This is a genomic window from Maribacter aestuarii (assembly GCF_027474845.2).
Taxonomy (GTDB): domain Bacteria; phylum Bacteroidota; class Bacteroidia; order Flavobacteriales; family Flavobacteriaceae; genus Maribacter; species Maribacter aestuarii.
Genome location: NZ_CP107031.2, coordinates 3,518,700 through 3,576,370, shown reverse-complemented (window position 1 = coordinate 3,576,370; position 57,671 = coordinate 3,518,700). Strand labels below are relative to the sequence as shown.

Annotated in this window: 48 protein-coding genes, 1 tRNA gene and 5 pseudogenes (2 of these 54 cut by a window edge); 37 read left to right on the top strand and 17 right to left on the bottom strand. The window is 38.9% G+C overall.

All coding sequences use genetic code 11. The annotated features are described in order from the left end of the window. Positions 1 to 650 carry the 3' portion of a Gfo/Idh/MocA family protein gene (locus N8A89_RS16240; protein WP_281543166.1) on the top strand. It extends 817 nt beyond the left edge of the window, so 650 of the gene's 1,467 nt are visible here — the last part of the coding sequence; the start codon falls outside the window, past its left edge; its stop codon occupies positions 648 to 650. 30 nt (positions 651 to 680) lie between these two features. On the opposite strand, the gene N8A89_RS16235 is transcribed toward N8A89_RS16240, so the two are convergent. From N8A89_RS16235 to N8A89_RS16220, 4 genes and pseudogenes are all read right to left on the bottom strand, one after another. Next, on the bottom strand, positions 681 to 1,637 hold the full coding sequence (locus N8A89_RS16235) for a sterol desaturase family protein (RefSeq protein WP_289644614.1): 957 nt from the start codon (positions 1,635 to 1,637) through the stop codon (positions 681 to 683). Positions 1,638 to 1,749: 112 nt separating this feature from the next. Further along, positions 1,750 to 2,181, bottom strand: coding sequence for a large conductance mechanosensitive channel protein MscL (gene mscL, locus N8A89_RS16230; protein WP_281543164.1), 432 nt, complete (start codon positions 2,179 to 2,181; stop codon positions 1,750 to 1,752). Positions 2,182 to 2,190: 9 nt separating this feature from the next. Further along, positions 2,191 to 4,863, bottom strand: a complete 2,673-nt coding sequence (locus N8A89_RS16225; RefSeq protein ID WP_281543163.1) for a DNA gyrase/topoisomerase IV subunit A — start codon at positions 4,861 to 4,863, stop codon at positions 2,191 to 2,193. A gap of 31 nt (positions 4,864 to 4,894) precedes the next feature. Continuing rightward, positions 4,895 to 6,749: pseudogene (locus N8A89_RS16220) on the bottom strand (DNA topoisomerase IV subunit B). 240 nt (positions 6,750 to 6,989) lie between these two features. Between N8A89_RS16220 and N8A89_RS16215 the strand changes: the two are divergent. Both N8A89_RS16215 and N8A89_RS16210 read left to right on the top strand, forming a co-directional pair. Beyond that, a pseudogene (locus N8A89_RS16215) lies at positions 6,990 to 7,888 on the top strand (DnaJ C-terminal domain-containing protein). 2 nt (positions 7,889 to 7,890) lie between these two features. Then, positions 7,891 to 8,184 (top strand): chaperone modulator CbpM, encoded by a 294-nt coding sequence (locus N8A89_RS16210; RefSeq protein WP_281543162.1) that lies wholly within the window; start codon positions 7,891 to 7,893, stop codon positions 8,182 to 8,184. Here the strand turns inward: N8A89_RS16210 and ychF are convergent. After that, complete coding sequence (gene ychF, locus N8A89_RS16205) at positions 8,181 to 9,275, bottom strand: redox-regulated ATPase YchF (protein WP_281543161.1); 1,095 nt, start codon at positions 9,273 to 9,275, stop codon at positions 8,181 to 8,183. The two genes, N8A89_RS16210 and ychF, sit on opposite strands and share 4 nt — an antisense overlap. Positions 9,276 to 9,822: 547 nt before the next feature. On the opposite strand from ychF, the gene N8A89_RS16200 reads away from it, so the two are divergent. Next, complete coding sequence (locus N8A89_RS16200) at positions 9,823 to 12,624, top strand: TonB-dependent receptor (RefSeq protein ID WP_430682126.1); 2,802 nt, start codon at positions 9,823 to 9,825, stop codon at positions 12,622 to 12,624. Between the two features lie 62 nt (positions 12,625 to 12,686). Beyond that, on the top strand, positions 12,687 to 13,430 hold the full coding sequence (locus tag N8A89_RS16195; RefSeq protein WP_281543159.1) for a class I SAM-dependent DNA methyltransferase: 744 nt from the start codon (positions 12,687 to 12,689) through the stop codon (positions 13,428 to 13,430). Between the two features lie 78 nt (positions 13,431 to 13,508). Here the strand turns inward: N8A89_RS16195 and N8A89_RS16190 are convergent, their stop codons facing one another. Beyond that, positions 13,509 to 13,862: a 4Fe-4S dicluster domain-containing protein gene (locus N8A89_RS16190; RefSeq protein ID WP_281543158.1), complete on the bottom strand. Its 354-nt coding sequence runs from the start codon at positions 13,860 to 13,862 to the stop codon at positions 13,509 to 13,511. 90 nt (positions 13,863 to 13,952) lie between these two features. On the opposite strand from N8A89_RS16190, the gene N8A89_RS16185 reads away from it, so the two are divergent. The 9 genes from N8A89_RS16185 to N8A89_RS16145 all read left to right on the top strand — a co-directional run bounded on the left by N8A89_RS16185 (position 13,953) and on the right by N8A89_RS16145 (position 22,137). Further along, complete coding sequence (locus N8A89_RS16185) at positions 13,953 to 15,023, top strand: acyl-CoA reductase (RefSeq protein ID WP_281543157.1); 1,071 nt, start codon at positions 13,953 to 13,955, stop codon at positions 15,021 to 15,023. A gap of 89 nt (positions 15,024 to 15,112) precedes the next feature. Beyond that, positions 15,113 to 16,177 carry a 3-phosphoserine/phosphohydroxythreonine transaminase gene (gene serC / locus N8A89_RS16180; protein WP_281543156.1) on the top strand — a complete coding sequence of 355 codons (1,065 nt, stop codon included), beginning with the start codon at positions 15,113 to 15,115 and terminating at the stop codon, positions 16,175 to 16,177. A gap of 2 nt (positions 16,178 to 16,179) precedes the next feature. Beyond that, positions 16,180 to 17,130, top strand: a complete 951-nt coding sequence (locus tag N8A89_RS16175) for a D-2-hydroxyacid dehydrogenase (protein WP_281543155.1) — start codon at positions 16,180 to 16,182, stop codon at positions 17,128 to 17,130. 66 nt (positions 17,131 to 17,196) lie between these two features. Continuing rightward, positions 17,197 to 17,829, top strand: coding sequence for a DUF937 domain-containing protein (locus N8A89_RS16170; protein ID WP_281543154.1), 633 nt, complete (start codon positions 17,197 to 17,199; stop codon positions 17,827 to 17,829). 67 nt (positions 17,830 to 17,896) lie between these two features. Further along, complete coding sequence (locus N8A89_RS16165) at positions 17,897 to 18,367, top strand: DUF6146 family protein (RefSeq protein ID WP_281543153.1); 471 nt, start codon at positions 17,897 to 17,899, stop codon at positions 18,365 to 18,367. 28 nt (positions 18,368 to 18,395) lie between these two features. Further along, positions 18,396 to 18,722: a DUF6787 family protein gene (locus N8A89_RS16160; RefSeq protein ID WP_281543152.1), complete on the top strand. Its 327-nt coding sequence runs from the start codon at positions 18,396 to 18,398 to the stop codon at positions 18,720 to 18,722. Positions 18,723 to 18,767: 45 nt separating this feature from the next. Continuing rightward, positions 18,768 to 19,073 carry a hypothetical protein gene (locus tag N8A89_RS16155; RefSeq protein WP_289644613.1) on the top strand — a complete coding sequence of 102 codons (306 nt, stop codon included), beginning with the start codon at positions 18,768 to 18,770 and terminating at the stop codon, positions 19,071 to 19,073. A 72-nt stretch (positions 19,074 to 19,145) separates the two neighbouring features. Next, positions 19,146 to 21,542, top strand: coding sequence for a TonB-dependent receptor (locus N8A89_RS16150; protein WP_289644612.1), 2,397 nt, complete (start codon positions 19,146 to 19,148; stop codon positions 21,540 to 21,542). Between the two features lie 16 nt (positions 21,543 to 21,558). After that, on the top strand, positions 21,559 to 22,137 hold the full coding sequence (locus N8A89_RS16145; RefSeq protein ID WP_281543149.1) for a type 1 periplasmic binding fold superfamily protein: 579 nt from the start codon (positions 21,559 to 21,561) through the stop codon (positions 22,135 to 22,137). A 182-nt stretch (positions 22,138 to 22,319) separates the two neighbouring features. Here the strand turns inward: N8A89_RS16145 and N8A89_RS16140 are convergent. After that, positions 22,320 to 22,601: pseudogene (locus N8A89_RS16140) on the bottom strand (hypothetical protein); the annotation flags it as partial. Between the two features lie 84 nt (positions 22,602 to 22,685). After that, positions 22,686 to 23,285, bottom strand: a complete 600-nt coding sequence (folE, locus tag N8A89_RS16135; protein ID WP_281543147.1) for a GTP cyclohydrolase I FolE — start codon at positions 23,283 to 23,285, stop codon at positions 22,686 to 22,688. 341 nt (positions 23,286 to 23,626) lie between these two features. On the opposite strand from folE, the gene N8A89_RS16130 reads away from it, so the two are divergent. Genes N8A89_RS16130 through N8A89_RS16120 form a run of 3 tightly spaced genes read left to right on the top strand, consistent with a single transcriptional unit; the run spans position 23,627 to position 25,637 of the window. After that, positions 23,627 to 24,307, top strand: coding sequence for an ABC transporter ATP-binding protein (locus N8A89_RS16130; RefSeq protein ID WP_281543146.1), 681 nt, complete (start codon positions 23,627 to 23,629; stop codon positions 24,305 to 24,307). Positions 24,308 to 24,318: 11 nt separating this feature from the next. Continuing rightward, complete coding sequence (locus N8A89_RS16125; RefSeq protein WP_281543145.1) at positions 24,319 to 24,876, top strand: CPBP family intramembrane glutamic endopeptidase; 558 nt, start codon at positions 24,319 to 24,321, stop codon at positions 24,874 to 24,876. Beyond that, positions 24,873 to 25,637, top strand: coding sequence for a TIGR02757 family protein (locus N8A89_RS16120; protein ID WP_281543144.1), 765 nt, complete (start codon positions 24,873 to 24,875; stop codon positions 25,635 to 25,637). Before N8A89_RS16125 ends, N8A89_RS16120 begins: the two co-directional genes overlap by 4 nt. A 30-nt stretch (positions 25,638 to 25,667) precedes the next feature. Here N8A89_RS16120 and N8A89_RS16115 read toward each other — a convergent pair whose 3' ends face one another. Beyond that, entirely contained in the window at positions 25,668 to 26,795 is a 1,128-nt protein-coding gene (locus N8A89_RS16115) for a Gfo/Idh/MocA family protein (protein WP_289644611.1), read from the bottom strand. A gap of 92 nt (positions 26,796 to 26,887) precedes the next feature. Beyond that, a complete protein-coding gene (locus N8A89_RS16110; RefSeq protein ID WP_281543141.1) occupies positions 26,888 to 27,475 on the bottom strand; it encodes a fasciclin domain-containing protein in 588 nt (195 codons plus the stop codon). A 210-nt stretch (positions 27,476 to 27,685) separates the two neighbouring features. Here N8A89_RS16110 and N8A89_RS16105 point away from each other — a divergent pair, with 210 nt between their 5' ends. The 4 genes from N8A89_RS16105 to N8A89_RS16090 all read left to right on the top strand — a co-directional run bounded on the left by N8A89_RS16105 (position 27,686) and on the right by N8A89_RS16090 (position 30,662). Further along, positions 27,686 to 29,170 (top strand): S10 family peptidase, encoded by a 1,485-nt coding sequence (locus N8A89_RS16105; RefSeq protein WP_281543140.1) that lies wholly within the window; start codon positions 27,686 to 27,688, stop codon positions 29,168 to 29,170. A gap of 65 nt (positions 29,171 to 29,235) precedes the next feature. After that, the gene (locus N8A89_RS16100; protein WP_281543139.1) at positions 29,236 to 29,685 is read left to right on the top strand and encodes a hypothetical protein; all 450 of its coding nucleotides are present in this window, start codon (positions 29,236 to 29,238) and stop codon (positions 29,683 to 29,685) included. Between the two features lie 11 nt (positions 29,686 to 29,696). Then, a complete protein-coding gene (locus N8A89_RS16095; RefSeq protein ID WP_281543138.1) occupies positions 29,697 to 30,386 on the top strand; it encodes an SGNH/GDSL hydrolase family protein in 690 nt (229 codons plus the stop codon). A 99-nt stretch (positions 30,387 to 30,485) separates the two neighbouring features. Further along, entirely contained in the window at positions 30,486 to 30,662 is a 177-nt protein-coding gene (locus N8A89_RS16090) for a hypothetical protein (RefSeq protein WP_281543137.1), read from the top strand. 161 nt (positions 30,663 to 30,823) lie between these two features. Here N8A89_RS16090 and N8A89_RS16085 read toward each other — a convergent pair whose 3' ends face one another. Then, complete coding sequence (locus tag N8A89_RS16085) at positions 30,824 to 31,696, bottom strand: phytanoyl-CoA dioxygenase family protein (protein ID WP_281543136.1); 873 nt, start codon at positions 31,694 to 31,696, stop codon at positions 30,824 to 30,826. A 358-nt stretch (positions 31,697 to 32,054) separates the two neighbouring features. On the opposite strand from N8A89_RS16085, the gene N8A89_RS16080 reads away from it, so the two are divergent. Together N8A89_RS16080 and N8A89_RS16075 are read left to right on the top strand one after the other, a co-directional pair. After that, positions 32,055 to 32,486, top strand: coding sequence for a YybH family protein (locus N8A89_RS16080; protein ID WP_281543135.1), 432 nt, complete (start codon positions 32,055 to 32,057; stop codon positions 32,484 to 32,486). 56 nt (positions 32,487 to 32,542) lie between these two features. Beyond that, positions 32,543 to 34,108, top strand: coding sequence for a M28 family metallopeptidase (locus N8A89_RS16075; protein WP_289644610.1), 1,566 nt, complete (start codon positions 32,543 to 32,545; stop codon positions 34,106 to 34,108). Between the two features lie 135 nt (positions 34,109 to 34,243). Here N8A89_RS16075 and N8A89_RS16070 read toward each other — a convergent pair. Next, positions 34,244 to 34,319 (bottom strand) — tRNA-His (locus tag N8A89_RS16070). A gap of 464 nt (positions 34,320 to 34,783) precedes the next feature. Between N8A89_RS16070 and N8A89_RS16065 the strand changes: the two genes are divergently transcribed. After that, positions 34,784 to 35,578, top strand: coding sequence for a tetratricopeptide repeat protein (locus tag N8A89_RS16065; protein ID WP_289644609.1), 795 nt, complete (start codon positions 34,784 to 34,786; stop codon positions 35,576 to 35,578). A 119-nt stretch (positions 35,579 to 35,697) separates the two neighbouring features. Further along, positions 35,698 to 36,912, top strand: a complete 1,215-nt coding sequence (locus N8A89_RS16060; protein WP_289644608.1) for a sensor histidine kinase — start codon at positions 35,698 to 35,700, stop codon at positions 36,910 to 36,912. Here the strand turns inward: N8A89_RS16060 and bshB1 are convergent. From bshB1 to N8A89_RS16045, 3 genes are read right to left on the bottom strand one after another with little or no spacing between them, the layout of a single operon-like run. Next, positions 36,863 to 37,579 carry a bacillithiol biosynthesis deacetylase BshB1 gene (bshB1, locus tag N8A89_RS16055; RefSeq protein WP_281543132.1) on the bottom strand — a complete coding sequence of 239 codons (717 nt, stop codon included), beginning with the start codon at positions 37,577 to 37,579 and terminating at the stop codon, positions 36,863 to 36,865. The genes N8A89_RS16060 and bshB1 overlap by 50 nt on opposite strands. A gap of 55 nt (positions 37,580 to 37,634) precedes the next feature. Beyond that, positions 37,635 to 38,807, bottom strand: coding sequence for a trans-sulfuration enzyme family protein (locus tag N8A89_RS16050; protein ID WP_281543131.1), 1,173 nt, complete (start codon positions 38,805 to 38,807; stop codon positions 37,635 to 37,637). A gap of 44 nt (positions 38,808 to 38,851) precedes the next feature. Then, a complete protein-coding gene (locus tag N8A89_RS16045) occupies positions 38,852 to 40,258 on the bottom strand; it encodes an MATE family efflux transporter (RefSeq protein WP_281543130.1) in 1,407 nt (468 codons plus the stop codon). 184 nt (positions 40,259 to 40,442) lie between these two features. Between N8A89_RS16045 and N8A89_RS16040 the strand changes: the two genes are divergently transcribed. Further along, positions 40,443 to 41,780, top strand: coding sequence for a M14 family metallopeptidase (locus N8A89_RS16040; RefSeq protein WP_289644607.1), 1,338 nt, complete (start codon positions 40,443 to 40,445; stop codon positions 41,778 to 41,780). Here N8A89_RS16040 and N8A89_RS16035 read toward each other — a convergent pair. Next, positions 41,777 to 44,964: pseudogene (locus N8A89_RS16035) on the bottom strand (cytochrome c biogenesis protein). The gene N8A89_RS16040 and the pseudogene N8A89_RS16035 overlap by 4 nt on opposite strands. Before the next feature lie 137 nt (positions 44,965 to 45,101). On the opposite strand from N8A89_RS16035, the gene N8A89_RS16030 reads away from it, so the two are divergent. The 8 genes and pseudogenes from N8A89_RS16030 to galK all read left to right on the top strand — a co-directional run bounded on the left by N8A89_RS16030 (position 45,102) and on the right by galK (position 54,233). After that, positions 45,102 to 45,863: a Rossmann-like and DUF2520 domain-containing protein gene (locus N8A89_RS16030; protein WP_281543127.1), complete on the top strand. Its 762-nt coding sequence runs from the start codon at positions 45,102 to 45,104 to the stop codon at positions 45,861 to 45,863. Further along, positions 45,847 to 46,374, top strand: coding sequence for a KdsC family phosphatase (locus N8A89_RS16025; protein WP_281543126.1), 528 nt, complete (start codon positions 45,847 to 45,849; stop codon positions 46,372 to 46,374). The genes N8A89_RS16030 and N8A89_RS16025 overlap by 17 nt, the downstream gene beginning before the upstream one ends. Continuing rightward, entirely contained in the window at positions 46,367 to 46,954 is a 588-nt protein-coding gene (locus N8A89_RS16020; RefSeq protein WP_281543125.1) for a Maf family nucleotide pyrophosphatase, read from the top strand. The genes N8A89_RS16025 and N8A89_RS16020 overlap by 8 nt, the downstream gene beginning before the upstream one ends. Positions 46,955 to 46,988: 34 nt before the next feature. Then, entirely contained in the window at positions 46,989 to 47,942 is a 954-nt protein-coding gene (locus N8A89_RS16015; RefSeq protein ID WP_281543124.1) for a septum formation inhibitor Maf, read from the top strand. A gap of 3 nt (positions 47,943 to 47,945) precedes the next feature. Beyond that, positions 47,946 to 48,509, top strand: a complete 564-nt coding sequence (locus tag N8A89_RS16010; protein WP_281543123.1) for a mechanosensitive ion channel domain-containing protein — start codon at positions 47,946 to 47,948, stop codon at positions 48,507 to 48,509. 79 nt (positions 48,510 to 48,588) lie between these two features. Continuing rightward, positions 48,589 to 51,120, top strand: a complete 2,532-nt coding sequence (locus tag N8A89_RS16005) for a PIG-L family deacetylase (protein WP_281543122.1) — start codon at positions 48,589 to 48,591, stop codon at positions 51,118 to 51,120. A gap of 111 nt (positions 51,121 to 51,231) precedes the next feature. Then, a pseudogene (locus tag N8A89_RS16000) lies at positions 51,232 to 53,035 on the top strand (sodium:solute symporter family protein). A gap of 40 nt (positions 53,036 to 53,075) precedes the next feature. Then, positions 53,076 to 54,233, top strand: a complete 1,158-nt coding sequence (gene galK / locus N8A89_RS15995; RefSeq protein WP_289644605.1) for a galactokinase — start codon at positions 53,076 to 53,078, stop codon at positions 54,231 to 54,233. Between the two features lie 92 nt (positions 54,234 to 54,325). Here the strand turns inward: galK and N8A89_RS15990 are convergent, their stop codons facing one another. Then, a complete protein-coding gene (locus N8A89_RS15990; RefSeq protein WP_289644604.1) occupies positions 54,326 to 55,171 on the bottom strand; it encodes a DUF2911 domain-containing protein in 846 nt (281 codons plus the stop codon). 289 nt (positions 55,172 to 55,460) lie between these two features. Between N8A89_RS15990 and N8A89_RS15985 the strand changes: the two genes are divergently transcribed. The 3 genes in view from N8A89_RS15985 to N8A89_RS15975 are tightly spaced (each overlapping or abutting the next) and all read left to right on the top strand, a layout consistent with a single transcriptional unit that may run on beyond the window. After that, the gene (locus tag N8A89_RS15985; RefSeq protein ID WP_281543118.1) at positions 55,461 to 55,958 is read left to right on the top strand and encodes an SRPBCC family protein; all 498 of its coding nucleotides are present in this window, start codon (positions 55,461 to 55,463) and stop codon (positions 55,956 to 55,958) included. Continuing rightward, positions 55,959 to 56,648, top strand: a complete 690-nt coding sequence (locus tag N8A89_RS15980) for an SDR family NAD(P)-dependent oxidoreductase (protein ID WP_281543117.1) — start codon at positions 55,959 to 55,961, stop codon at positions 56,646 to 56,648. It abuts the gene before it with no gap. Further along, positions 56,649 to 57,671: the 5' portion of a cryptochrome/photolyase family protein gene (locus N8A89_RS15975; RefSeq protein WP_289644594.1), read on the top strand. 291 nt of this gene lie beyond the right edge of the window; the window shows 1,023 of its 1,314 coding nt (coding positions 1-1,023); it begins with the start codon at positions 56,649 to 56,651; its stop codon lies off the right edge, out of view.

Genomic DNA, 57,671 nt, shown 5'->3' with positions numbered 1-57,671 from the left:
ATCCAACGGATGCTGAATGTAGCGTTGGTTCTGTTTTCTCGCAAATGTGGACACCGGATTACAATCCTGAAGGTTGTCCGGCATCATCGTTTATCACCCTACATTTTGATGCGACGGAAAAAAGTAAATCTAGAATAGAAATGACTTGGAGTGACGGCGGCATACGACCGTCCCATCCAGATATCATCCCGGCTAATGACGATATTGGTGGAAAAAACAGTCAAAATGGCGTATTGATCATTGGCGAAAAAGGAATTATTTCCACGAATATAAATGACAGTTCACCACTTATGCCTAAACTCTATTTAAATGATGGCACAACAGAATTTGGACCTGAAGTTGAAGAAAATCTAGAACCAGAGTATGGCCACCAAAGAAAATGGGTGGACGCCTGTAAAGCTGGTTTTAATAGTCCAGAGCATCTAGCACTCACCTCTTCTTTCGACTATGCAGGACCGATGACCGAAACTGTACTGATGGGAAATTTGGCGATAAGGAGTTATATGCTACAAAAAGAGAATAGTGAAGGTAAGATGGAGTTTTTTGCCCGTAAAAAATTGTTATGGGACGGCGAAAATATGAGGATTACCAATCTCGAAGAGGCCAATCAATTTGTGGGAAGGACATATAGGGATGGATGGGAGGTGTAACTCCCAAAACGTAATTTTTGAAAACATCCATTAATTGGGCCTACTAAAAGCCAATTCTGGATTTTCGGCAAGCTGCTCTTTAAAGAGCCGTTGTTGCTGCCTCACGGTCATTGTACTGCCGTCGTGGCTCCAACCTGGAGGCCCGAAAATGTACATAAGTTTGTGTGAAAGCTTGTCCACCTTCTTGACATCGGCCCAAATGTCCTTAAACTCATGCGTGAGTATGACCAAAGGATTATAGGACTGTGGCGCGTGAATGACTCCGAACTTTACTTCCACATCATCATCCAATTCTTTCCAAGTACCAAATATTTTATCAAAAATGTTTAAGAAGCCACCATGGTTCTTATCCAAGTATTGAACGTTTTGCGAATGGTGCACCTGATGCATTGTATGGGTATTGAAAATCTTTTCCACCCATCCCATTTTAGGGACATATTTTGAATGCAACTGAAATTGCCAAAAGGACTCTATGGCCAAAGCGAATATAACGACCTCAACGGGAAAACCAACTGCCGGCATCCACATGTAAAAGAAAGGTTTATATAATAAGGTAAACCAACCGTTTCGTATGGCGGTGCCCAGATTAAAGTGATCTGAAGAGTGGTGTACGATATGCGCTGCCCATAACAATCGAATTTCGTGATTCGCCCTATGGAACCAGTAGTAGGTAAAATCGTCCGCTAACTGACAGAGCAAAAACACATACCAGGCGTAACCAAAGGATTCGTAACCCATAATATTAGTACGCACTCCGTCCACCAAAGGATTAAAGAGTTCATAGGTAAAATTGAAGACCACAATAAGTACGGTGACCTTAAGCAATGGTCCTAAAATAGCGGATCCTATACCCATCGCACCACTAGCCATTAAGTCTTTCCATACGTAAAGCTCTTTATCACCATGGGTATGACTATAAGTAATTTCTAACAGAATAAAAGCTATGAAACAGGGTACTCCGTAAATGAGGGGGTTTGTTAAATCCATTCTTCTTTATGCAATTTTCCGTCAAATATAGACATTAATAATACCATAGGTTGTATTGTTTAACCTTTAACATCCTAACGGTGAGATAGTAGTCCTTTTGCTAAACAAGCTACTATTCTTTCTTTTTCAATAATATTTTGTTCTGTTCAGCCATTAATTTCTCCAAATTGGATAACAACTGAATATCTTTTGGCGTTTCCACCTCTTTATTTTCCGGATCTTCGGCTTTGTCCTTGAACCTTTTAATAAACTTAAGCATGATGAAAATCGTAAATGCAATAATAGCAAAATCGATTAAAACTTCGATAAACTCTCCGTATCCTATAGCTACCTCTTCTACCCCGTCGGTAGCATTTCTTAAAACGAATTTCTTGTTAGCAAGGTTAACATCGTCCGTCATCAACGAAAGTGGAGGCATAACAACCTTCTTAACCAAGGTATTGACCACATTATTAAAAGCGGTTCCTATGATGATACCAATAGCCATATCAATCATGTTGCCTTTTACGGCAAAATTCTTAAACTCGGTGAATAGCTTCTTCATGTAACTTACTTAAAATAGTTTTGTTTGTCCTTCAGAATCATCCTTTTCATCTCCTTCCTCCGTCGTTTCTTGATTAACTTTTTTAATTCCGGAATCCACATTTTCCTCGTCTACGACTTCAATATCCGCGGTATCTTTTGCAGCTGGCTCTTCGTAAGGTAAGGGGTCCAGTAAATTGATGTTCTTTACCTTTTCAGTAATTAATTGATTGCCCATGGCTTTAATACCTTTAACAGCGATGAAATCCTCAATATCCACACTTATACTTTCTTTGGGCTCTTTTCCCCTAGGTTTTGGAAATTCTATTTCGATTACAGGCCTCCAGTCCGTCGAAACCAGCTCCAAATAGGATTTGGGGTGCTCTGTTATAAAAATTTCTTCTTTCAACTCTGTTTCGATTAAAAAACGTTTTACATAAAAACGTTCCTTTTCACCTTCCCAGTAAATTGCGGATATAGGTTTGTTCGGATTCCATTTTTCAATGACGATCATATCGTCATCAAAACGAGAGGTTAAGACGGGCAAGATTGTTTTTGCCACACCCTTTTGGTTGATAATAAGTAATAAATCATCCGCCCTAAATTCTCCTATGAGTTCGCCCCTGCCGTCTACATTTAAGCGGCGAACAACATCATCAAACCAAATTTTTCGAGGCTTTAAGGTGGATAGTCCTTTTTCCTTGAGCTCAATACGTTTAACAGAGTATTTAGTGACAATATTTCCTTTGGATGCCCTACCCTTAATGAGAACATCGGCAAAATCGATATCCCATTTCAGTTTTTTTATGCTCCCAACCTGCCGCAAATTGATCGTAATAACCTCCGCCTCTCCGTTGGGGTTTGCAGAAAAATAGAGCACTTGGGAATTAGGTTTGCCTGTGGTAAGGTCATACAGCTTATCGCGGGTTATACTGGTAACATTAAATCGTTTGATGTAGGTCGCACCACCTTTTCCATCCTTATAAACCATATTGTAAATGGTTCTCGCATCTTTTTTCTTAAAAACGGCAACGTGCAATATTCCTTTACCAATAAAGGTCTTGGAATCCACCTTGGTTACCATCATTTTACCATCGCTCGTGAAAGCGATAATATCATCAATATCGCTACAATCCGTGACATACTCATCCCTCTTTAAAGAGGTGCCTACAAAACCTTCTTCCCTGTTTACATAGAGTTTCGTATTACGGATAACCACCTTGGTCGCTTCAATATCATCGAAAATCCGTATTTCCGATTTGCGTTCACGACCTTTGCCGTAGGTAGTCTTCAGGTTTTTAAAGTAATCTATCGCAAAATCAACGAGATTTTCCAAATGATGCTTCACCTGGGCAATTTTCTCTTCCAGGCTATCCAATTGCTGCTGCGCCTTGTCCAAATCAAATTTAGAAATACGTTTGATTCTAATTTCAGTCAAGCGTACTATATCTTCTTCGGTAACTTCGCGTCGTAAATTTTTCGTAAACGGCTTAAGCCCTTTATCTATAGCTTGTATAACACCTTCCCAGGTCTCTTCCTCCTCAATATCCCGGTAAATCCTATTTTCAATAAATATCCGCTCCAAGGATGCAAAATGCCATTGTTCCTCCAGTTCTGAAAGTTGTATTTCCAGTTCCTGTTTTAGCAACTCTACGGTAGCATCCGTTGAACGTTGCAGCATTTCCGTAACTCCAATGAATAGGGGTTTGTTGTCCTCGATAATACATCCTAAAGGAGAAATGGAGGACTCACAAGCCGTAAAGGCGTACAATGCATCTATAGTCTTCTCAGGGGATATACCAGAAGGTAAATGGACCAATATTTCTACATCCGCTGCCGTGTTATCCTCTATTTTCTTGACTTTTATTTTACCCTTATCGTTTGCTTTGAGGATAGAATCTATTAAAGTAGAGGTATTGGTTCCGTAAGGTATTTCATTGATTACCAGCGTACTCTTATCCTGTTGTGAAATTCTAGCCCGTACTCTAATTTTTCCACCTCTTAAGCCATCGTTATAGTTGCCCACGTCAATTATACCGGCCGTAGGAAAGTCGGGAAATAGCTTAAAACGCTGGCCCTTTAAATGTTTGATGGAAGCATCAATTAATTCGATAAAATTATGGGGTAGGATTTTGGTAGACAGCCCTACTGCTATCCCCTCTGCACCTTGAGCCAGTAATAGTGGAAATTTAACCGGAAGGTTTACAGGCTCCTTTTTTCTACCATCATAGGATTGCTGCCATTCGGTAATCTTAGGACTGAAAACTACTTCCAATGCAAATTTGGATAGTCGTGCTTCAATATAACGCGATGCGGCAGCCCTATCGCCCGTGAGAATGTTACCCCAGTTTCCCTGCGTGTCAATCAGTAAATCCTTTTGACCAATTTGGACCATAGCATCAGCTATACTGGCGTCTCCATGGGGGTGGTACTGCATGGTATGCCCCACTACGTTCGCAACCTTATTGTAGCGACCATCATCCAATTCTTTAAGGGAATGCATTATCCTGCGCTGTACAGGTTTAAACCCGTCTTCAATGGCGGGTACTGCACGCTCTAGAATAACATAGGAGGCGTAATCCAGAAACCAATCCTTGTACATGCCACTCACCCTGGTCAGGGCATCGGAGGTACTGTTATCGGTTAATTCACCAGCAGATAAATCGTCATTCTGTTCCTCGTTCAGTTCGTCATTTTCTTCCATTCAGAAGCAATCGTATTTACTTGTTTTATAATTACTTTTCTTCTATTAAATCAACCTCTACTTTAAGGTTTTCTATTATAAATTCCTGCCGGTCCGGAGTATTTTTACCCATGTAGAAACTTAATAATTCTTCTATGGACATTGCCTTATCCAGCATCACAGGTTCTAAACGTATATCGTCACCTATGAAATGTTGGAATTCATCCGGCGAAATCTCCCCAAGACCTTTAAAGCGGGTTATTTCCGGCTTTCCACTTAGTTTGTTTATGGCATACTGGCGTTCTTCATCACTATAGCAGTAAATTGTTTCTTTTTTGTTTCGCACCCTAAACAATGGGGTTTGAAGAATATATAAGTGATTCTCTTTTATCAATTCAGGGAAAAATTGGAGAAAGAAGGTAATTAATAGAAGTCGTATGTGCATTCCATCCACATCGGCATCCGTTGCAATGACAATATTGTTGTAGCGTAAATCCTCAATGGATTCCTCAATATTCAGCGCCGCTTGCAGTAAGTTGAACTCTTCATTCTCATACACGATTTTCTTGGACATTCCATAGGAATTCAAGGGCTTGCCACGTAAGCTGAATACCGCTTGTGTATTGACATCCCTTGACTTTGTGATAGAACCGGATGCGGAATCCCCTTCAGTAATAAAAAGGGTGCTGTCCAGTCGGGTTTCTTTTTTCATGTCCCCCAAATGTACCCGGCAATCCCTAAGCTTTTTATTATGGAGACTTGCCTTTTTAGCACGGTCCCTGGCCAGTTTTCGTATACCGGAAAGTTCCTTACGCTCCTTTTCGGCCATTACAATCTTTCGCTGCAACTTCTCGGCTGTCTCCGGGTTTTTATGCAAATAATTGTCCAGATATTTCCCAACAAAATCATTGATATAAGTCCTTACGGTCGGGAAATCCCCACCCATATCAGTAGATCCCAATTTGGTTTTTGTCTGACTTTCGAACACAGGTTCCATGACCTTAATGGCAATAGCTGAAATTATCGATTTTCTTATATCGGAAGCGTCGTAGTTTTTACCGTAATAATCCCTTATGGTCTTTACCAAAGCCTCGCGAAAAGCGGATTGGTGCGTACCCCCTGGGTAGTGTGCTGCCCGTTTACAAAAGAGTGGTACTCCTCGCTATATTGGGTTTTGCTATGGGTTATGGCAATCTCAATATCATCCCCTTTAAGATGGATTACAGGGTAAAGAAAATCGTCTTGATTATTGTTATCCTCCAACAAATCCTTCAATCCATTTTCCGAATGGAATTTTTCACCATTGAAAATTATGGTCAGCCCTGGATTTAGATAAACGTAATTTTTGAGCATGCGTTCCACATACTCATTGCGATATTTGAAATTTTTAAAAATGCTCTCATCTGGCGTAAATGTAACCTTGGTCCCTTTTCTTTTGTGGTATCGACAGGGCCTTCTACATTATCTAAATTGCCACAGCTAAACTGTGCCGTTTTTACCTTGTTGTCCCGAGATGACTGAACCTCAAAAAAACTAGAAAGTGCATTGACCGCTTTGGTACCTACACCATTAAGACCTACAGATTTTTTGAAGGCGCGGCTATCATATTTACCGCCCGTATTCATTTTAGAAACTACGTCTACAACCTTACCTAACGGAATGCCACGGCCATAATCACGCACCTTGACCAGTTTATCCTTGATTACGATTTCTATAGTCTTACCCGCACCCATAACGAATTCATCGATACAATTATCAATGACTTCCTTGAGTAGGATATAAATACCATCATCGGCAGAAGAACCATCTCCTAATTTACCAATGTACATACCTGGACGCAATCGGATATGTTCTTTCCAATCGAGCGAGCGTATATTATCTTCGGTATATTGGGTGTTTTGGGACATTTAACAAAATTTATTGAAAGTGATGCTAAAGATAACATGACTCAAATAAAGAAAAAACCCCTCTATGTTAAAGTAATTAACAATGAGTTTAACATTTTTGTTGATAGTTAAACTTATTCTAGTAGCAACTGCTGCAAAGGACAACATTCATTAAAAACGTTTTAGAATTTCGAAACCCGTTCCTTTATCATAGGAATTAATCCTTTCTTTATTTACATTTAGTATCATTTTTGAAAGCTTATGGAATTTGTTGATTATTATAAAATTCTTGGATTAGACAGGAAAGCCAGTCAAGCAGATATTAAAAAAGCCTATCGCAAATTGGCCAGAAAATTACATCCAGACCTAAATCCCAACGATAAGGAGGCGCAACGTAAATTTCAAGAGGTCAATGAGGCAAACGAGGTATTAAGTGATCCGGAAAAGCGCAAGAAATATGATGAATACGGTAAGGATTGGGAGCACGCGGAAGCCTATGAACAAGCAAAAGAAGCCAAAGACGAACGTCTAGAAGTGGCGGTACAAGTTATGGCAGGTCTGGCAGTTACGGTACGGGGGATTTCTCCGATTTTTTTGAGTCCATGTTCGGAGGAGGAGGATTTAGTAGCGGTGGCCGTAGATCGGTGCAGTTTAAAGGTCAGGATTTGAACGCCTCCTTAAAATTGAACATTCTGGATATTCTTGAGGACCAAAAACAAACTTTGGACCTGGGTACTAAAAAAATCAGAATTACCATTCCAGCGGGTGTTGAGGATGGACAAACAATTAAAATAAGTGGTTACGGGGGCGAAGGTGTCAACGGTGGCCCAAAAGGTGATTTATACCTTACTTTTGAAATTAACAATAACACTGCTTTTCAACGTGTTGGCAATGATTTGTACAAAAATCAAACGATAAGTTTATACGAGGCCATTCTAGGAGGTGAAATTGAAGTAGCGACCCTTACCGGTAAAGTGAAATTGAAGGTAAAGCCAGAAACCCAGAACGACACCAAAGTAAAACTGAAAGGAAAAGGTATGCCAGTCTATAAGCAAAAAGGTAAGCACGGCGATTTATACATTACCTATAAGGTAAGCATGCCTCAAAATTTATCTGCAAAAGAAAAAGAGCTCTTTCAGGAGCTTAAAAAATTAAGATGATTATGGAATCGGAAAACTATATACTAATACATCAATATTGTAAGCATACGCAAACACCAATCGATTTTATCTATTCCTTACATGAGTATGGCTTTATTAAGGTAACCCATGTTGAAAATCAGGAATATGTAAAACCCAAAGACTTGGTGGAGATTGAACGCGTAAGCCGCTTAAAAAATGAATTGGGCATCAATTTAGAAGGGATAGATGCCATTAATCATATGATTAAAAAAATAAACCGATTAGAAAATGAATTAAGAATGCTACGAGAAAGACTCAGGATTTACGAGCCTTAAACATTAAATCGGAAGTGCATCACATCACCGTCCTTAACAATGTATTCCTTCCCTTCTACCCTCATCTTCCCGGCTTCCTTAACCTTGGCCTCGCTACCATAACTCACATAGTCGTCATAAGCAATAACCTCCGCACGGATAAATCCCTTTTCAAAATCAGTATGTATAACCCCTGCAGCTTGTGGAGCAGTAGCGCCTACAGGAATGGTCCATGCGCGGACTTCCTTTACCCCAGCGGTAAAATATGTTTCTAGGTTCAGTAATCGGTATGCACCTCGGATTAACTTTGCCGAGCCAGGCTCATCTAGGCCTAAATCCTCAAGAAACATTTGACGTTCCTCGTAAGTTTCCAATTCTGTTATATCGGCTTCGGTACCTACGGCCAGGACAACGACCTCCGCGTTTTCGTTGGCAACGGCTTCCTTCACTTTGGTTACATACGCATTACCGGTAACTGCGGCCTCCTCATCCACATTACAGACATACATAACAGGTTTGTCCGTAATGAACTGTAACGGTTTAACGTACTCTAATCTATCTTCTTTCGAAATCTCAATGGCACGAATAGAATTACCGGCCTCCAAACCGGTTTTTAACGTCAGTAGAACGGCCTCCTCTTTCTGTGCCTCTTTATTTCCGGTTTTTGCGGCTCTTTTTACTTTATCCAGTTTTTTCTCTACGGTCTCCAAATCCTTTAACTGGAGTTCCATGTCTATAGTCTCTTTATCCCTTATTGGGTCGACACTACCATCTACATGCACGATATTATCATTATCAAAACAACGCAGAACGTGGAGTATTGCATCCGTTTCCCTAATATTCCCCAAAAATTGGTTACCTAGACCTTCACCTTTACTAGCCCCTTTTACCAGTCCAGCAATATCTACGATTTCAACCGTGGCAGGCACAACCTTCTCAGGGTTTACCAACTCCTCTAATTTTTCCAAACGGGCATCGGGTACGTTAACGACCCCAATATTTGGTTCGATAGTACAGAACGGAAAATTTGCACTCTGCGCTTTTGCGTTGGACAAACAATTAAATAGGGTGGACTTTCCAACATTGGGCAATCCTACGATACCTGCTTTCATGATTCGATAATTTGAAGCTGCAAATATAGTTTTTACCGCTGTATTCCATCTTTATAAAATCAAACTTCTGTAAGGCGATGGATAGATTTATCACCTTGCTATTCGTAAAAACCCTATACTAATCCGTATAAATCTTAAGGATGTGTTAAATTTAGATTATATTTGATTGTTACGGCTAAACCAAGCCACAGGTAAATAGTTGAAAAAACCCTAAGGCTAAAAAATGTGGGAGCATTTTTCTCGTGAGACCTTCTTACCCGGTCAACTATCCTTACCTACTCTCAAGCAGAGCATGCGTATCTCCCTAATTGACGTAATATTTGTCAATTGAATTCTAATAGCGTTTTCATGTCTCATATGGAGGCGTATCTAACTTTACTATTTAATTATTAATATTTCCCCCTTGTTAAAACTTCAAGGACATTGGGCCAGAATTTGGATAAACTCCACAGATTGGTCTGGAATGAAAAGAAGTGAATACTAACTCAAATTTAACATTATGAAAAAAATGAACATAAAACTATTCTTTCCGTTGCTCTTACTTTTAATGGTATGCGGAACCAATTATGCAAACCCCAATGGAAACTTGGAAATCGGGATATTGCAAGCCACTGTAAGCGGTACAGTTACCGATGACTCAGGATTAGCTTTAGCAGGTGTAAACATTGTTGAAAAAGGCACAACGAACGGTACTACTACCGACTTTGACGGAAATTATAATATTGAGGTCTCCGATGGTGCAACACTGGTATTTACTTATATTGGATTTGCTGCACGTGAAGAGCCTGTAAATGGCAGAAGTACCATTAACGTTCAATTAATAGAAGGAGTTGCCCTGGATGAATTTATCGTGGTAGGTTCCCGTACCGCTCCCAGAAGTAATACGGACACGCCTTTACCTGTTGATGTTTTATCCGTTAAGGAATTGACATCCACGGGTCAGGTCACATTTGACAAGGCTTTACAATATAGGATTCCGTCTTTTAATACGGTACAGACTCCTGTGAATGACGCAACATCGCTTCTTGACCCTTATGAAATCCGTAATATGGGACCAAGTAGAACATTAATACTAATTAATGGTAAACGTAAAAACTTAAGTGCCTTATTGTATACCCAAACCTCTCCGGGACGTGGTGAAACGGGGGCGGATATTTCGGCTATTCCTACAGACGCAATCAAGCGAGTTGAGATATTGCGTGATGGTGCCTCGGCGCAGTACGGTTCCGATGCCATTGCAGGTGTAATGAACATCATCTTAAAAGATAGTCCTGACGACGGTTCTGTCACCGTACGTTCTGGTATTACTTCAGAAGGTGACGGTGAAATGTTCGGCGTCGCTTTGAACAACGGTAGCGCTATTGGTGATGCTCAAGGTTTTATTAACTATACGGTAGATTTGTCAAAAGTAAATTTAGCCAATAGACCTGGAACTGTTGATGCAGCGGGTGAAGCAGGCGATTTTGGTGCAGATATTGCCGATGTACAAGAATTTTTAAGTCGGCGCCCTGACGCTGGGAATATAAATGGTTCTCCAGAAACGGCAGCGGCTAAGTTCTCTGTTAATTTTGGCTATGATTTGAGTCCGAATACACAGCTGTACGGTAATGCAGCTTATGTATATAAATCTGTAAATAGCTTTGCGAACTACAGAACTCCCTACTGGAGAACCGTGGAAGATTTTCCTTATTTAGCTGACTTTTTCCCAGGAAACAATCCTAATACTCCAAATGGATATGACGGATATGTACCAACATTTGAAGGATTATTAAGCGATTACAACGGTACCGTTGGCTTTAAGTCCATGATCAACGATTGGAATATTGATGCCAGTTTTACAACCGGTGGAAACTTACAGACCTACAAGGTAAACCAAACGCACAACCGTAATGTGGTGTATTCGCCTTCAACATGGGTAGATGCCAATAATAACGGTGTTATCGATGATGGAGAAGTTACTGAAGGCGCCGAGCTATACAGAGCAAATAGCCAACAATCATTTGATCCGGGTGGGACTAGGTTTTCTCATAATGTAGGAAACATTGATATTTCAAGACTTCTTTCCGATAAAATAAGTATCGGTATCGGTGCTGAGTTCAGGACCGAAACTTTTGAAGTAATTGAAGGTGAGTTAGCTTCATACGATGGTGGTGGTGCGGATTCATTTGCTGGTGCTTCACCTCAAAACTCAGGTAAGTTCAACCGTTACAATATTGGGGGTTACTTCAGTTTGGATTACGATGTAACCGATGCATTTTTGTTGAGCGGTACCATCAGGACTGAAAACTATTCGGATTTTGGTAATGCTTTTGTATACAAGTTTAGTTCCCGTTACAAAGTGAGCGATGAGTTTACAGTAAGAGGGTCTATTTCCTCTGGATTCAGGGCTCCTACCTTACACCAAATATATACTCAAAAAGCACAGTATAGCTTTATTCCTGGACAAGGAATCCAAGTAGGTGGTCTGATCAACAATGTTTCTACACAGGCTAAATTATTGGGAATCCCACAATTGGATGCTGAAACTTCCAACAACTTCACCATTGGTTTTGGTGGTAAAATAGATAACAGGTTCACCTATACCTTGGATTACTACAATATTGCCGTTAAGGACCGTATTGTTTTGAGCACGGAAATAGGACCAACTGCTGCGGGTAATACGGCCTTAGATGATATTCTTACCAGTAACAACCTATCTGATGTTAGTTTCTTCGCCAACGCGATAGATACCAAAACTTCTGGTATAGATGTAGTTCTTGCGTACAAAGACGTAGTCATTGGCGCTGGTAATTTGGATATCAATTTATCAGGAAATTACACGATTCAAAACGAACGTGATGGTGAGGTAAACAATCCAACATTGGTGGAGCAAGCGGGACAATCTGTAGTGAATCAAACTCAAGAAGCTTTATTCTTTACTTCACGTCCTGTTACCAAATGGATTTTAGGTGCTAACTATGACATCAATAAATTTGGTTTTTCATTGAACAACACTTATTTCGGTAAGACCACATTTTTTCAACAGGGTTTAAGTACCGATGCCAACGGAGTGTTCAATCTTAGAACTGAATTCACACCAAAAGTCGTAACGGATCTTGGGATAAATTATAGTGCTACGGATAAATTTACAATTGCATTGAACATTAATAACATATTTGATGTTCTGCCTGAGTGGAGCTTCAAATCGGAGAATGCCGCAGGTGATGCTATTTTAGCCGATGCAGCACAGACGCAAAATCAGTCTAATCTTATTACTTTCAATCAGCGTTACTCTCAAATGACCTATGATGGTTATCATTTCAGTCAATTAGGAGCTATGTTCAATCTTTCTTTGAACTATAAGTTTTAATTAAACTGTTATATACTATTAAAAAGCTACCTACATTTAGGTAGCTTTTTTTATTTATTGTTATGAGTAATTTATATGGCGTTAAAATGGCGAAAGTCTATGATGAAATCTATCAGGGTTTTATAGACTATAGTGCAGAATATGACCTCTATTCCACAATTTGCAAAAAATACAATGCATCAAAAATTTTAGAAATCGCCTGTGGAACGGGAAATTTAGCTGGTTCTTTTTCAGTTGATTTTGGAACTTATACGGGAATGGATTATAGCGATGCCATGTTACAGATTGCCAAGGAAAAGCAAGCTGAACTTAATTTTTTTCAGGGTGATATGAGAAATTTTAGTGCTTCCCAAAGATTTGATGCCATACTTATTACCGGAAGATCCACAAGCTACTTACTCACGGATGATGATTTTCTTCAAACCTTAAAATGTGTCCAAGCCACCTTAGAGGAGAATGGGGTATTGATTTTTGATTTCATCGATGCGGAGCGCTTTTTACCCTATGTAGCTTCAAATAGGTACGTAAAACATAAGAGCACGGTTAAAGAGCGAAGGTATCTGAGAGAATCGGAGTGGGTGATAAAGAAGGAAAGTAATGAAAGTTTAATCAATTGGACGGCTAATTATTATCAGCTCCTTCAAAAAGACAAAATTTTTTTAGGAAGCGATAGCACTTTGTTTAGGTCATTTTATTTTGAAGCGTTAGAATGCCTTTTGACGAAGTTAGGCTTCATTATAAACGAAAAAATAGACCGAAAGACCTATGCTTTTGATACCTATTTGCTCGTATGTACTTTGAAATAAAATTTTATTTCAAAGATTTTATTCAATAAAAAACCCTAACTATAACAGTTAGGGCTTCATGGATTAAATTTTAGTTCTTTACTCATCAGGATGCATAAAGCGTTGTTTCGCTAGTAATACTTCCTCAGATTCCACATGGTCATCATCAGGCACACAACAATCTACTGGACACACCGCGGCACATTGCGGCTCCTCATGGAATCCCATACATTCCGTACACTTGTCCGGGGCAATATAATAAACTTCATCGCTTATGGGCTCCTGTACTTCGTCGGCATCCACTGCTTTCCCGTCCGGTAATACAACCTCTCCACTCAACGAAGTCCCATCGCTATAACGCCACTCATCGGCGCCTTCATAAATTGCAGTATTAGGGCACTCCGGCTCACAAGCGCCGCAATTGATACATTCGTCGGTTATAATAATCGCCATAATTTTCTTTTTCCTTAAATATGCCTAAAACGTTTCGGCATGCTTATTTTTGCACAAAGGTAATTGCTAATAGTACCTTTTACAAATATAATGACCCAGCATAATCGTAACGTTCAAGCTTTTGTTAAACTTGGGGAATTCCTAGGCCAATTTTGCGATTTTATCACAAAACAAGAGGTTCCCGAGACAACTAACGATAATTGGATTGGAAAATTTCAAGAAGTAGTAGGGAAAGCACACCATTACAACGGTTGGTTTACCGAAGAAAACATCATTTATTCCTTTCGACAATGGTCAGGGATTCTGACTAATAAAAATTTAGAATTTTGGTTATCCCCTTATGACTTAGAAAAAAATACTCCCAAAACGGTCGCTTTGATCATGGCCGGAAACATTCCTTTGGTAGGCTTTCACGATTTACTGGTTGTAGTGATTACGGGGAACAAGGCCCTGGTAAAATTATCCAGTAATGACAGGCTATTATTGCCCTTACTTGCATCTTACCTTAAATATGTTGAACCACAACTGGAAAACACTATTGAGTTTACTAAGGAGAGAATGGTTGATTTTGATGCGGTCATAGCCACTGGAAGTAATAATACGGCGCGTTACTTTGAATATTACTTTGGTAAAAAACCGAATATCATTCGAAAAAACAGAAATTCGGTTGCAGTATTGCACGGAAAAGAGACCCAGGCCGAACTAAAGGCCTTGGGAGAAGACATCTTTAGGTATTACGGATTGGGCTGTAGAAGTGTTTCCAAATTATTTGTGCCAACAGACTACAATTTTGATTATTTCTATTCCGCTATTTACGATTACAAGGACATCGTCAACTTGAAAAAATACGCAAATAATTATGACTACAATAAAGCGGTCTACTTAATGAGTGAATTCGAAATTCTAGACAATGGTTTTCTAATGCTTAAAAAAGATAGCAGCTACCCCTCCCCGATTGCTTCCCTATTTTATGAACATTATGATGATCTAACTACCTTAAAGCAAAGGTTAGCTAACGACAAAGAGCAGATTCAATGCATAGTGGGTAGCGGCGTAACTTCAGATGAGATATCCTTTGGGGAAACGCAAAAACCAGCACTTAATGATTATGCGGATGGTATTGACACTGTTGAATTCCTGTTAAAAACATCCCATAATTAAAAGTATTCCTAAGTCGTTTTTCCACAAGAAATCATGATCTTTACGAGCCATATTAAAACAATAAGCAACGATTAAATTTTAGCACGAACATGAAGAAACATAATTTTAGTGCAGGACCCTGTATATTACCAAAAGAAGTGCTTTTGAAGGCCTCCGAAGCGGTTATGGACTTCAATGGCTCTGGACTTTCCCTAATAGAAATATCGCATCGCAGCAAAGATTTTGTTGCCGTAATGGAAAAAGCCCGGTCTTTAGCATTGGAACTTTTGGATTTGGACGGCAAAGGCTATAAGGCTTTGTTTCTGCATGGTGGCGCAAGTTTAGAATTTTTGATGGTGGCCTATAATCTGTTGGAGACAAAAGCAGGATATCTGAACACTGGAACATGGAGTGACAAGGCCATCAAAGAGGCAAAATTATTCGGCGAGGTAATTGAAGTGGGTTCTTCTAAGGATGAGAATTTCAACTATATCCCCAAGGGCTACACGGTTCCGTCGGGATTGGACTACCTACATTTAACTTCAAACAATACAATTTTTGGTACGCAATTAAAGAAATTCCCACAAACCGATGCACCTTTGGTTTGTGACATGAGCTCAGATATATTTTCCAGAACTCTTGATTTTTCCCAGTTTGACTTAATATATGCCGGCGCGCAGAAAAATATGGGTCCCGCAGGGACTACCCTGGTAGTTGTAAAAGAGGATATATTGGGGAAAGTGTCCAGGAAAATACCATCCATGTTAGATTATCAGGTACATATTAGTAAGGATAGCATGTTCAATACACCGGCAGTTTTTCCTGTATACACTTCTATGCTAACCTTGGAATGGTTGAAAAATTTAGGTGGAATTGCTACGATAGAGGAGGAAAACGAAAAAAAGGCACGATTGCTTTATTCAGAAATAGATTTAAATCCTGTTTTTGAAGGATACGCGAATAAAGATGACCGCTCGCTTATGAACGCTACCTTCAATTTAACGGATGACGCGCTCAAAGAGCCCTTTGAAAAGATGCTTCTGGACGCCGGAATTAATGGTCTAAATGGACACCGCTCCGTTGGAGGATATCGCGCTAGTATGTACAATGCCCTTTCATTAGAAAGCGTTGGCGTATTGGTAGATGTTATGAGTGAAATGGAGCGCAAAGGATAATTATGAAGATACTTGCGAACGATGGCATCTCCCCTGCTGGAGTCACATCTTTGGAAAAAGCCGGATTTGAAGTAGTGACGACCAAGGTCGCACAAGAACAATTAGTGAATTTTATCAATAAAAATCAAATTGTTGGTTTATTGGTTAGAAGCGCTACTAAAGTCAGGAAGGACGTCATTGATAATTGTCCCAGCTTAAAATTGATTGGTCGTGGAGGTGTTGGCATGGATAATATAGATGTTGCGCATGCCAAGAAAAAAGGTTTACATGTTATTAATACTCCGTCGGCTTCATCCGAATCCGTAGCCGAATTGGTTTTCGCGCATTTGTTCGGCGGTGTCCGATTTCTGCACGATGCCAATAGAAATATGCCGCTGGAGGGTGATAGTAAGTTCAAGCAATTAAAAAAGTCCTACGGTAACGGAAGAGAACTTAATCGAAAGACCCTCGGAATAATAGGTTTTGGCAGGATTGGACAGGCAACGGCCAAAATAGCCCTAGGAATAGGCATGAATGTTATTTACTACGACTCTTCCTTAGACACCTGTACACTTACCCTTTCTTTTTTTGATGGACGTTCTCTTGAATTTCAGCTAGAGTGCACATCAAAAGAAGAGTTGTTGAAAGAGGCTGATTTTATTACACTGCATATACCCGAGCAAAAAGAGTATGTAATTGGGAAGAAAGAATTGGACCAAATGAAAGACGGCGTGGGTATTGTAAACGCGGCCAGAGGAGGTGTTATTGACGAAGTGGCATTAATAGATGCCATTGATGATGGAAAAGTATCGTTTGCCGGCCTAGACGTTTATGAATCCGAACCTAATCCGGAAATAAAGATTTTGATGCACCCCAACATTTCGTTGTCCCCTCATATAGGAGCCGCAACTAACGAAGCTCAAGACCGTATCGGTAAAGAGCTCGCAGACCAAATTGTATCGCTATTAAAATAGCTTTTGGTTATAAAATAATAGGTGTTTTTCGTACATTACGGATTGAACACTAAATCAACAAAGGAAATGTCAGGATTATTAGATTTATTGAATAGCCCAATGGGCAAACAACTAATTAGCGGAGTTGCAGGACAAACAGGACAACCGGAAAACAAGACTGCAGACGTATTGAGCATGGCAATGCCACTACTTCTTGGCGCCATGAAGAAAAACGTTTCGTCGCCCCAGGGAGCTCAAGGACTCATGAGTGCACTTTCTAACAAACATGATGGAAGTATCTTAAACGACCTCGGTGGTCTTTTTGGCGGAGGTGTAGACGAATCCGTTATGCAAGATGGTGCTGGAATTTTGGGGCACGTATTTGGTAATAAACAACCACAGGTAGAAAATGCGTTGAGTCAAAAATCTGGTTTGGATACTGGCTCTATAGCTCAAATACTAAAGATTGCGGCTCCTATCGTCATGGGGTTTATTGGAAAACAGACCTCACAAGCTAGAATAAACGATTCTAATGACATGAACGCTTTACTTGGCAGTATGTTGGGAGGGCAACCTCAAGAAAATCAGAGCTTAATAACCACTTTGTTAGATGCAGATGGTGATGGGAGTATTTTGGACGATGTAGCCGGAATGGTTATGGGAAGCAACAAGAAAAAGGGAGGTTTAGGCGGACTGCTAGGCGGACTTTTCGGTAAGTAATTTTACTTAACATAATTTAACAAACCCATTCAACACTAGCTGGATGGGTTTTTTGTATCTTAACCTTATGAAAAAGAATAGAATAATTAAAAAATTAATGTCCTTTTCAGGAATCGTAATCGGGATTCTAGTAATGGCCAATTGCGGTAGTTCAAAAGAGGCACTATCAATCACTGATGAGGAAAAACAGGCTTTTGCTGCGGTAGAAGACGATAGTGTAGAAATCGTCAACGATGAAGTTGAGTATCGAATAATTATCATAGAACCAGGATTTTACACCTGGTTAAAGTCAATTGCCAGGCCTGAGGGCTACTACTCCCAAACCTTTTTGGAGAACCGAAACAAGCTTCTGGTACTCAACTGGAATCAACGTGCCATGCTTCCAACCGTTTATGACCCAAATTTGTATCAAATGCAAATAGATTACCAACCGGATATTGATTATGGTTATGACGTTAATTATAAGCTTTACAATTACTTTATTTTCTTCCAAAGAAGATACAATCAGCGCCTAGGACCTTTTGTACCTCGTATTTAGGAATTATCTTTGTACGTGAGAAAGGTCTATGGAGAAACTTAAGGAACGCTGGGGAATTACAAGTAATTTCCAATTGATAATCATTTTTGTAGTATTTGCTATAACCGGGTCTTCTTCCGTTTATGTAGCCAAACCCTTTTTAGCGCTTATCGGATTGGCCAGGGACAATTTTCCGGAGGCTTGGTGGGGCGGCACCGTTTACTGGTTGCTAAGAATACTGCTTATTTTTCCTTTCTATCAAATTCTGCTGGTCCTATACGGATGGCTATTCGGTCAATTTAAATTTTTCTGGGGGTTTGAAAAAAAGATGCTGAGCAGAATGGGTCTAGGGTTCTTGTTTAATACAAAGAGTTAAGGTTTCTTTAACATGGATTTCTAAAGCTTTGATTATTTTCGTAACGTGAAAAGGGAAAATTTTAAATATCTTTCTGTTTTAGTACTTCTCTTTATAGTGGGGTTAAAGGTTTCTTCATTTCATGTTTTTACGCATCAAGACAATACATCGGACACCATTAAAAATTGCGCTATATGTGATATGGCGGTTGAAAATCAGGATGCTGAGTTCGTTGCTACCTTCCATACAGCACCAACTACACCAAATGTAATAACTGTTTCGAAGCCCTTGTCAAAGGCTTATCGTTCAGAATCCTCCCCAACGTATTTACACTTCAAAATTTTTGGCAGACCTCCTCCAGACATAGTATAATCTAAGTCTAGTGCAAAATTTAATAATGTACTTTCCCAAATATTTGGAAAAGAACAATGTATATAACGTATAATGAGGTTCTATTTATTACCCTTAATTTTTATAATTACTTTTTTTATTGGTCATTCCCAAGAATGCGAGTCGATTCTTGTTGGGGAAGTTGTGGACTTTCATGACAATACACCTTTAGAAGGAGCGCTGTTGAGTATAACCGGTAAGAGTATGCAAACGGTATCCAATGATAATGGCAAATTCAGTTTTAGGGATTTGTGTGATGGTGTTATTGAATTAGAGGTTTCTCATCCCGATTGTAAATCTGAATTTATAACGGTAACAATTTCCGGTGATACTTATGAAAAAATAAGATTGGAACATCACTTGCTCGAGTTGGACGAAGTTAAAATCGTTGGTGAAGTTCCAAAAAAGACCACATCCGCACAGGAAGAGAATTTATCGCTAAAAGAATTACAGAAGTATAGCGGAAACAGTTTAGGCGATGCCTTGAAAAAAATTTCAGGGGTGTCTTCACTAAATACCGGAGCGAATATTGTAAAACCTGTCATACAGGGCCTTAATGGCAGTAGGATTCTTATTTTAAACAATAATGTCCGCATGCAGGATATGGAATGGGGCGAAGAACATGCACCTAACGTAGATATAAATTCTAACCAAGACGTCAGTGTAATTAAAGGAGCTTCAGCCTTAGAATACGGTGGAGATGCTATCGGTGGAGTCATAGTACTTGACCCATTACCAATAATTCGTGCAGATTCCCTTTTTGGTAATACTCAAATCAATTTGTTTTCCAACGGACGTGGTGGAAACATCACCTCTACCCTAGTTCGTTCCTATGATTCTGGCCTATATATAAAAGGACAGGCTTCGTATAAGAGGTTAGGAGATTTGGAAAGTCCGGATTATTTATTGTCAAATACCGGTATTCAGGAAAAAGGTATATCCATAAACATTGGCAAAAGAGACTTTTTACAAGGTTGGGAGGGGTATTATTCCTTTTTTGATTCAGATATAGGCATTTTAAGAGCCTCCCACATTGGTAATATAGATGATTTGATTCAAGCGATAAACAGTCAAGAACCATTGATTGTAAACGATTTCAGTTATGACATAAGAAGACCCAATCAAGAAGTCTCACATCATTTAGGAAAATTAAACTATTACAGAAGGTTTGAGGGATTGGGAAAATTGAACCTTCAATACGATTTTCAAAAAAACAGAAGGTTTGAGTACGATGTTAGGGTTGGTGCAGATGCAGACAAGGCATCTTTAGATTTACAACTTACCACCCATTCCTTTTCTTCTAATCTGCAATTGGATGCCCTAAAGGGATTAGATATGAAAATTGGTATTCTAGGTAGGTATCAATCTAATTTTGCAAATCCTGACACGGGCGTACGAAGGTTGATACCTGATTATGATAAATATGATTTCGGATTCTTTGCCATAGCGGAATACCGCCTAAATAATAAGTGGCTTCTGGACGGCGGTTTACGATACGATTTTAATAGAGTAGATGCTAAAAAGTTTTATAGAACATCAAGATGGGAGGAACGTGGGTATGATGAGGAATTTGGCAATCTTGTAATAGAAGATTTTGGAACACAATTACTTACAAACCCAATATTTGACTATCACAATATTTCTGCGACCGTCGGGTCTAACTATGATTTTGGAGATGATACCACTTTTAGATTTAATTATGCCTTTTCGCAACGTGCTCCAAATCCTTCAGAATTATTTAGTGATGGGCTGCATCATTCTGCGGCTAGGATAGAGCTTGGCGATTTGCGCATTAAAAGTGAATCTTCCTCTAAACTATCGGCGTCTGTAGAACGCAGTGCGAGGAATTGGGGATACACCATTTCTCCTTTTCTAAATAGTATAAAGGATTTTATCATCCTGGAACCTACAGAAGTAGAGTTCACCATTAGAGGAGCTTTTCCTGTTTGGTCATACAGACAAACAAATGCTCAACTTATCGGAGTAGATGCAATGGTGTACAATAATTGGACTTCCAAAATTAGGACGGACCATAAATTTTCTTGGGTCCGGGGAACCGATACGGAGACAGATTTAGGTCTAATCAACATCCCAGCGGCCAATTTAAACAACAGCATCTCTTACTCAAATCCTGGATGGCGGAATTTGATAGTAAGTTTGGAAAGTAACTACGTCTTTGAACAAAAAAGGTTTCCTCCCAACATATCTGTTTTTTCACCACAGCAACAGGAGGAAGTATTACTGGAAATAAACACGCCTCCCCCAGCCTATCATCTTCTTGCTTTGGATGCTGAAACCAGTTTCTCGTTGAAGAGAAAAAACGACCTTATCGTTGGCTTAAGGGCAACAAATCTTTTGAATACTGCCTACAGGGACTATTTAAACAGGCTCCGCTATTTTGTGGACGATGTAGGTAGAAATATTAGTCTACGCCTTATTTATAACTATTAATTTAAATTAAAAACAAATGAAAACAATGTTCAATTTATCAAATTCATTACACTTAAAATCCCTGTTCCTTTTGTCAATTATGGGGCTTATGCTCACTTCCTGCTCCAGTGACGATGACAATCCAGACCCAGTGGATGAAGAAGAAGTTATCACAACAATGAACGTGAACTTGGTTGCCACGGGAGCTGGTACCGTTACTCTTCAATCTCAAGACTTGGACGGTGATGGGCCCAATGCCCCACAAGTAACCATATCAGGAAATCTGACGGCTAACACCACTTATGCCGGAAGTATTGAGTTGTTAAATGAGACAGAAACCCCCGCTGAAGATATTACTGAAGAAGTTGAAGAGGAGGACGAAGAGCACCAATTCTTTTTTAATACAAGCGGCGCTTTGACGGGATTCACCTATGCTGATCAGGATGGAAATGGAAACCCGGTAGGTATAGAATTTACCTTGGATACTGGAGATGCAGGTAGCGGTTCCCTACAGATTACACTACGCCATGAACCTAAAAAACCAAATGACGGTTCATTGGCAGACGCAGGTGGTGAAACTGACATTGCACAAACATTTAATTTAACCGTAGAATAATTAGATTATTTGAGAGTCTAATCTTTGCCCTAAGGTTATGAACTATCTCTTACTATAAAGACCAGTAATAAAGCCGTTGTGCGTTTTGATAAAACTCAAAATTTATACAATGGCTTTAATATTTCACAGATTTGTAAGTTTTCAGTACTTCTGGAGGGCAAGGCCCTAAACCTCAATGGTCCTTTGTTTTTTTCCTTTTTAAAGACGTAGGTATAGAACCACATGATGGTAAAGGTTGGGATGATATCCAATCCAGGTATAATTTCTTCTATAAACGTAACGACTCCCGCTGCCTGCCCAATTTTACCCTTGTACAATCTGGTCATTAACCACCCTGATAACGGTGCCCAAATAATATCAGAAAAATCGCCAATAAAGGGAATGGCAAATGATAACATACCAATCCCATCGAAAAGAAGTCCTAAAAAGAGGTGCTTGTATTTTTTATCCATTGGTTTTGACATGCTATAAAAGTAATAATACTTCCTAGAATTACAAGAAGAGTGTCAAAACTATAGACTTTAAAGACGAGCGTGACGAAAGTGAATTTAAGAGAGATTTGAACTGATCAATTTTAAGAACTCGTTACGAGTTTCAATCTTCTCGAACTGACCCCTAAATCCGGATGTCGTAGTGACCGAATTTTGCTTCTGAACACCACGCATCATCATACACATGTGTGAAGCCTCAATTACAACGGCTACACCTTTAGGCTTCAACGTAGTGTTGATACATTCTAATATATCATGGGTTAAACGTTCCTGTACTTGCAATCTTCGCGCAAAAACGTCTACTACCCTGGGTATTTTACTGAGCCCAACAATATGTCCGTTTGGTATGTAGGCGATGTGTGCTTTTCCAAAAAATGGAAGCATGTGGTGCTCACACAAAGAATAGAGTTCAATATCCTTTATAATAACCATATCGTCATAATCCTCCTTGAACATGGCACCTTGAAGGATTTCAACGGCATCTTGCTTGTAGCCTTGGGTTAGGAATAACATGGCCTTCGCCGCTCTTTCCGGGGTTTTGACCAAGCCTTCTCGGGCTATGTCTTCTCCAATCTCATCAATAATTGACGAATATCTGTTTCTGACCTCATCCGTAATCTCTAAATTGTACTCCTCTAAATTTCTATATGGGGACATAAAGTTATGTTTAACATATTAAATAAATAATTAAACAAATCTAATTATTAATTATCTAATCACAACATGGTTTATCAAAAATGAAAGTTAAATATACAACGGATTGCCCAACCGAACATCATGATTGCAATTGTTGGTCTATTCGTTAGGTAATTAATTGATTTTACATTTCGAAAATTTAATACGAACTGGGTATATTTTGCCATGTCCCCACCGTTTCCTAATTTCACTACGTAATCGAAATTTGTGATTTTCGACTTCAACATAAACAGCTAATCCTAAAATTTATTAAGTGTCTCTCAAACTTGGCATAAGAGCGTTTACTTTACAAAAATAGTGGTATGATAAAAGCCTCAAATATTCATAAATACTACGGAAACCTAGAAGTATTAAAGGGAGTTGACCTACATATCAAAAATGGAGAAATAGTTTCTATAGTTGGGGCTTCAGGAGCTGGTAAAACTACATTATTACAAATTTTGGGAACTTTGGACGTGCAATCCAACAAGGAGGATAGCAGTCTTATTATTAACGATACTGAAATAACCCAGCTTTCCGATAAGGAATTGGCAAGATTCAGAAATGAACATATCGGTTTTATTTTTCAGTTTCATCAACTATTACCAGAGTTTACGGCTTTGGAAAATGTATGCCTGCCGGCGTTCATAAAAAAGACTCCAAAAAAAGATGCTGAGAAAAGGGCGATGGAATTATTAGATTTTCTTGGATTAACGGAAAGGTATCATCATAAACCAGCAGAGCTATCTGGTGGAGAGCAACAACGTGTTGCCGTAGCCCGTGCACTAATTAACAATCCATCTATCATATTTGCCGATGAGCCCAGCGGTAATCTAGATTCGGAAAGCGCGGATAGGCTGCACAATTTATTTTTTGAATTGCGTAAATCTTTCGGACAGACTTTTGTCATTGTCACCCATAACGAAGAATTAGCGGAAATGGCCGATAGAATGCTGACCATGGTGGACGGAAAAATTACAGACCAAGAAGTACTTGCCTCCTAACTCTAGTGTCCATGTTGAATAAAATTTTGGCGTTCATAATAAGCCCTATCTACTTAAAAGACCAAAATAAGGATTTCAAGTATCGCTCCTCCTTAGTATTTAAACTGGTAGTGTACTCCGTTGTTATCAACGTTGTACTGGGGCTGTTGATAGGAACCTTAGAGTCCGTATTTGGAATGGATTTGGGAAAGCATGCTATTGATGATTTCTTTAAAAGGTATTCCCTTATTTTCATATTTTTTGCCGCCGTAATCATAGCTCCGGTTGTTGAAGAACTAATATTCAGAGGGCCTATGGTATGGTTCAAGAATAAACCTTATTTTCCTCTCATCTTTTACATTTTGACGTTAGTTTTTGGTTTCTACCACATTACCAATTTCGAAATAACGTTTACCATCATTGTATTGTCCCCAATATTGGTCGCTCCCCAAATAATAGTAGGCAGTTTATTGGGTTATGTTAGAGTGAAATTTGGACTACTTTGGGCCATCGCTTTTCATGCCAGTTATAACCTTATTCTTTTAGGACCGTTGATTCTAGTAAAAATGTTGAAAATTCCATTGGAATGACACGAACAGAATTAAAGGATTTTTTAGAGGCAAAGGTTATTACTTATAACAATCCGAGGTTTATAGAATCTGACCCCTTACAAATTCCCCATCTTTTCTCTAAAAAAGAAGATATAGAAATCAGTGCTTTTCTCACGGCGACCATAGCTTGGGGTAACAGAAAAAGCATCATTAACAATGCAAAAAAGTTAATGAACTTATTCGATAATGCTCCGTACGATTTCGTAATTAATCATACAGAAAGCGATTTAGAAAATTTACATGGCTTTGTTCATAGGACCTTTAATCATGAAGATTTGTCCTATTTTATTCGCAGCCTTCAAAACATCTATCAGAACCACAATGGGTTAGAGTCCATCTTTACAAAACATCAGGAAGCGCAAACCCTTCAGCCGGCCATATCTGAGTTTAAACACATATTTTTTGAGTTGGACCATCAAAAAAGAACCACTAAACATATTTCAGACCCCCTCAAGGGTTCTGCCGCCAAGCGTATCAATATGTTTTTGAGATGGATGGTACGTGAGAATAACAACAATGTAGATTTTGGTCTATGGAAAGGTATAAGTGCTTCTAAACTTTCCTGCCCCTTGGATGTGCATTCCGGTAATGTGGCCCGAAAATTGAAATTGCTCAAACGGAGTCAAAATGACTCAAAGGCATTAGCAGAACTGGATAAAAATTTACGCAAACTAGACGCTAAAGACCCTGTAAAATATGATTTCGCGTTGTTCGGTTTAGGGGTCTTTGAAAAGTTTTAGAAAAGACTTCTATTACATAAAAATGGAAATTTAGGTAACTATTCCCATGGTGCCCAAATCCAAAATCTGCTTTGCACCGTCTTTTTTTATCGACTTATAGATAGCCTCTACAATAATCATATCCCTTTTCCCCATTGCTCCAGGGGCTACGTTAGTTGATCCGGTTAAGATATGTTTAGCAAAGTCATCCATTTGCAATGCCTGCTGACTTCGGTGTGGAAAACTTATGACATTACCTTTGGATGTTCTTCCACTAATCGGCCCATAACTATGGGCGGGATCAAGTTCAAACCAACCATCGCTACAATGAACTTTAAGCCTGTTGCCGTTAGCGTTGTGGGATGTGAACATGTGCCCAGCAGCACCATTAGGAAATTCAAATTGAGCGGTAATGGTTTCATCGGTATCCTTAAAATATTCAGGCCTTGTGCTAAACTCTTGCGCACTAACCGAAATAGGATTCGAGCCGGTACCATAAATAGAAGTTTGTATGGAATAAACTCCCATGTTGACCAAGGCTCCTCCCCCAGATAAGTCTTGATTTAATCGCCATTGATTTGGATTACCCCTAGATATATATCCGGCATCCGAAGAAACAAACAACGGTTCTCCAAAAGTTTTTTCCCTTATGTGCTTTTTGACTTCATTAGTGTAAGGGTCGGACTGCATACGATAGCCTACACTTAATTTTACCTTTGCTTTCTCGCATGCATCAATAATTGCGTCACATTCCGCAACGCTTACCGCCATGGGCTTCTCACATATAACGTGCTTCCCTGCCTTTGCAGCTCTTATACTAAAATCTGAATGCATACTGTTAGGTAGAACAACATAAACAATATCAATATCATCATTATCGGCTATGGTATCAAAATTTTCGTAGTTGTAGATATTACGCTCCGGTATGCTATACTTTTCTTTCCAAATCTTTTCTTTTTCCTTAGTTCCGGTTACAATACCGGCCAAATAACAATGTTCCGTGTCCATAAGCGCAGGGGCTAACTGATATGTGCTGTAACTACCCAAACCCACTAATGCAATTCCTAGTTTTTTTTCTAGACCAGTTGCGCTTCCCGTTTTTGCAAAGGCAATAGGCCCGATTAAACCTGAACCAATTAGTCCTTTGGATAACAGCTGATTAAAATCCCTTCTTTTCATATTTCTAATGATTCCCGATAATTTCTGTTTAATTTAAATAAAAAAACCACTATTAAATATTAATAGTGGTTTTAAATAATAAATTTATTCTTTTATGACTTCGGCATCACAACGGAATCAATCGCATGAATAATACCATTGGCCGCCATAACATCGGCCAATATTACAGTCGCAGTTCCTCCATTTGCGTCGGTTAATAAAACACTGCCGTCGCGCAATGAAAGCGTAAGTTTTCCACCATTTACTGTTTCTACTTCAAATGTTCCATCATTCCCTTGTATAGCTTCAATTACGGAAGCTGCATTATAAGAACCGGATACCACATGATATGTTAATATTCCTCCAAGCTTCTCCTTGTTTTCTGGTTCCAACAAGGTATTAACTGTCCCTTCTGGTAATTTACCAAAGGCGTCATTAGTCGGGGCAAATACCGTAAATGGTCCTTCTCCGTTCAAGGTCTCTACTAATCCGGCAGCATCAACAGCGGTAACCAATGTTGTAAATCTTTCGTCTCCAGAAGCTACGCTAACAATTGTTGGCATTTCCATTACTTCATCCACAACTTCTTCCATTTGCTCCTCTGCAGATTCCATTGCTTCTTTACTTTCTTTTTTAGTTTCTCCACAACTCATAACCATTGTGGCAATAAATAATACTGATAGTGTTTTTAAGTTTTTCATGTTTACTTCTTTTGTTTATGCCAAATTAATTTAATTTTTATGAAATCTTCTTAATTTTTGTTTAAAATATTATATAAAATATTAAACAATATATAAATAGTGATGTTTTATTCCTTAAGAGTCGAACAAATAGAACAAAAGACTTCTTCTAAATATTAGTTTGATTGATAAAATAATTATTTTCGTCTAAACCGAACAAATAGTATAGTAATGAACAGATACGCAATTTGTCTTTTTTTATGGCTTCCCTTAAATTTATTGGCTCAGGAACGTAAGCTCCCAATTGATACCGTAATTACCACTCAACATAGTGTTACCATAAATGGTAATGCCATGAATTACACAGCACAAACGGGAACGCAACCTGTTTGGGATGACATGGGACAACCCATTGCTTCTCTTCATTATACCTACTATACCAGAAACAACGTAAAAGACAGGGCGTCTCGCCCACTATTGATATCATTTAACGGCGGTCCAGGTTCCGGGTCCGTATGGATGCATTTGGCTTATACCGGTCCCAGGGTCTTAAAAATAGATGATGAAGGCTATCCTATTCAACCCTATGGAGTAAAAGAGAATCCCTTTTCAGTTTTGGATGTCACGGACATTGTATATGTGAATCCGGCTAACACCGGATATTCCAGAACAATTCCAGAGTCTGGAAAGGAGGTTGACCGTGAAAAGTTCTTCGGTATCAATGCGGATATTAAGTATTTGGCCGAATGGCTGAACACTTTTGTCACACGGAATAATAGATGGCGCTCGCCAAAGTATATCATCGGAGAGAGCTATGGAGGTACAAGGGTAATGGGTCTATCATTAGCTTTACAGAATCAACAATGGATGTATCTGAATGGTGTAATCATGGTTTCCCCGGCCGACTATAAGGTTATTAGGGTTGGAGGACCCGTTTCCGAAGCGCTTCGCCTACCCTATTATACCGCCGCTGCTTGGCACCATAAAGCGCTACCGGCCGAGCTTCAGAATAAGGACTTACTGGAAGTGCTTCCTGAATCCGAAGAGTACACGATAAATACGCTTATTCCTGCCATAGCTAAAGGTGGTTTTATTTCAGACGCTGAGAGACAGGCTGCAGCTAAAAAGATGGCCTACTATTCGGGTCTTAAGGAAAAAGACATTCTAGACCAGAATCTTTCTGTTCCTACTTCCTTTTTCTGGAAAAACCTTTTAAAGGAAAAAGGTGGGTACACCATAGGTAGATTGGATTCCAGATATCTGGGTATTGATAAACAACTTTTTGGAGAGCGACCAGATTACAATTCGGAGATAACTTCATGGCTCCACAGTTTTACACCTGCAATCAATTATTACCTTCAGGAAGAATTAAACTTTAAAACAGACATCAAATATAACATGTTCGGGCCTGTTCGCCCTTGGAATAATGATGATGATAACACAAGGGATGATTTAAGGCAGGCCATGGCTCAAAACCCTTACTTGAACGTTATGGTGCAATCTGGGTATTATGATGGTGCCACTACCTATTTTAATGCCAAGTACACCATGTGGCAGATAGACCCCAGTGGAAGAATGAAGGATAGGTTCAGCTTTAAGGGATACCGTTCTGGCCATATGATGTATTTGAGACGCGACGATCTCAAAAATGCCAATGATGATATTCGGGATTTTATAGCTAGAACGTCGACCAACGGAAAGAGTGCTAAATACTAATTATATATGCCTGTTAATTAGTTGTGGTTTGACAAAAACAGTGCTTTTAATGCTAAATATGCTAGATGGAAATTAAATCTTTTTTGAAGACCCTATCGATAATGCATTTGTCATTAGTAATTGGGCTTGTAATTTTCACGCTTATTGCAATAGCACAAGGCAAAGGTTTCAATACTAATACCAATCAGTCCAACACGCTCCTCTACCTTGTTCCAATTTTGGCATTAATAGGTTATTTTGGGAGTAAATATTTGTTTAAAAAGATGTTGTCAGATGTAAAGGAAAGTGATGCTCTTGTAGAAAAGCTGAAGAAATTTCAATCTGCCTCCCATGTGAAGTATGCGCTTATTGAAGCGCCTGCCTTCTTTGCCCTTTATGTTTATTACGACTCGGGGAATGCCCTTCCATTGGTCATTGCCATTTGTTTATTAGCCTATCTTTTTGTGCAAAAACCGAATAAGGAGGCTATAAAAAGGGAGCTACCTTTATCGAGAGCCGAACAGGAGCAATTATAACTTAAAAAAATATGAGAACTAGAATCTTATTGTTTATGGGAATTGTTTCAGCTTTATTTGGGATGCAAAAAGGTCAAGCACAGGACTGGGCCAATCTAGGACAGTTTCAAGAAGCCAACAGCCAAATCGAAGACCCAGCTCCTAATGAAGACCGGGTTGTTTTTATGGGTAATTCCATTACTATTGGATGGCTAAATTCGCGTCCCGATTTTTTTAAAGACAAGCCTTATATCAATAGAGGAATTAGCGGACAAACCACACCACAGATGCTTATAAGGTTTCGCCAAGACGTAGTAGACCTGAAACCAAAAGTAGTTGTGATTCTTGCGGGCACTAACGATATTGCGGGCAACACAGGTCCGTCTACATTGGAGATGATTGCCGATAACATTAAAGGCATGGCCGAAATTGCCCATGCAAACGGAATTAAGGTAATTATATCATCTACCCTGCCGGCTTATGATTATCCTTGGAAACCAGGTTTGGAACCTGCCGATAAAATCGTTTCACTGAATAAAATGCTAAAGGATTATGCCGAGTCCAAAGGTCACATTTATTTGGATTATTTCTCGGCCATGGCAGATGAGAGAAACGGGCTACCTAAAAAATATGCAGCAGATGAAGTACACCCCACTGTGAAAGGTTATAAGGTCATGGAACCTTTAGTGGAAGAAGCAATCAATAAAGCACTAAGTCAATAAAATTATTAATCCTGCCCTTATGAAAAATTTTACCAAGCAATGGGATACTATCATCATAGCTTCCGGTGCGGGTAGATTAGCAGCTGCAATTTGCCTGTCTTGAGCAGGTCAAAAGGTTATGTTTACGGCACCGAAAAAAGCTTAAAGCATATTGGTCCTTTCGCCTTTAAGACCCAGAGCGAGATAGAAAGCCTTTACTTATGTGGGGCCAGTATTTTTCCCATGGTGTTGCAGGGGCCAGCCACTCCAGTGTCGATACTACATCAAGGATATTAGGTTGCCACCAAGATGAACTAAAAGAACCAAGACCGGATTAGGAATTGTTAATTCTAAAGACCGAAGACAATCCAAACACTTACCCCTATTGGATTGAGAAAAAAATACAGCTGCTTAAAAATCGTGCGGTGACCAAGGTTTCCCAAGAATCACTTTAATATTTATTCAAAAAGCAAGGGGAAAAATTTTCCTTCCATTTTTTTACCTTTTGGAATAGGCGGAACTCCTTTTAATAGTTCATCGTCCGTATTGCTTATGGTTCCGTCCGCGAACACGTTCAATACAAAGGCCCTTCTAGGCTTGTCGGATTTATTCTCATACGATCCGTGCACCAATAAGGGATGATGAAACGTAGCATAGCCTTTTTTTAATTCAATGGGGACGGGCGTGAACTTCTCCTTTTGCTCATCCGTCAAATAATCCATAATCCCGTTCATATTCCCTGCCAGTTCAGGAGCATTAAGAAGGCCCCATTTATGACTTTTTGGTATGTAATGCAGGCAACCATTTTCTTGGTTGGCATCATCCAAACCTGTCCAACAAGTCAAATGCTGCATAGCTACGGTTCTAGTCCAGTATGAATAATCTTGATGCCATGCCACTACCCCACCATGTTTTGCAGGTTTATAAAATAGTTGGTCATGCCAAAAACGTACAGGTTTATTTTCCAAAAGTTGATGGGCAGCCATAATAAAGGCTGGATTCCAAAGAATATCATGAAACGCTTCGGTTATTCTCCAATGCCCTAAAGAGTGGAACAGAATAGCATCCGAATCACTAGATTCATTACTGTGAAATTCATAGAATAGATGATGGGCAGGATGATGAGGGTCTATAATTTCCTCCATTTCTCGTTTTAATTGTTCAATTTGAGTTTCATCCAACATTTTTATGCCACTTACATACCCGTTCTCATGAAAATGTTGCACCTGCTCCTGCGTAAGCCTATAAGGTTCCCACTCATCTTTCGTTTTAGGTAACTTAAAAAGGTCGGAGACCGGGCCATGGTATTCCGCTAAATCTTTTACCAACATAATTTCAATTTAAGTACTCAATTTTGTTTTAGTTTGAGCGCAGATTCTTTTCAACCGCTATCCTCGATGTGACTTTTTCGATTTTTTAATTCTCATCGAACTCAATTTTTCTGTGTTTGACCAAGCTATTCTCCAAAAATTCAAAATTTACAAATGAATACAATTAGTTTTAAGCTTTAATAAGGGCCAATAGAAGATGATTCTTTGACTAGAGTTCTCCTTATTCCCTCCTTAAAGATAATTGAATCCAGTAAATATTGTTTCACAAAATTATGACACTGTGTATTTTGCCTGCCTAAATTGAAAATATAGAAATAATGCAATCCTTTGTATATTCACTACATTAAAAATCATTTTTATGAAATCCTTAGTATCCCTTTTATTTTTAATACTGTTCCTCTCTTGTAATTCAGGCAACGATGAAATTAGTGATAGGGAAGAAATCACATCAATACTATTAAAGCAACAAGAAGCCTGGTCCAATTATAATCTTGAGGGATTTATGGAGGGTTATTGGCGTTCCGATTCCTTAAAATTTTACAGCGGAGGTAATCTGAATAAAGGATGGCAAAATACTTTGGATAATTATAAGCTCAGATACCCTACAAAGGCACAATCCGGCAAGCTAGAGTTTAAAATAGCGGATATAGCGCAAATTAATGAAAGTGCATACTGGGTAATGGGAGAGTACCACCTTACCCGTGAAATCGGAGATGCAAAAGGTACTTTTCTAATTATTTTTAAAAGGATTAACGGCAAATGGAAGATTGTGGCCGATTCTTCCTGTTGATACTGAAAGCTAGGTTAGTTTTGTTTATTTTTGGAAAATTTTGATTACTAAATACGATGAAAAAGACACTAATTATTATCATTGGGCTGGCATGGGCTTGTAATTCCTCCCAAAAAACAGTATCCAGCCCAGAAGTACAAGAAAAAGCGCCTGAAATTACATCAGAAACCTACGCGCAAACCATTACCGAAGATGAACTGAAAGAACACTTATACATCTATGCTTCAGATGATTTTGAAGGAAGGGAAACCGGTGAGCCCGGTCAAAAGAAGGCAGTAGAATATTTAAAATCGGAATACCAAAAATTAGATGTCCCTGCGGCAAAGTCGGACAATGATTATTTTCAGATTGTTCCTCTAGAGATTAGTAAGTTGCCTGTTGGGAAACTTACAGTAGATAATAAGGATTTTTTGATTGGGGAACACGTTTTGACTTTTAATTCTGCAAATTCCATTTTTAATGAAGTTGTGTACGTCGGTTACGGCATAGAGGAAGATGAATATTCTGACTATGAGGGAATGGATTTAAAAGACAAGCTAATTTTAGTAAAATCTGGAGAGCCTAAAAATACTGATGGAACATACAAACTGTCCGGAACTGATGAAGCCTCTATATGGAGTAATATGTCGGAGTCCTTAAGTAAACGCATACAGCTAGCAGTAGATAAAGGTGCCAAAGGAATTTTGTACTATGACCCAGAGAATTTTAGCCGCTTCAAAAGAAGGTTTGATTACATGAGGACCAATGACAGCGGTCGAATGAGTTTAAAAAATGACAAGGATGGTGACTTTTCCAGTATTTTTATTGATGAGGCTATGGCCGAAGCCATTTTCCCCAATGTTAATGATGATAGTGAAAAAAAAGTTATCGAAACGGAAATAGCACTAGACTTTCAAAGTTCAAATGATGCCGTGGAATCAGAAAATGTTGTAGCAATTATTAGAGGTTCCGAAAAACCAAACGAGTATTTGGTTATTTCCTCCCATTTGGACCACATTGGAGTGTCGGCAAGTGGCGAAATAAACAACGGAGCGGATGACGACGGATCAGGAACGGTTGCATTGTTGGAAATCGCGGAAGCTTTTAAAAAGGCGGTAGAAGACGGAAATGGTCCGAAGCGTTCCATCGTTTTTCTTCATGTAACCGGAGAAGAAAAAGGACTTTTAGGTTCACAATATTATACGGATGTTGAGCCTCTTTTCCCTTTGGACCAAACCATTGCCAACCTTAATATCGATATGATCGGTAGAATAGACCCGAAACGTGAAGGCGACAGAAATTATATTTATTTAATCGGGTCGGATAAGTTAAGTACAGAACTGCACGAGTTATCCGAAGACGTAAATAAAGAATACACCAATCTGGAATTGGATTATACGTACAATGATGAGAACGACCCCAATCGTTTTTACTATAGAAGTGATCACTACAATTTTGCAAAAAACAACATCCCCATAATTTTTTATTTTAATGGTACACACGACGATTATCACAGACCTGGGGATACCCCGGATAAAATTAACTATGACCTATTAGAAAATAGGGCACGTTTAATATTTTACACCGCTTGGGAAATTGCCAACAAAGAACAGCGAATTATAGCTGACAAAGCTGCAAAGTAGACTACTGTCAAACAATTAAATAAAAGCCTTTCTACTTCGGGAGGCTTTTTTTATTGATTACAAAGAAATTATTAATAAGTGATAATTAAAAAGTCCCGGATAAAAATCCAGGACTTTTCGCTTTAATCGCTATATGGGTGGAAGACCGGGTTCGAACCGGCGACCCTCGGTACCACAAACCGATGCTCTAACCAGCTGAGCTACAACCACCATTTTAGAAGCGATGGCAAAGGTAATTTTTTTCAGAGTTCCTAGCAAGTAATATTTTTGAATTGGATAAAATATTTGGATATAATTGAATTTTAATTTTTAGCTAAATTAGGACATTCAACGGCATTTCATTTAACAAATGAGTTATGTGTTTGAGTTTAACTTTTTGTATAGAAATGCTTAAAAAGAATAATGGCTCCTTGTTGCCAATAAAAGTTCCGATGATAAGAGGATTATAGTGATAATTTCCTTTCCTACAAGAGAGAATATCTTATAACGGGGGACATTTTTCATTTACATTTGCTAATTGGGTAATAATCTACTTCAATACTTCCTTAAAAATCGATGAAATGCACGATTAGCTAGACAAAACACACAAAAAAGTGAGTTTCACAACAATAATTATTGAACAATGGAGCAGTTACGTTACTTTTAATATTTATAATAGATCAGTAAGAAATGTTCGTGAGTTCAATTTTATTATCAAAAAAGAGATTTGCACGAAATAAGCTATTCACATTTGTTCTTGGTCTAGTTTTTACAAATACCATTTTATATTCCCAACTGGACATTCGTGATAGTCTTCTAAATGAAATTAATATACATAGAGCACAAAATCACTTTAATGAGCAGGATACACTGCATATAAAAAATTTACTAGAACTCGCAACAGAACTTCGGTATTACAATTTAGACAGCCTTTTTCTTTTATCGAAGAATGCCTTGGATTTAAGCCAGAAGTCAGACTACACAAAAGGAAAAACAAAAGCATTTTCTACGTTAGGCCTCTACTATTCGGATAAAGGCAAACATACCCTTGCCATTGAAAAATTTCAATTAGCTATGCAATTAGCGGCACAGACGGAAGACTCCAAACTTTTGTTGAAAGCCAAGGGTGATCTTGCTAGAGAATACGAATATTTAGGCGACTATTCCAAAGCCTTGCAGCAATATTTAGAAACAGTGGAGCTCGCACAGAAAGCTGACGAAAAAGACATACTTTCCGTAGTTAACGAAAATATTGCCAATCTGTACATATCACTCAAAGATTATGACCAAGCAATGGTTTTCTATAAAAAGGTAAAGGCAATTAATAAAGAAATTGGCAACCCTGTATTTATGGCAGAAACTATGAGTAATATGGCTTCGGCCTTTGCGGATATGGGCGAACTGGACCATGCCATGTATAATGCCAATAGCTGTATCAAAATATTTGAAGAAAAAAAATTATTGATTGGCTGGCCTACGCGTATCAAATAAAGGGTAAAGTATATTTAAAGAGAGAGAAGTATAACTGGGCTATGTATTGGTATAACCAAAGTCGCCTATTATATAATGGTTTAAATGACAAAAGATCCGAGATAACATTACTCAATGGAATGGCGGAAGCTTCATTGGGACTTAAAAAGGATAGTATTGCCGAAGTTTATGCGCTAGAGGCATACGATTATGCCTTAAAGATAAAAGATAAACCTGGCATACAGGAATCTTCAAAAATTCTTCATTCATCAAACAAGGCTAAGGGTAATTTTGAAACTGCTTTAATGTATCACGAACGTTATCAAGAAGTTACAAACGAACTATCAAAAAATGAGAATGAAAAAGGTCTTACCATGTTAAAGACCAAAATACAATATGACCAACAAAAAAAACAATTGATCTTAGAGAATGAAAAGGCTCTGGCAAAACAAAAAGTTTACATTTACATAGCACTTTTTATTTTGCTAATATTCTTAGGAATAACAATGCTTATTAGAAAAAATGCTGAAATTCAGAAAAAATTAAATGTAGAATTAATATCCAAAACAAAGGATCTTGAGAAAAAAGAAGAGCATTTAAAAGATGTAAACCATACCAAGGATAAACTTTTCTCGATTATTGGACACGATTTACGTGGACCTATTGGAGCTTTTCAAGGGCTTATTAAACTTTTTAAGGAGGGTGAAATGTCTAAAGACGAATTCTTGAGTTTCGTCCCTAAGTTAAAAACAGATATAGATCATATATCATTTACGTTGAACAACCTATTGTCTTGGGGTCAAACTCAAATGAACGGTTCTAGTACCAAACCCTGCATCACTCCTTTAGAGAATATTGTTGAAGAAAACATAGCACTATTGTCCGAAATAGCATCGAACAAATCAATAAAACTGATAAACAGAGTAGAACCAAATACATTGACTTGGTCAGATTCAGATCAGTTAGACATTATTATAAGAAATTTAATTAGTAATGCCTTAAAGTTTACTCCAGAAAAAGGAATGGTTACCATCGGTGCAACTGAAAAACTGAATCAATGGGAAATTTACGTTAGGGACAATGGTATTGGTATGGATGAGGAGACGATGGGTAAAATATTCAGTAAAAACTCTTCGCATACAACCTACGGCACTAATGATGAAAAAGGTACCGGATTAGGACTAGCGCTATGTAAAGAAATGGTTGAAAAAAATAATGGGATTATTTGGGTGAATAGTGCCCAGAACAAGGGCTCCAGCTTTTACTTTACCATCCCAAAGGCTAAAAAAAGTACAAGAAAAGTGCTTAAATCAAAGCGTCTAGGGAATCAATGGCCAACAGCCGTTCCGCTGTAAAACCTTCGGCATAGTCTTGACCGATTAACCTTCCTAAATCTCGTGCTCTGTAATGTACACTGTCTATAAACGTTTTACTACTTATAGGAGTTTCCGGCTCATCGCTATCGGGATCATGGAATTGGGAAGCATAAGCTTCTATGGCATCTGTTTTCTTTGAAATAAAACCACTAATGTCAACAACAAAATCAGGTTTAATATTTTTCCATTGTATGTAGTGGTACACCACTTTGGGTCGCCATGCCTCCTGATCTTCACCATCAAGTTGGGTCTCAATTTTAATTAAACCACTTAAAAAGCATGAATTACTAACCAGTTCACTACCTCTTGCGTGGTCTATATGTCTGTCCTCTATGGTATTGCACAACACAACGTTTGGCCTGTACTTGCGCAGTATCTTTATGATTTCCATTTGATGATGCTCGTCGTTTCTAAAAAAGCCATCCCTGAATTTCAAGTTTTCCCGCACTATCACTCCCAATACTTTTGCTGCTGCGGCAGCTTCCTTATCTCTAATCTCAGCAGAACCTCTAGTTCCTAGCTCGCCACGGGTAAGGTCTATAATCCCTACCTTTTTACCCCTTGATACTTCTTTCGCAATCGTGCCTCCGGCTCCAAGTTCGGCATCATCTGGATGAGCCCCAAATACTAGTATATCTAATTTCATTGATTTATGTGGTTGATTTTGTAATAAGGCTTTCGTGGTAAACTATAATGAATATTTAGGTATTGGAAGTAACCGAAGCTTTACTCTTTACAATCTCCAATGCCTGCTCTAAATCTTCTTTTATATCCTCTATTTCCTCAATTCCCAAGGAAAACCTAATCAGTCCATCGGCAATACCTTGTTCCGCCCTTACTTCTGGGCTCATTAAAGCATGAGAAGTTTGTGTGGGAGATAATACGGTACTCTCTACACCGGCAAGACTCATGGAAGATTTAATAAGTTTTAACGATTTTTGGAATAAGGCGGGGTCTAAATAGGATTTAAGCTCAAAGGAGAGCATACCACCAAAACCTCGCATTTGTTCTTTTGCAATCTCATGGCCCTTATGCATAGGTAATCCTGGATAATTAACCGCATTAATGTCTTTATGATTGCTTAGAAAATTTGCCATATCCATGGCATTTGCATTTTGAGCCTTAACTCGCAATCCCATAGTTTTTATGCTTCGCTCTAATAACCAAACCGTATAGTCGCTTAAGCTACCTCCAAAATTCTTAGCTAAATGAAAAATACGTTCCATATTTTCCTTGGATGAAGCAACGGCTCCTGCACAGATATCCGAGTGTCCCCCCATATATTTAGTAGCGCTATGGATGACGATATCAATTCCAAAGTCGATAGGGTTTTGGTTGACCGGGCTGGCAAAAGTATTGTCGATCATAGAAATTATTCCATGCTTTTTCGCGAGCTGGGCAACACGTTTTAAATCGGTAATAGTCAGTAACGGATTGGAAGGGGTTTCTATATAAATAACCTTGGTATTCTTATTGATTTTAGCCTCAAAATCTTTGGTTTCCCATCCTTCGGTAAAAGAGTAGGTTATACCATATTTACTAAATTCCTCTGTAACTAAATTATAAGTGCCACCATATAAAGTTTGCTGTAACACTACATGGTCCCCTGCCCTTAAAAATGCCATAAGAGCAGTACTAACAGCTGCCATACCACTACCGAATATAAGCGCATCTTCCGCATGTTCCAAAGCTGCAATCTTTTTACATAGCCCTTCTTGATTAGGCGTATTAAAATACCTGGGATACCTTTTAATATCAACATCGTCAAATGCATAAGAAGTACTCATATATAGTGGTGAAATAGCCCCCTTATGTTGTTCATCAATTAGCTCTCCCTCATGCGTACAGATGGTATTTAATCCTTTTTTCTTCATACTTATTATTATCTTAAAATAATACTTAAAGGTACGGAATTACACTAAACCTTAAAGGTTTTCCACTTTCCCTTACGAAATAGAATAATGGAAATAATAGCCAACAAGATTTCCGCTGAGGTTATGGCCAAAAACACCCCAAGCGCTCCCAGATTGAAATAAAAAGCTGCCAAGTAGGCAAATGGCAACTGAAAAAGCCAAAAAGCAATTAAATTAATTCTAGTAGGGGTGCGGGTATCTCCAGAACCGTTAAAAGCCTGGGTCACGACCATACCGTAGGCATAAAAGATATAACCTGCCGCAATTATCTGCAAACAAAGGCCTCCATTTTCGATTACCGCGGGGTTACTATTAAACCACCCCACAATCTCTTTGGCAAAAAACAGGTACACTAACGAGACGGCTCCCATAAAATAAGCATTGTATTTCCCTGTTTTCCAAACCGATGTTTCAGCGCGTTCGGGTTTTTCAGCCCCCAAGTTTTGCCCCACCAATGTTGCCGCAGCATTACTCATTCCCCAAGAAGGCATTAAAGTAAAAAGCATAACACGAATGGCGATCGTATAACCTGCTAGGACTTCGCTTCCAAATTCGGACATCATACGCATTAAAAATACCCAGCTGGACGTACCTATAAGAAATTGGGCGATTCCTCCAAGGGAAACCCGTATCAGGTTCAACATCACTTTTACATTTAAGATCAAATCCCTAAAAGCCAACTTAATTCTACTCCATCCAAAAAATAGAATGCCCATTTGAAAAATTACGGCGGTTCCGCGCCCTATGTTAGTCGCTATAGCAGCTCCCATAACACCATACTCGGGGACAAATCCCCATCCAAAAATGAAAATAGGGTCCAAAATTATGTTTAGTCCGTTGGAAAGTACTAAGGTCCACATTGCAATTGAGGCATCACCGGCACCGCGAAAAATAGCGTTGATCAGGAAAAGTAACATGATGGTCAGGTTGCCCCCTAAAAGTAACTTGGTATAGCCATATCCTTCGGCAATAAGGTCGGGCTCTGCACCCATTAAGGATAAAATATCCTTGGCATAAATAAATCCGAAAAACCCAACGACCAGCGAAACCAATATTCCCAATCCTATGGCCTGTACGGCAGCTTCCTTGGCCCCATTAAGGTCCTTCTCTCCTACCCTACGAGCAACTACGGCCGTCGCCGCCATACTCAGTCCAATGGCAACGGCATATATCAAGGTTACGACCGATTCCGTTAGCCCAATGGTTGCTACGGCATTAACGCTGACCTGTGAAACATAGGCAATGTCCACCAAAGCGAAAATGGACTCCATGAGCATTTCCAAAATCATGGGTACGGAAAGCATAAAAATGGCCTTTCGAATGCTACCTGTAGTAAATTCCGATTCCTGACCCGAAATAGCTATCCAGAAATATTTTAAAAACTTTTGTATTGATTTTATAAGTGATTTCATTCTATAGAAATTACGTTAGTGGAAAGTGTGTAAATGTCTGCTTAACCGAAGTAGTAATATCGGTTAAGAAAATAGCCTAGTGGCAATGACATTTGCAAGTAACATAAATTTCTAGAGCTTCATAATGAAGCAAATATGCAAAAAAATATAATATCTTAGAAATTCTTTTAAATATTCATTGCCTATGACCGCTTACGACATTTCTGATTTTATAAAGGACTATCGCCAAAGCTTATTAAGAGTATTCATGGCCTTTCTTTTTTTATCCTTATGTATTTCATGTAAGAATACTGCAAAATCCGTGGAGAAAATTGTAGATACTAAATCAACTGGTTATCAAGGTCAAGCTCCCAGCCCAGTAGTCCCAACAACAAACAGACCAGTACAAAAACAATGGAAAGGAGTATGGACTTTTAACAACGAAACTTTTTTTTCCAACGATTTTGATGGGGCACGACTTAATGGCATTGCTGAAGATGGTAACGACCATTACACGATTTGGATTACTGCCGAGAATACCCCGATTAACGTAAGTCCTTGGTATGCTTTCAAAGTATGGACGGAAAATCCCAGAGAAATCACCGTTAAATTATCCTACCAAGATTCGAGGAGCCGGTATTATCCTAAAATCAGTAGGGACGGACTTAATTTTAAAAAACTGGATAGTGCGCAAATTGAGATTCTGAATCCTGGGGAAGGTGATTTTGGAATAAATGCTGCCCCTGAGTTTGTAGAATTAAAGTTGCAAATAGGGAAAGAACCTTTATGGATTTCTGCTCAGGAACTCTATACCTCCAAACGGGTGAGGGGCTGGATTGATTCTTTGTCCGTAAAGCGTTTCGTTTCCAATTATGAAATAGGTAGAAGTTCAGAAAAAAGACCGATGCACCTTATGGAAATTAAGGAAGATGCTACTACTAAAAAGGCAGTCATGATTATTTCCAGACAACATCCTCCTGAAGTCACCGGATTTTTGGCAATGAAGTCCTTTATAGAAACACTAAGTGGAGAAAGCCCTGAAGCCATTGCGTTTAGAGAGGAATTTGACGTTTTCGTAGTGCCCTTAATGAATCCCGATGGAGTTGACAACGGACATTGGCGCCACAATATGGGCGGTATAGATTTGAATCGGGACTGGGAAAATTTTAATCAACCCGAAACTCAAAGTGTACAAAACTTTCTTAACAAAAAAAGTGCAGAAGGCTACGAATTTGTTTTTGGTGCGGACTTTCACTCTACTTGGGACGATATTTATTATCCCATTGATAGTACCGTTACTGGAGAAAAAGGGCAAATTGTATTTGATTGGATTGATGGTATTAGCAACCGTTTACCTCAGAAACAGACCAATATTAAACCGTCAACCACTATACATCCGACTATGGTTTCTCGTAATTATTTTTATGTAAACCACAACATGCCCGCAATAGTTTTTGAGTTGGGAGACAATACACCGCGAGATTTTCTAAAAGAAAAAGGTAAAGTTGCGGCAGAAGAATTAATGAAACTTCTTATGAATTAGTTGGATTTGGAATAGTTGACTTTATATCGCCAATAACTTAATCCTCCAAGGGCCAAAACTCCGGCAACGGTATAATAAATAAATGATGGAGTAATTACTTGCGCTCCACTGGCATAACTATGTAGGCCTACAAGGTAAAAATTAACACCAAAATAGGTCATCATTATGCTTCCAAAAGCAATGACACTTAAGAAATTAAAAGTCCACCTTCCTCTGAGTCCAGGTACCAATCTGGTGTGGATGACAAAGGCATAAACCATAATGGAAATCAAAGCCCAGGTCTCCTTCGGATCCCAACCCCAATAACGACCCCAACTCTCATTGGCCCATTGACCTCCTAGAAAGTTTCCTATGGTCAACATAATGAGACCAACGGTTATGGCCAGTTCATTGATAATGGTCAATTCCTTCAAATTGATATCCATTCTCTTTTTGTTCTTTTTGGTCGTAAGTAATATCAGCACCAAGCAAACGACTCCCAAAATCATTCCAACGGTTAAAGGACCGTAGCTTCCTACTATAACGGCCACATGAATCATGAGCCAGTAACTATCCAGAACAGGAACCAAATTAGCTATAGAAGGATCCACCCAACTTTGATGGGCTATCCAGAGTAACATTGAAGAAACAAATGCAGAAGCCGCTATGGTCATGTCATTTTTCCGACCAAAGGCCAGGCCTATTCCCATAGTGGCCCATGAGACGTAAAGAATGCTTTCATAGGCATCGCTCCAAGGCGCATGTCCCGAAATATACCATCTCAACACCAGTCCGGCGGTATGCCATAGGAAAAAGAGAATAATAACCCCTTTAAAAAAGTATACACCAGCCCTCCAGATTTCTCGATCTTTAAAAATCTGGAAAATCAATACGAAAAACATTAAAACCCCTACCAAAGCGTAGTATTGATATAGTCTATTGAATATATCCAGCTTATTATAAATGACCTCTGTGTTTATTTCATTCTCAGAAGGTAAAACCTCACTCCCATGGTTTTCCTGGTTCTGTTTAAAAGCCGCCAACAATTTATCTGCTTCAGTATAATCACCACTCTGTTGCGCCTTGCCCAACGTCATTAGATAGTAGGGCATTGCATTTTTAACAAAATTAGCATAAAGGGAATCAGAGACCTGATATTGACCGCCCCTAAATTCCACAGCTGAAATCCATTTGTTATTCTCATCGTTCAACAAAGGGAAAATTTTCACTATTTGCTGGCCCAATGCTTGGTTTAAGAGACTAATACGAATATGGGCATCCTTGAAATCCTGTTGAAATTTGTTCGGATTATTCGTAGCAGTAGCATCCCTTAGATAGGGCTCCAGTTTGTAATTCCCTTTTTGATCAAAGAAGTCCGTTGCCTTCACATATTTCTGACCTAGCGGAATATCTATGATTTTCCGAATACTGTCATTTTGCGCTTTCTTATCCAAAGCTATAAACTCCGTATTGTACCACAGGGCAGGATTCATCATCATGGAAAGAAAAACCTGATCTGAACTATATCCCATGTAGGAATCCTTCAAACTCAATTTGCGTAGTAATTCCGAGGAAAATGTATTTATTGGCTTCATACGGCCACCCTCATCCTGTATTACCAGTTTACCGAATTTGTCCGCATGGGCCTTAGCAACTATGGTTGCGTTCAGCAGTGAATCCAACTGTTGTGCAGTGGGAGCCGCCTGATGGTCATGACCATCGTCTACAGAGTGTTCTTGGGCCACGGACGGAAACACTAACCCTGCCAATAGCGCTATGGTTGTTACTACCTTCTTCTTATTTTTTTAAGCTTATCCAAAGATTTGGCCAAATCCTTGAACCGCGTTTTTCCAAAGAACATGATGCCCATTAGACCTATATACAAGAGAAAATAACCGATATAGGTTATCCATGTACCCCACGAGTCATGATTCACGGAAAGTGTTGTACCTTTTTCGTCCGGGTCAAAACCCGATTGAAAAAAGCGATACCCCTTATGGTCCAGAACATGGTTCATATAAATATCATAATCAAAAGGACGCTCATCCTTAAGGGTGATTTTACTCATAAACGAAGCATATCCTTTTTCTGTCCCCGGATACTTTTCGGCGATAAAATCATTTAGCTGTATACCAAAGGGCAATTCATGCACCTTTGATCCGTAGCGTAGCGTGAAATCCAAACCACCAACGGTAAATTTATCGGAATAATCCGTTCCTCCCTTTCCTCCCAAAACCTTAACTTTCTTTGTCTCTCCATTGGAAGCAACCTCCATGATCAAGGCATCAAAATCTACTTCAGTTTTTTCGTTGTCAGGTATTTCGACAACCCCATAAGAACCTTGCACCAAAGAATCCGGAATTACAAACTGCATGTTTGCGGTATTATAAAGTGACCTTAGTTGGAGGTTTTGCAAACTATCTTTGGCTAGTGTACCTTGAAATTGGTCTGCCATCCTCATGAAACTCCCGTGAAACGGAGATTTTATCTGATACAAACTATCTGTCGTAAAAATATTGATGGCACCGTCCGTTTTTTTGTTCAGTGCGAATAAAACGTTATGTATACTAGCTACCTTTCCGTCTTCTAAAAAGTGCTCGTGGCGTTGACCATCACCGGCCTCAACTATTTTCAGATAGGCTTCGCCTTCCGTATCAGGAATTAAACCCTCTTTTGCACCCTCTATAAAATCAACATAAGAAACTGTGAAGGATTGGCCGTTAAAATCAGATTTCCATGGAAGGTTAGATTTTATAGCTTCTGAGGTGACGATTAAATCATCTTCAAGCGTTTTCCTTCTAGGTTCACCGTCAATTTCACCATCCACATTAACGGTTAAATAGGTCTTATCGGAATAGAAAACGTTCTCGGTTTTACCCTCACGTATAGGCATCATTCCTTCAAAACTTATATATCTGGTCACAAAAGCTCCAATGATAATTAAGATCCAAGAGAGGTGTAAGGTTAAAACAGGCCATTTTTCCCATCGTAAAAGTCGGTATCTAGAAATATTACCTGCAAAATTGATGACGAAAAATACCATGATGACTTCAAACCAGGTGGCATTATAAATCCATATTCTGGCCGTCTCCGTACTGTACCAACTCTCAATAAAAGTCCCGAAGGCCATGGCCGTGGCAAAAACAATGAAAAGAATGGCCATTAAGCGGGTGGAAAAGAAAATTTTCTTGAATATTTCCGACATGTGAAAAACATTGGTTTTCAGCTTGCAAAAATACCACCTTTTTACCTTTTTTATGCGATATTAAGAACTTAAAAGGTTAAACAAAGCTGTTAATTTTTAGCTAACTCATTACCTGTTTTTCTTCGTATTTTTGAATAATGATATCTGTGGTCATCGTGGGAACCGGTAATGTGGCAAAACATCTTTTTGATGCTTTTATACAATCGGAAAAAGTTTTAGTTAACCAAGTAATTGGGCGGAATAAAAGTCAATTGAAATATTTTGAGAAGAACACTAAGACCAGTTCTAATTTTGAAAAGGCATATCCCTCGGACATTTTAATTCTTGCCGTTAGCGATGACGTAATTGGTGAGCTATCCGAATATTTTAGAAAAAGTAATGCTTTGGTTGTACATACCTCCGGAAGTGCTCTTAAGGAAACACTTTCATCCCAAAGGAAAGGTGTATTTTATCCATTGCAAACCTTTACCGAGGGTCAAAAAATCGATTTTGAAACGATTCCAATCTGTATCGAAGCTGAAGACAATAGCGATTTAGAATTACTTGAGGAATTGGCCAGCTCTATATCAGGTCAAGTATTCAAAATTTCATCGGAACAACGGAAATCACTTCATATTGCCGCGGTATATGTCAATAATTTTACAAATTACATGTATCAGATAGGTAAAGAAATTTGTGAAGAAAATAATGTTCCCTTTGAAATTTTAATGCCTTTAATACGGGAAACCTCCAATAAAATAGAAAGGATTTCCCCAAAAGAGGCTCAAACGGGTCCTGCAAGAAGAAATGACCGTAAAACATTGCATGCGCAATTATCCCTTTTAAAGAAAAATGAACATCGAGAAATTTACAAAATAATGACAAACACAATAAAGGCGGCATATGGAAAAGAGTTATAAGGAATATCTTAAAGACATTACTACGTTCGTGTTTGATGTGGACGGCGTTCTTACGGACGGCAGCCTCTTAATTACCACAGAAGGCGAAATGCTGCGCAAGATGAATGTTAAAGATGGATATGCCATGAAAGTTGCCTTAGACAAGGGCTATAAAATTTGTATCATAACCGGCGGAACCAATGAAGGGGTGAGAAACAGGCTACGCGGTCTGGGAATAATAGATATCTATTTAGGATCCCATCACAAAGATGAACCGCTCGACGAGTATTTGGATGTTTACAACATTGACCCAAAACATGTTGTTTACATGGGGGACGATATACCTGACATTCCTCCTTTAAAAGCTGTAGGTTTGGCGACCTGCCCACAAAACGCAGTTCCAGAAGTGAAAGCCGTTTGCCACTATATTTCCCATATCAACGGAGGAGATGGATGTGTTAGGGATATCATTGAACAAGTTCTAAAAGTCCGTGGGGATTGGATGGATAATTTTAGTGCCGCTAATGCTTAAGGAAAAATTAAAAACCCATCAGATTATTTTAGCCTCCGGTTCGCCAAGACGCCAACAATTTTTTAAGGAGTTGGGAATAGATTTTGAGGTGCGGTTAAAATCGGTGGAAGAAATTTACCCCGAAAATCTGAAAGGAAAGGAGATTTCGGACTACCTGGCAGTATTAAAATCATCCGTCTTCCTGAATGAATTATTACCAAATGAAATCCTGATAACCTCGGATACCGTGGTCTGGCACCAGGAAGAATCACTTGCCAAGGCAAAATCAAAAGATGAGGCCATAACGATGTTGCATAAACTTTCGGGTGATTGGCATGAGGTCATTACTTCTGTTTGCTTTACGACAACAAGTAATCAAATTGTAAAAAACCGGACAACCAAAGTAAAATTCAGTAATCTAACAGATGCTGAAATCTTACATTACGTGGAGCACTATAAACCGTATGACAAGGCGGGGGCTTACGGGATTCAAGAGTGGATCGGCTTAATTGCCATTGAGGAGATAAAAGGCTCCTATACTAACGTTGTGGGATTACCTACCCAATTGGTTTACAAAACGTTAATGACCATGGTCGAGTAATTCATTTTGAGTAATTTTAATAAAAATATAAGGTATGTTCAAGAAGTGGCTTAAACTAGAAATATCAATCGTTTTATTAGCACTTATTTTTACAGTTGTGGAATCGTGCAAAGAAATAGGTGCGGAGCAAGAAAAGGCTATCGCTTTAAATGCAGAGGAAGAAAGTGCAACATCGTCTAAAAGGAATCTTTCACAAGAATTTAAGGATTATTGGTATGCCGGAAATGCAGAAATAAGCTCATACAAACTGGAGCAGGCAAGATACGGTGAACTACGCGAAGGCACTGCTGTCTTAATCTATGTTACCGAACCCTTTTTGCCTGAATTGCAGGTGAAGGCAGACGATAGCGACCCGAGTAACATTCCGGTACTTAAATTGAACAGTACTAAAAATTACCTTACGGGCATCTACCCCTACTCCATCATGACCAGTAGTTTTTATCCGGTTTATGATAACCAACATGCATTAAAGGTTTCGTTTTCCAGTCAAGAGTGGTGTGGTCAGGTCTATGCGCAATTGAATAATAGAAGTGATTTTGACATTATGTCGCACTCCTATTTTGAAACGGAGGCAGATCAAAATATCAAATTGACAAAGATGTCCTTGGAAGATGAAATTTGGAACAAAATAAGAATTGCGCCCTCTGATTTACCAACAGGTGACATGGAAATGATTCCCTCTTTTGAATACATAAGGTTGACACACAAAGAATTGAAGGGATACAATGCAACGGCAACGCTAACATCGGAGAACGAAATGAGTACTTACACCATTTCGTATCCAGAATTGGAACGCACCTTAAAGATTAATTTCACTTCTGATTTTCCACATACCATAGAGAGTTGGACAGATTCCTTTAAAGGAGGTTATGGGCAAAATGCTAAGGTGCTAACCTCTACCGCTACAAAAATAAATTCCTTAAAAACTCCTTACTGGCAACAAAACCAGAATAAGGATTTATATTTACGCGATAGTTTAGGACTGTAGCAAATGGAAGAATTTTTTGCCAACCATAGGAATGAATTTTTATATAGCCTAGTTACCCTAATTTTAGTCTTGATACTAAAATTCGTGTTCACCAAGGCAGTGCGAAAGGTCGGTAAATTGGGTGAACTAAATCCAGTCCGGACCAATCTCATCATCAAATATATTTCTATTGGCTTGACGATAATTGCGCTAGCTGCCTTGACACTAATTTGGGGTGTAAACTATAAAGATTTAGGCATTTTGTTGTCTTCTGTTTTTGCCGTTATCGGGGTCGCACTTTTTGCTCAATGGTCAATTTTGAGCAATGTGACGGCGGGAGTAATCATATTTTTTTCCTTCCCTTTTAAAATTGGAAATACGATAAGAATACTGGATAAAGAAATTCTAACACCTGATAATCCCCAAAATGATGAGTTTTTAATTGAGGATATTAAGGCGTTCCATATGCATTTACGGCGGCATAACGGTGAAATCCTTACCTATCCCAATAATCTGATTTTACAAAAAGGAGTGATTCTAATCGCTACCTATAAAGATGAAGATCTTGTTGCAGACGCCATAGATTAGCATTTTGTTAAAGAAGTCGTAAAATACTACCCTCGGGAAGTAAACTTGTTATCTTTGAAACTAGACTAAAACCGACACCATGCGCCATATACTGGTACTGCTTTTATGTATTTTTCTTATACCTTTATCCTCAAATAGTCAAGCTCCTAAAGAAAATGCATCAAACGATATTTACCATTCCATTCAAAAACTTAATTTTCTAGGATCTGCTTTGTATATAGCGGCTCATCCGGATGATGAAAACACACGGTTAATTTCCCATTTGTCGAACAATGTAAAAGCCAGGACCGGATATCTTTCCTTAACCCGTGGTGATGGTGGTCAGAATTTGATTGGCCCCGAATTAAGAGAGTTACTGGGTGTTTTAAGAACCCAAGAATTATTAGCCGCTAGAAGAGTGGATGGAGGGAAGCAATTCTTTACCCGTGCCAACGATTTTGGTTATTCAAAACATCCAAAGGAGACTTTGAAAATTTGGAACAAAGAATTGATTCTGGGTGATGTGGTGCGAACTATCAGAAAATTTAAACCGGACATCATTGTCAATAGGTTTGACCACCGTAGTCCAGGTTCCACTCACGGGCATCATACATCGTCCGCAATGCTAAGTGTAGAAGCGTTTGATATGGCGAACGACCAAAATGCATATCCTAATCAGCTGGAGACTACAGAAACATGGCAGCCAAAACGTCTCTTTTTTAATACTTCATGGTGGTTTTATGGGAGCGAAGAAAAATTTGAAAAGGCGGACAAGTCACAGATGCTAAATTTCGATGTGGGCACGTACTACCCCATTTTGGGGATGTCCAACAATGAAATTGCCTCTTTGGCGAGCAGCCAGCACCTTAGCCAAGGCTTTGGAAGATTAAGTAGTAGAGGCTCACAGGAGGAATACGTGGAACTCCTTAAGGGCGATCTGCCAGCGGACAAATTCAATTTATTCGATGGTATTGATACGTCGTGGTCGAGAATCGAAGGTGGAAAAGAAATTGGGGAAATTCTTTACGCTGTGGAGTCTAATTTTAATTTTAAGGAACCTTCCGTTCATTTACCTAAACTATTAGAAGCCTATAAATTACTACAGGGAGTTAAGGATGAGCATTGGAAAGAAATAAAAACGGAAGAGTTAGCCTCCATTATTCTTTCCGTCTCGGGGATTTACCTGGAGGCAGCTTCAAAAGCTGATTACGCGAATCCTGGGGAATCCATATCCATTACGATTGAAGCGTTGAATAGGGCCGAAAATAGTGTTGTTCTTAGTTCAGTTCTTATCAACCAGAAATCGGTATTGGATGCATCGGTAGACTTATTGAACAATGAAAATATCAATCGGGACATAAATTTTGAAATACCTGAAAGTATAGAATACACAAGTCCTTACTGGCTTATGGAAAAAGGAACCCTAGGGACATATACCGTAAAAAACCCTAAATTTATAGGCAAGCCCGAAACACCACGGGCACTTACGGCCACTTTCCTGTTGGATTTTGATGGATTGACTATTCCATTTTCAAAAGATGTGGTCTATAAATTTGCTAGGCCGGACAAAGGAGAATTGTATCAACCTTTTGAGATAGTCCCAGAGGCAACTGCCAAGTTCAGTGATAAGGTAATTATATTTTCGGACGATTCTCCCAAACAGATTCCTGTGACCATAAGTGCTCATAAGGATAATTTAGTCGGAACAGTTCAATTATGCCACGGTAAGGAATGGAATGTAGACGCAGAAACAAAGTCCTTCACTATTGCGAAGAAAGGTGACGAACAGACTATATATTTTACCCTAAGTCCCCCATCCAACGAAAATGAAGATTACATATCACCTATAATTAAAGTAGATGGCAAAGAACTAACCAAAGAGTTGGTTACCATTGCTTATGATCATATTCCTACCCAAACTGTATTATTGCCATCGGAAGCAAAAGTGGTACGATTGGATATTGAAAAGATTGGTCAACACATAGGCTATATTGTCGGTGCAGGTGACGACGTCCCAACAAGCTTAGAGCAAATTGGCTACACAGTGCATATCATTGACCCAGCAACCATTGGTGAGAATACATTGGATAATTATGATGCCGTAGTAGTTGGAATAAGGGCCTATAACGTTGTTGAAGAACTCAGTTTTAAACAAAAGTATATTCTGGATTACGTAAACAAAGGTGGAAACGTAATTGTACAATACAATACCGCTGGCAGATGGGCCTCACAATTTGAAAACATTGCGCCTTACGAATTGGAAATATCAAGAGATAGGGTCACCGACGAAAATTCTGAAGTTCAAATAATTGCAAAGGACCACGCGCTGGTTAATTTTCCCAATAAAATAACCCCAAAAGATTTTAACGGCTGGGTACAAGAACGAGGTTTGTACTTTCCAGATAAATGGGGAAAGGAGTTTACCCCTATCTTAGAAATGAAAGATGAGGGAGAAAGTTCAACAAAAGGAAGTCTTCTGGTAGCTCCTTATGGTAAAGGTCACTATATTTATACGGGACTAAGTCTTTTCCGAGAGCTTCCCGCGGGCGTACCCGGAGCCTATAAATTGCTATCCAATATGATTTCGGTTGGGAAAGAAAAGGTAGAATCAAAGGAGAAATTAAAAGGATGAATCAAGAAAAAGACGAGAGCAAGACTTGGAAGAAGGAATATTCAATTGTCCTTATTCTTAACCTTTTATACGTACTTATTTTCTTTTACATAATGAAATCATTTACATAGTATGGGAGTTTTAGACTGGACTATCCTTTGTGGAACTTTGCTCTTTATTGTTTCCTATGGCGTTTGGAAGACGCGTGGAAGAAAAAAATGTAAATGATTATATCCGTGGGGGTAACGAGGCTAAATGGTGGACCATAGGTTTATCTGTTATGGCTACCCAAGCTAGTGCCATCACCTTTTTATCCACGCCAGGTCAAGCTTTTCATGATGGCATGGGGTTCGTACAATTCTATTTTGGGCTACCCTTGGCCATGATAATTATCTGTTTGGTTTTTGTGCCCTTGTACCATAGAATGAAGGTATACACAGCGTACGAATTTCTTGAAAGTAGATTCGATCTCAAAACGCGCACGCTTACCGCTATTTTGTTTCTGATACAGCGTGGTCTCGCCGCAGGGATTACCATCTTTGCACCCTCAATTATCCTTTCGGCAGTTCTAGGCTGGGATTTAAGAACATTGAATATTATCATTGGTACCTTAGTCATCATCTACACGGTATCCGGAGGTACCAAAGCTGTGAGCGTAACCCAAAAGCAACAGATGTTCATCATCATGACGGGAATGTTCATTACGTTCTTTTTTATACTGGGATACCTGCCCGCCGACATCACGTTTAGCAAGGCAATGAAAATTGCCGGTGCAAGTAACAAGTTGGAGATCTTGGATTTTAGTATGGATACGAAGAGTAGGTATACGTTTTGGAGCGGTATTACTGGAGGGTTATTTTTAGCACTCGCTTATTTTGGAACGGACCAAAGCCAAGTACAGCGATATCTCACCGGTAAATCGATTAGGGAAAGTCAATTGGGTCTGGTTTTCAATGGAATATTTAAAATTCCGATGCAATTTTTTATCCTTTTGGTGGGGGTAATGGTCTTTGTTTTTTACCAATACAATCCATCACCTCTTAACTTCAACCCTTCGGCCACCGCCGCAGTAATGGAATCTAAATATGCGGAAGACTATAAATTATTGCAGGAGGGCCAAGTTGAGCTTGAAGCGGAAAAGAGAATAGCACAAAATGAATTTTCCTCGGCGTTGGAGATCAAGGAATATACTGCGGTTGAAGAAGCAAAACAGCATATTATACGAATCAATCAAAAAGACAGTGCCAACAGGGTCGCTGCCAAAGCCCTGATTAGACAGGCCAACGATGTAGTGGAGACCAATGATAAGGATTACGTATTCATCCACTTTATTCTGAACAACCTGCCAAGGGGACTCGTCGGATTGTTATTGGCGGTCATATTATCCGCGGCCATGTCATCAACGGCATCCGAGCTTAATGCCTTGGGAACGATAACAGCGCTCGACATCTATAAAAGAAATAGGCCCTTAAATGTAAAGCTTCAATCATTTATGGAGTTGATTTCCTTTGGTTCTTACAAGAACAAAAGAAATTTGGGATTAACAGATGAACATTATGTAAAAGCATCCAAAGGTTTTACCTTGTTATGGGGTATCGTAGCCATTCTTATAGCTTGTATTGCCAGTCTTTTTGACAACCTTATTCAATTGGTAAACATTATTGGTAGTATTTTTTATGGTAACGTTTTGGGAATATTTTTATTAGCGTTTTTCTTTAGATTCATTAAGGGTAATGCGGTGTTCTTCGCCGCCTTGCTAACACAGATCATCGTGTGTGTTATCTATTATAATCTTATACACATCTATCCTTCCGGGGAGGAAAAATTAGGTTACTTATGGCTTAATTTTATTGGCTGCGCTTTGGTAATGGTCACCGCATTTATTTTCGAGGCGTTTGACAGAATGCTGAATAGGCCGCTTAGCAATGCGCATTAGACCACTTTGTGAAAGAAATTTTTAGCACCTGTGATTACCAATGATAAAATCTCAAATAGCTTCCTATTTCCGTAAATACTATTCCGAATCATTTAAGGTCATTAAATCACCGGGAAGAGTAAATATAATCGGTGAGCACACTGATTATAATTTAGGCTTTGTATTACCGGCATCCATAGAAAAAGCGATTTACTTTGCTGTTAATCTGAATAACTCCGACGAAATAAATATTGAAACTTTTTTGACTTCACCGGAGAAAATAACCTTTAAATTGGAGGGACAGCATAATTCCTTTGATTCCTTTTGGGGAAATTACTTTAAGGCTATACTAGAAATATTAAGAGAAAGAAATTATCCGCTAAAAGGTTTTGATTGTGTATTCGGCGGGGATATTCCAATAGGTTCAGGGCTATCTTCATCCGCTGCCCTTTGCTGCGGATTTATCTATGCCCTTTCGGTCGTCCTGGAAAAAGAAATACCTAGAAAGGAAATTGCATTAATTGCACAAGGGGCGGAACATAAAATTGGTCTCAATTGTGGCTTGATGGATCAATACGCCGTACTGTTCGGAAAAAAAGGGAATGCATTGTTCTTGGACTGTAAAGATTTAAGCTACAAATATGTTCCTATAAATTTAAAGGGATACAGTTGGGTACTAATAAATTCCAACATCAAGCATAATCTTGCGGTTGATTCTGAATACAACAAAAGAAGGGCCTCTTGTGAGACGGTCGCAACGGAAGTTTCAAAGAAAAAAGATAACGTTTCATCCTTAAGAGAAGTTACTCCCCAAGATTTAGAAGATGTAAAGAATCAGGTTGCGAAATTGGACTTCACTAGGGCAAATTATGTAATTCAAGAGAACGAGCGGGTTTTAAAAATGATTGAGTTACTGAACAAAGGTGAAGCTGAATTGGTGGGAAAAGTACTGTTGGAAGGACATTGGGCCATGTCCAAAGAGTTTGAAATAACCACAACCGAGTTAGATTGTTTAGTGCGTATAGGCATGGAAATCGATGCCGTCCATGGATCTAGGATGATGGGTGGCGGCTTTGGTGGTTGCACGATCAATCTAATTAATACCGATAGTGTTGATGAATCCGTAAACATTATACTGTCCAAATACAGAAAAGAAACTGGTATACTGGCGGAAGTCTATCAGTTACAAATTGGTGACGGAGTCCATATTTTAGAATGATTAAGAGTCAATTCAAGATTTAGTAAGACTGAAAAAAAATCCACAAACCAATTGAGGTTTATGGATTTTTGAATTTTTATATGTTATTACGTTTACATAGCACCCCACTCCTTTAAGGAATCGGTATTCATCTTTACATAATCATCATTCCCTGCCTCTTTTGCGGCTGCCAGCGATTTCTTCGCAACCTCAATAGCTGCCTTTTTATCTCCCGCCTTGGCGAGAATTAAAGACTGTTGTCTCAACTGCCAAAAGGCCGGTTTTTCGGTCATTTGCATAGCTTTATCCATCCACTCTTTAGCCTTCTTTATGTCTTTTCCTTCGCTAGCATAATAAACCGCAGCAGCGTAATAATCTCCCGCTGTAGGACCCCCTAAGGCTCTATCAATGCTCTTCATGACCGTAGCATCGGTTGGTACTTCAAAGGGAATTGCCACATATACGTTTTCCCATATGATTCCCAAATTGGCACCGTTACTTTTAACATCGTCAATCGTAATGGTAAAGGTTTCAACCGGCATTTCCATAACATATACTGGCACCGTCGCTTTGGCTACGACCTTAGATTCGTCCCAATCACTTGGGGTACCGCCACCCTCCGTATCAGTATAAAAGAATACTTCCCAATTTTTTTCACCAGGTTTGGTAAAAATGGAATACATGCCTGCTTCAACAGGTTGACCGTCGATAGTAACATCGGTATCAAAACTTATTTTGGTATAAGCATTTGCCCCGGTCCTCCATAACTTACCATAAGGAACCAAATCACCAAAAACGGTTCTGCCACGCATGGAAGGACGTGAATAGTCCACCATAACCTCTGTCAAACCAACAGTTTGCATCAATTTTGAAGCCGGACTCGGTGCCGGAGTTTGGATTTGCGCCTCTAAAGAAAGAGAAGCTACAATAGCTAAAAGAAAAAGTACTACTTTATTCATGGTTATATTAATTTTTGAATTCTAACAAAACTAAATATAATGGTTAGTCAGAATTGTTAAGGAAGTCCTAAATAAACTGTATTCGTAGTGTAATTTAAATTGAAAGATTTTTTAACCCAATCTCTTCAATCAAACATCGTGCTTTCTTATATCTAGTATCACTTTTACGGACACCCGATACGATTGACAAAACGAATAATTGACCCTATCATCTATATTTTATTTTTTGTTTAACTCTTTATATTTTTAGTTAAACGTAAATGCATTTATATTTGTTTAAAATCGGTTAATGAAATTATACCAACTCCACTCTAAGCAAGCTTTGCCTATATCTAAACAGAAGGCTTGGGACTTTTTGTCAAACCCTGCTAATCTAAAGACTATAACTCCGGACCACATGGGGTTCAATATTCTTTCAGGGGCGGATAGAGCTATGTTTGCAGGCCAAATCATACAATATAAGGTAAAACCTTTTCCAGGTTATTCTACCAAATGGGTAACGGAAATCACCCATATAAGCGAAGGTGAATATTTTGTGGATGAGCAGCGATTTGGACCTTATGCCCTTTGGCATCATAAACATTTTATAAAAGAAATTGATGGTGGGGTGGAAATGGAAGATATAATCGACTATAAAATTCCTTTTGGTTGGCTTGGACAATTGGCACACCCACTAATAGTGAAAAAACAACTACTAGAAATTTTTGGTTACCGAGAAGCAAAATTAATTGAACTGTTTAGTAAAATTGATGGTATACCAAACGAACTTACTTTAAAATCTATATAAATGAAAAATATTTTACTCATAGGAGGCTCGCACGGAATTGGCCTAACTATAATTGAACAATTAAAGGAATCCCATAAAATATACGTTGCTTCTAGAAGTAACGATTCTTTGGATCATGGAAATATAACACATATACCTTTTGATGTGACAAAGGATGAATTAGATTTATCCAAATTACCGGAGCAAATTGATGGTTTTGTGTATTGCCCGGGTTCCATTAATTTAAAGCCTTTTAAAATGATGAGCATGGATACTTTTACAGAGGACATGCAATTAAACTTCTTCTGTCTGGTAAAGGTTGTCAAAGAAATTATTGGTAGAATGTCAGATGATTCCAGTATGGTTTTTTTCAGTACTGTTGCAGTAGGGACCGGAATGCCATTCCATACTAGTGTGGCGGCAGCAAAAGGAGCTATAGAAGGTTTTGCCAAATCCATGGCGGCAGAATATGCTCCCAAAACCAGAGTGAATGTTATTGCTCCTTCACTGGTAGATACACCTTTGGCAAAACGATTGTTGAACAATGATAAAAAGCGAGAGGCCATGGGCGAAAGACACCCTATGAAACGTGTGGGAGAAACAAGCGATATTGCCAATATTGCCGTATTTTTATTGAGCGATAAAAGTTCTTGGATGACAGGTCAAATAATCGGGGTAGATGGCGGGCTGTCAACGTTAAACGTAAATTAAATGGGGAAAGACAAGATTTCAATATTTTGGTTCAGAAGAGATTTAAGGTTGGATGACAATGTAGGTTTTCTTTCTGCATTAAAGGGCGACTATCCCGTTTTACCTATCTTTATTTTTGATACAGAAATACTTGAAAAACTCCCAAAAGATGATGCCCGGGTAACCTTTATTTTTGAAACCCTTCAGGAAATGCGGAGTCAGCTACAGGAAGATCACGACAGCTCCTTGGCCATGTTTAATGGAACACCAAAATCAGTTTTCAAAAATTTAATCGAAGATTACCAAATTCACTGTGTTTACACCAATACGGATTATGAACCCTATGCCAAAGAACGCGACGAAGAAATAGCAAAGCTTCTAGAAGAAAACGATGTTGATTTTAAATCTTTTAAGGACCAAGTTATTTTTGAAAAGTCGGAGGTTGTAAAAGATGATGGCGACCCTTACGTGGTTTACACCCCTTATAAAAATAAATGGAAGTCGCATTTTGACGCGGATGATGACTTAGTAATACATTACACGAGTCAATCCTTGGACAATCTTATACAACACTCCAGGTTGCCCAATTTATCATTAAGCGATATCGGGTTCGAAAAATCTTCTTTAAAGGTTCCAGATTATACCGTGACCCCTACTCTAATTAAAAATTACGAGGATACTAGGAATTATCCAGCTATTGAAGACGGTACGTCTAGGTTGGGACCTCATTTGCGTTTTGGAACCGTTTCTGTACGAAAAATGATGAAAAAAGCTATTGCGGAGGAGAACGAGGTTTTTTGGAGCGAACTTATATGGCGGGAGTTTTTTATGCAAATACTTTGGCACTATCCCAATACCACAACTGAAGCATTCCGCTCAAAATATGACCGTATTGAATGGCGGAATAATGAAGATGAATTCGAAAAATGGAAAAATGGCCAGACAGGTTATGCCCTGGTAGACGCAGGGATGCGACAGCTAAACCAAACTGGTTATATGCACAATCGTGTGCGTATGCTAGTGGCTAGTTTTCTTTGCAAGCAC

Excerpts from the sequence above, each read along its gene's own strand:
- N8A89_RS16235 (WP_289644614.1), bottom strand. The coding sequence starts at position 1,637 with ATGGATTTAACAAACCCCCTCATTTACGGAGTACCCTGTTTCATAGCT.
- mscL (WP_281543164.1), bottom strand. The coding sequence starts at position 2,181 with ATGAAGAAGCTATTCACCGAGTTTAAGAATTTTGCCGTAAAAGGCAAC.
- N8A89_RS16225 (WP_281543163.1), bottom strand. The coding sequence starts at position 4,863 with ATGGAAGAAAATGACGAACTGAACGAGGAACAGAATGACGATTTATCT.
- N8A89_RS16210 (WP_281543162.1), top strand. The coding sequence starts at position 7,891 with ATGGAATCGGAAAACTATATACTAATACATCAATATTGTAAGCATACG.
- ychF (WP_281543161.1), bottom strand. The coding sequence starts at position 9,275 with ATGAAAGCAGGTATCGTAGGATTGCCCAATGTTGGAAAGTCCACCCTA.
- N8A89_RS16200 (WP_430682126.1), top strand. The coding sequence starts at position 9,823 with ATGGTATGCGGAACCAATTATGCAAACCCCAATGGAAACTTGGAAATC.
- N8A89_RS16195 (WP_281543159.1), top strand. The coding sequence starts at position 12,687 with ATGAGTAATTTATATGGCGTTAAAATGGCGAAAGTCTATGATGAAATC.
- N8A89_RS16190 (WP_281543158.1), bottom strand. The coding sequence starts at position 13,862 with ATGGCGATTATTATAACCGACGAATGTATCAATTGCGGCGCTTGTGAG.
- N8A89_RS16185 (WP_281543157.1), top strand. The coding sequence starts at position 13,953 with ATGACCCAGCATAATCGTAACGTTCAAGCTTTTGTTAAACTTGGGGAA.
- serC (WP_281543156.1), top strand. The coding sequence starts at position 15,113 with ATGAAGAAACATAATTTTAGTGCAGGACCCTGTATATTACCAAAAGAA.
- N8A89_RS16175 (WP_281543155.1), top strand. The coding sequence starts at position 16,180 with ATGAAGATACTTGCGAACGATGGCATCTCCCCTGCTGGAGTCACATCT.
- N8A89_RS16170 (WP_281543154.1), top strand. The coding sequence starts at position 17,197 with ATGTCAGGATTATTAGATTTATTGAATAGCCCAATGGGCAAACAACTA.
- N8A89_RS16165 (WP_281543153.1), top strand. The coding sequence starts at position 17,897 with ATGAAAAAGAATAGAATAATTAAAAAATTAATGTCCTTTTCAGGAATC.
- N8A89_RS16160 (WP_281543152.1), top strand. The coding sequence starts at position 18,396 with ATGGAGAAACTTAAGGAACGCTGGGGAATTACAAGTAATTTCCAATTG.
- N8A89_RS16150 (WP_289644612.1), top strand. The coding sequence starts at position 19,146 with ATGAGGTTCTATTTATTACCCTTAATTTTTATAATTACTTTTTTTATT.
- N8A89_RS16145 (WP_281543149.1), top strand. The coding sequence starts at position 21,559 with ATGAAAACAATGTTCAATTTATCAAATTCATTACACTTAAAATCCCTG.
- folE (WP_281543147.1), bottom strand. The coding sequence starts at position 23,285 with ATGTCCCCATATAGAAATTTAGAGGAGTACAATTTAGAGATTACGGAT.
- N8A89_RS16130 (WP_281543146.1), top strand. The coding sequence starts at position 23,627 with ATGATAAAAGCCTCAAATATTCATAAATACTACGGAAACCTAGAAGTA.
- N8A89_RS16125 (WP_281543145.1), top strand. The coding sequence starts at position 24,319 with ATGTTGAATAAAATTTTGGCGTTCATAATAAGCCCTATCTACTTAAAA.
- N8A89_RS16120 (WP_281543144.1), top strand. The coding sequence starts at position 24,873 with ATGACACGAACAGAATTAAAGGATTTTTTAGAGGCAAAGGTTATTACT.
- N8A89_RS16115 (WP_289644611.1), bottom strand. The coding sequence starts at position 26,795 with ATGAAAAGAAGGGATTTTAATCAGCTGTTATCCAAAGGACTAATTGGT.
- N8A89_RS16110 (WP_281543141.1), bottom strand. The coding sequence starts at position 27,475 with ATGAAAAACTTAAAAACACTATCAGTATTATTTATTGCCACAATGGTT.
- N8A89_RS16105 (WP_281543140.1), top strand. The coding sequence starts at position 27,686 with ATGAACAGATACGCAATTTGTCTTTTTTTATGGCTTCCCTTAAATTTA.
- N8A89_RS16100 (WP_281543139.1), top strand. The coding sequence starts at position 29,236 with ATGGAAATTAAATCTTTTTTGAAGACCCTATCGATAATGCATTTGTCA.
- N8A89_RS16095 (WP_281543138.1), top strand. The coding sequence starts at position 29,697 with ATGAGAACTAGAATCTTATTGTTTATGGGAATTGTTTCAGCTTTATTT.
- N8A89_RS16085 (WP_281543136.1), bottom strand. The coding sequence starts at position 31,696 with ATGTTGGTAAAAGATTTAGCGGAATACCATGGCCCGGTCTCCGACCTT.
- N8A89_RS16080 (WP_281543135.1), top strand. The coding sequence starts at position 32,055 with ATGAAATCCTTAGTATCCCTTTTATTTTTAATACTGTTCCTCTCTTGT.
- N8A89_RS16075 (WP_289644610.1), top strand. The coding sequence starts at position 32,543 with ATGAAAAAGACACTAATTATTATCATTGGGCTGGCATGGGCTTGTAAT.
- N8A89_RS16060 (WP_289644608.1), top strand. The coding sequence starts at position 35,698 with ATGGCGGAAGCTTCATTGGGACTTAAAAAGGATAGTATTGCCGAAGTT.
- bshB1 (WP_281543132.1), bottom strand. The coding sequence starts at position 37,579 with ATGAAATTAGATATACTAGTATTTGGGGCTCATCCAGATGATGCCGAA.
- N8A89_RS16050 (WP_281543131.1), bottom strand. The coding sequence starts at position 38,807 with ATGAAGAAAAAAGGATTAAATACCATCTGTACGCATGAGGGAGAGCTA.
- N8A89_RS16045 (WP_281543130.1), bottom strand. The coding sequence starts at position 40,258 with ATGAAATCACTTATAAAATCAATACAAAAGTTTTTAAAATATTTCTGG.
- N8A89_RS16040 (WP_289644607.1), top strand. The coding sequence starts at position 40,443 with ATGACCGCTTACGACATTTCTGATTTTATAAAGGACTATCGCCAAAGC.
- N8A89_RS16030 (WP_281543127.1), top strand. The coding sequence starts at position 45,102 with ATGATATCTGTGGTCATCGTGGGAACCGGTAATGTGGCAAAACATCTT.
- N8A89_RS16025 (WP_281543126.1), top strand. The coding sequence starts at position 45,847 with ATGGAAAAGAGTTATAAGGAATATCTTAAAGACATTACTACGTTCGTG.
- N8A89_RS16020 (WP_281543125.1), top strand. The coding sequence starts at position 46,367 with ATGCTTAAGGAAAAATTAAAAACCCATCAGATTATTTTAGCCTCCGGT.
- N8A89_RS16015 (WP_281543124.1), top strand. The coding sequence starts at position 46,989 with ATGTTCAAGAAGTGGCTTAAACTAGAAATATCAATCGTTTTATTAGCA.
- N8A89_RS16010 (WP_281543123.1), top strand. The coding sequence starts at position 47,946 with ATGGAAGAATTTTTTGCCAACCATAGGAATGAATTTTTATATAGCCTA.
- N8A89_RS16005 (WP_281543122.1), top strand. The coding sequence starts at position 48,589 with ATGCGCCATATACTGGTACTGCTTTTATGTATTTTTCTTATACCTTTA.
- galK (WP_289644605.1), top strand. The coding sequence starts at position 53,076 with ATGATAAAATCTCAAATAGCTTCCTATTTCCGTAAATACTATTCCGAA.
- N8A89_RS15990 (WP_289644604.1), bottom strand. The coding sequence starts at position 55,171 with ATGAATAAAGTAGTACTTTTTCTTTTAGCTATTGTAGCTTCTCTTTCT.
- N8A89_RS15985 (WP_281543118.1), top strand. The coding sequence starts at position 55,461 with ATGAAATTATACCAACTCCACTCTAAGCAAGCTTTGCCTATATCTAAA.
- N8A89_RS15980 (WP_281543117.1), top strand. The coding sequence starts at position 55,959 with ATGAAAAATATTTTACTCATAGGAGGCTCGCACGGAATTGGCCTAACT.